This window comes from Shewanella sp. SM87 (genome assembly GCF_025653705.1).
GTDB classification, from domain to species: Bacteria; Pseudomonadota; Gammaproteobacteria; order Enterobacterales; family Shewanellaceae; genus Shewanella; species Shewanella oncorhynchi.
Map to the genome: position 1 here is coordinate 115344 of NZ_JAKKSC010000006.1, position 57671 is coordinate 173014.

Here is a 57671-nt window from a genome sequence, read left to right on the forward strand (position 1 = left end):
CTACCCGATCTAAAAGGTGTGCTCGTTACGGGTGTCGATCCTAATGGCCCTGCGGCCCGAGCCCTGCTAATGCCAAGGGATGTGATTATTAAATACGATGGTGAAGATGTGCCAGGCGTTGAAATGCTAATGGACCGCATCGCTGAAACCACACCGGGTAAGAAAGTGATGATGACTGTGATACGCCAAGGTAAACAACAAGAGTTACCTGTGATTATCGATGAGAAGGTTGTGATCGATAACTAGAACGTCACTCAGCATTACGCGCTCAAAGGCAGAAAACAAAAAACCAGCATTTAGCTGGTTTTTTAATGATTCAAAATTAGCTTAAATCAGTAACAGATCACTGAATACGCACAACCTGTGCGCCTAAACCTTGAAACTTATTCTCAATATGCTCATAGCCACGATCTAAGTGATAGATACGATCGACAATCGTCTTACCATCGGCCACTAAGCCAGCAATCACTAGACTCGCTGACGCACGTAAATCCGTCGCCATTACCTGAGCACCACTTAAAGATTCAATCCCTTGAATGATGCAGGTATTACCTTCAAGCTCCATGGTAGCGCCCATACGGATAAGTTCGGGCACATGCATAAAACGATTTTCGAAGATAGTCTCAGTTATGGTTGCCGTGCCTTGTGCTAAGGCATTGAGTACACAAAACTGCGCCTGCATATCGGTTGGGAAACCAGGATAAGGTGCCGTCTTGATATTCACAGCCTTCGGACGTTTACCCTGCATATCGAGCTCAATCCAATCTTCGCCCGTAGTAATCGTCGCGCCTGCATCTTCAAGCTTAGCGATAACCGACTCAAGTGAAGCAGGATCGGCTTTTAAACAACGAATGCGACCACGGGTCACCGCAGCAGCCACCAAAAATGAACCGGTTTCGATACGATCTGGCATCACGCGGTAATTACAGCCCTGTAAACGCTCAACCCCTTGAATACGCAATGTCGCACTGCCTACACCAGTGATTTTTGCACCCATGGCAATTAAGCAATTAGCGAGATCGATCACTTCAGGTTCACGGGCCGCGTTTTCAATTACGGTTTCGCCATCGGCTAATGCTGCGGCCATCAGTAAGTTTTCGGTCGCACCAACACTCACCATGTCCATAAAGATATGTGCGCCTTTAAGACGACCATCAACACGGGCCTTGATATAACCTTCTTTCACTTCAATCTTGGCGCCCATCATTTCAAGGCCATGTAAGTGCAAGTTCACTGGTCTTGCGCCAATGGCACAGCCGCCAGGCAATGACACATCAGCCGTACCATAGCGAGCCAATAACGGCCCTAAGATCAAGATAGAAGCACGCATGGTTTTCACTAGATCATAGGGAGCGCAAAACTCATTCAGATTAGTGGTAGAAATGCGGATCTGTCCGTCACCGAGTTCAGTCACTTCAGCGCCGAGACAGCGTAATAATTTACAGCTCGTACTCACATCACGCAGATTGGGCACGTTAGAAACCACAAAATCGGTTTCAGCCAATACACCGGCCATCAGAATAGGCAAAGCTGCATTTTTAGCACCCGAAATAATCACATCACCGGCAAGCGGGGGGCTTGCCTGAATTGTTAGTTTATCCACTTTTCCTCACTAGCTAGGCATGTTGAAAACTTTTTCGCGTTTCCATTGAGTCGGCGTGAAAGTTTTGATCGTTAATGCATGTAATTCACCGCTGGCAATGTGTGCCGTCAACGGTGCATAAATGGCTTGTTGCTGTTTGACTCGGCTCATACCATCGAAGCATTCACCTACGGCGATCACTTTATAATGGCTACCATCCGAGCTAGCGTGAACTTCTTCAAGCCCTAACGCATCACGTAAAATCTGTTCGATTAAGCTGCATTCCATGAAATCTATTACCCTATTCTCAATGCGCTTCTTCGGTAAAGAAGGCATCTAAATCATATAAATCAATTAGTTTTTTAAGTTGTGGTGAAGCAGAACTCAATACAAGTTGGCTGCGATGTTCACGCACTAACGCCAGCAAAAATGCCATGCCAGCGCTATCACTGTATTCGAGCCCAGACAGAGACAATATCTGGGTTGACTCATTTAGCAGTTGTTGCCGCTGTGGCCAAAGTGTAATGACATCAACTTGGGTTATGCGCCCTTTGAGATGACAAACTGTCCCCTGTTGCACAAATTCAATCACGACTGTGACTTCCCTGACTTAGCCTTCATGACCACTTTCTCTTTAGTGCGATCTTCGAGCATCTTAATCACGGGATCGATACCCTGTTGGCGAATTAGATTAGAGATTTCCGACTGCTTAGAAGACAGTAAGCTCACACCTTCGGCAACTAAATCAAATGCCTTCCATGAGTCATCCTTTAAACGGCGCGCCTTAAACAACAGTTTAATCGGTGGGCGACCGGCTTCGATGATCTGCACGTTTACATCGACCATTTTCTCTTTGCTAAAATCAATCCCAGGTGAGAATTCCACTTTTTGATTAGTATATTCAGTAAAGGCTTGAGCATAAGTAGATATTAAATAACCTTCAAAAGCATTGACGAAACGATTGCGTTGCTCTTCGGTTGAATCCTTAAGATATTGGCCTAATACCTTATAAGAAGCGTATTTATAATCGACATAAGGCATGAGTTCTTCACGAACAATCACCTTTAAATGGTCTGAATTTGCATCGATTAATGCTTTATCTTTGTGAAAACGATCGAAGGTTTTATTGGCAACGGCTTTCACCATGGCATACGGATCTGTCGTATCGACAACCACATCAGCGGCGACTGCGCTCGTTGCCCCTAAAACCATCACTAACGGCAATAAAAAACGAGATAAGTTTTTAAACATAGCGGTAACCCCTATTTATCCTTCGAACCCATACTATATAAGAACTGACCAATCAGCTCCTCCAACACTAATGCCGAACGAGTGTCGTCAATCTTATCGCCATCTTTCAGCATACTGACATCATCGTCGACAAAACCCGGTGTTAACCCTAAGAATTGTTCGCCCAACAAACCCGAAGTCAAAATGGCTAAACTACTGGTTTCAGGGAATTTATCGTAACGCTTGTCCATCACTAATGTGACCACAGCCACTAACTTAACTGGGTCTAAATCTATGCTGCTCACTCGGCCAACGACAACACCGCCAACCTTGACTGGCGAACGCACCTTCAAACCACCAATGTTGGTAAAATTGGCTTGTATGGTATAAGTGCTATCGCTGCTTTTCACTTCAATATTGGCGACGTTAAAGACTAAGACCAAAAAAGCGGCCAATCCTGTTAAAAGAAACACACCCACTAATAATTCAATTTTTCGTGTCAACATGTTCAGCTACCACTCTGTTAATCCATCTAACCTGTGTCGAAATCCGCAGTGTTCCGTTAGCGGCCAAACATCAGGGCTGTCAGTAAAAAATCCAATGCCAATACAGCGAGGCTCGACTGAACGACAGTCTGGGTCGTTGCACGGCTGATGCCTTCCGGATTTGGGATCACTTGATAACCGCGATATAACGCAATCCAAGTGACCACTACGGCAAACACACCACTTTTGATCAAGCAGTTAACTATGTCCTGACGCCATTCGACAGACGCCTGCAGAATCGACCAAAACGCACCACTGTCGATCCCTTTCCATTCCACGCCAACAAGGTGCCCGCCATAAATACCTACAGCGGTAAACATCAACGCCAGCAATGGCATACTGATCACTCCAGCCCAAAAGCGCGGTGCAATAATCTGCCTTAATGGGTCAATCGCCATCATTTCTAAACTGGAAAGCTGCTCAGTACTTTTCATTAAACCAATTTCAGCGGTTAATGCTGAACCCGCCCGTCCCGCAAACAATAACGCGGTAACAACTGGCCCTAACTCACGCAGTAAACTGAGCGCCACCATAGGACCTAAGCTTTCTTCGGTGCCAAAACCAACTAAAATGTTATAGCCTTGCAGTGCGAGCACCATGCCGATAAAGAGTCCTGAGACTAAAATAATCACCATAGATTGCACACCGACCACATAAATCTGGCGCACTAATAATGGAAAACCTTTACGCACGCGTGGCCAGCGAAAAATCGCACCCCACAGCATAAGGCCTGCACGGCCAAAACCGAGCACTAGCTCAATCGCGCTGCGGCCTAAGTCGGCAATACTGTCGATTAACTTCACTTGCCAACTCCTTTTGCCATTAATTCTTGCTGGTAATCATTTGCCGGATAATGGAACGGCACAGGGCCGTCCGGAGCACCTTGAATAAACTGTTTCAGCTGCGGATTATCAGCGTACTTTAATTCTTCAGGGGTACCGTGGGCGATGACTTTTTTGTCAGCCACCACATATACATAATCGGCAATGCCAAGCACTTCATCCACATCGTGGGACACCACAATTGAAGTCAGATTCAGTGCATCGGATAACTCACGAATAAGCTTTACTAACACGCCCATCGATATTGGGTCTTGCCCTGCAAAAGGCTCATCGTACATCACCATTTCAGGTTCAAGCGCTATGGCTCTAGCCAATGCGGCGCGGCGTTGCATACCACCGGATAACTCGCTTGGCATCATCTGAGCTGCACCACGTAAACCTACGGCTTCAAGCTTCATCAGCACGATAGTGCGAATAATGTCTTCAGGCAGTCCAGAATGTTCACGCAGTGCAAACGCCACGTTATCGAACACATTAATGTCGGTAAACAGCGCGCCACTTTGAAACAGCATGCTCATCCGCTTACGCAGACTAAATAATTCATTGCGACTCACGCCATGGATATCGTGACCGTCGAATAACACTTGTCCATGGTCAGGCGTTAATTGGCCGCCAATCAATTTCAACAGGGTCGTTTTGCCTATGCCGCTCGGCCCCATGATCGCCGTCACCTTGCCCCTTGGAATGGACAGGCTAATATCTTCATATATCACACGCTGACCGCGGCTAAACCCCAAATTACGGATCTCAACCAACGGCGTTTGTTCTTGAGTCATGCTTGATTCCGACATTTGCAAATGAGGTGATCCTAGTCTTCCGAGACTGACCAATCGAAGAGCCGCAAATTGTACGTAATTGCGCTTTAACCTACAACCGAATCGACACTATCGCCCTGCGATACTTTCAATTTGCCTCATTTACAGCGAAAATGCGCCCTAAGTTTTCACTCTGCACAGGTAAAATGTTACTTAATGTTTTCAACCTAGTTGCAGAATTGGCAGTATTGGCTAATTCGTTCGCACTTAGCTCACTCTTTGCCCACTTTTATCGGGGAGAGTCGATACGCAATTGCGCAATAGAGGCATCCCATAGGGTAATACCCGCTGCGATATGGAATAAATCCATTGAAATAAACGACAAAGACGATGATATTGCTCAAGACCTTCTGCCGCTAAACACGTTATTGTGCGTGAATAGCTAACGCAGCTGAACTTGACGAGTCGGATCAATCGCTCTAGCCTGCCGCAATTGTTTTGCTGTTTTCGGTAATAAACCACAGTAAGACATAAGCTAAATTGTCTGAAAACAAACTAATACTTGGCAGAAAGCCTATTACATATCATCTTTATCGCGTACCAAATTGTGCTATTCCAATCCCATCAATGGGGCGATAAAGACAATGCAAAAAGAGAGATAGACATGGTAGACAAATCACAACTGCGCCAATGGGGTTGTAAAGTTATCGACATTGAAAAGTCAGCCCTAGACAATCTTTATCAATATGTTGATTCGGCTGAATTTGCAGAAGCTTGCGAGTTGATCCTCAACTGCACAGGCAAAGTGATTGTCATGGGAATGGGCAAATCGGGCCATATCGGCAATAAGATTTCTGCCACCCTCGCCAGCACAGGAACGCCCGCATTTTTTGTGCATCCGGGTGAAGCCAGCCACGGCGATCTGGGTGTATTGGCCGATAACGATGTGATTTTAGCGATTTCAAATTCCGGTGAGTCGAGCGAAATCCTCACCTTAATGCCGGTCATCCAACGTATGGGCGTGCCCGTTATCGCGGTAACAGGTAAACCCGAATCGAACATGGCGCGATTATCTAAAGTGCATTTATGTATTGAAGTCCCAGAAGAGGCTTGCCCACTTGGACTTGCCCCCACCTCAAGTACCACAGCAACCTTAGTGATGGGCGATGCCATCGCCATTGCGCTGCTGCAAGCAAAAGGCTTTACCCGTGATGATTTTGCTATGTCCCATCCCGGCGGTGCATTAGGACGTAAGTTACTGTTAAAAGTCTGCGATGTCATGCATAGCGGTGATGACTTACCGCTCGTCAACCACGATATTTGCATCACAGAAGCTCTGTACGAAATCTCCAAGAAAGGCTTAGGCATGACGGCGATTATTGATGATCAGCGCAAGCTGGTTGGTATCTTCACCGACGGTGATTTACGCCGCGTTATTGATGCCGAAGTGAATTTACGCACGACGCCCATTGCCGATGTGATGACCCGTAACTGCGTCACGATCACGGATAATGTATTGGCCGCCCAAGCGCTGCAAGTGATGGACTCAAAAAACATCAACGGATTAATTGTTATTGATAAAGACCGCCATCCTATCGGCGCTCTTAACATGCTAGACATGGTTAAAGCAGGAGTCATTTAATGCCACAGCAAGGATTTTACGGCCCAATCAGTGATGATGTGTGGCAACGCGCACAAAAGATTAAACTGTTAATCTGTGACGTCGATGGGGTGTTTTCCGACGGCCGTATTTACTTGAGTAATAGCGGCGAAGAGCTCAAAGCCTTCCATACCCGCGATGGTTATGGCGTGCGCTCACTCCTCACCAGCGGTTTCAACCTCGCCGTGATCACAGGACGTCAATCCAAAATCGTTGAAAACCGTATGACAGCCCTTGGTGTTACCCATATTTACCAAGGCGTAGACAATAAGTTCGAGCCCTATGAAGCATTGCTCGCACTTTATGGTGTCACCCCAGAAGAAGTGGCTTATATCGGTGATGATATTGTCGATCTCCCCGTGATGAATGTCGTCGGTTTAGCGGTCAGTGTTGCTGACGGCCACCCCTATGTACGCCAACACGCCCATTTTGTGACTACGCTCAATGGTGGCCACGGTGCACTGCGTGAACTCACAGATCTGTTACTCCTAAGTCAAAATAAATTCACTTCGGCCCATGGAATGAGTATATGAGTCGTGTGACACTCGCGATTATCGCTTTTTTTGGAACCGCACTAGCGCTTTACTGGCAGGTCCAGAACAAACACAGCGGTGATTCCGATAACAGAGTAAAAGATCAAAATACCCCAGATTTCATCGTTGAAGATCTGCGCAGTGTTGAGTTCAATGAGCAAGGACTAGTGAATAGCCGTGTGACGGCGAAACACATGGAACATTATGATTCAACGAATCAAACTTTCTTTACTCAACCTGTTTATCTTGTTTATCCAGACCAAGGTAAAGCACAATGGCAACTCAGGGCAGATCAGGGCAAGCTAAACAAGGAAACTGGCAAGGTTGTATTAGAAAATAATGTTATTATCGATGCCATTAGCCCAGAAGAACCGATTCAGACCTTGTCCACCAGTTATCTGGAACTCGATCTCAACACTATGATAATGACCTCTGACCGTACCATTTACGTCACAGGGAAAGATTTTAATATTCAAGGCCAAGGCCTTTATGCCGACCTCAACGCGCAAGAAGTGCAATTGACCAGTCAGGTAGTAGGAACATATGAAGCAAAATAACGTATTACTTGCCAGCCTAATGCTAATTATGAGCATGAGTGCTTTTGCGAAAGTCGGCGACTTAAAGCAAGAAGTCACAATTAAAGCTGTGAGCCAAACTGCGGATATCAAAAACAACCAGATCATCTTCTTTGGTCCGGTGGAAGTTACCCAAGGCTCAATAAAAATCCAAGCAAATGAACTGCGTGCATTTTCCGCTGAAGGTGAAAATAGCAAAACTTTGGTCGCCACAGGCAACCCTGCTACGTATAGCCAAATATTAGACGATGGCCGTCCTGCATCGGCCAGCGCGAAAGAAATTCGTTACGATATGGCAAGCCGCACCTTAACACTGAAAGGTATGGCGTCATTAGATCAAGCAGGTAGCCAAGTTACAGGCAATTTAATCCGCTATAACATGATTCAACAGAAATTGATGGCCGAAAGTACTGGCAGTGGTGACGATCGCGTGATCACTATTATTCAGCCTGAAAACTATCAAGATGATGCTAAATCAGACGCTCCGGCGGATAAACCTGTAAAAAAGCAGGACTCTAAATGACCCAAATCACCTTAAGAGCACAAAATCTGGCGAAAAGTTACAAGAGTCGCCAAGTGGTTAAAGACGTCAGTCTGACGGTAAAAACCGGTCAAGTCGTTGGCCTACTCGGTCCAAACGGTGCAGGTAAAACCACGACCTTTTACATGGTTGTCGGGCTAGTGAAGAGCGATAAGGGACATATCTTTATCGACGATGATGATTTAACCGCAGATCCTATGCATCTACGTGCCCGCAAAGGCATAGGTTACTTACCGCAAGAAGCCAGTATCTTTCGTAAGCTAACTGTTCATGACAACATCATGGCCGTACTGCAAACTCGTAAAGAACTTAAAAACGAAGAACGAGAAGAAGAACTAGAACATCTGCTCGAAGAGTTTCATATCACCCACATCCGTGACAGCCAAGGCATGTCATTGTCGGGTGGCGAACGTCGTCGCGTCGAAATTGCGCGGGCTTTAGCCGCTAATCCTAAGTTCATTTTGCTCGATGAACCGTTTGCCGGCGTCGATCCTATTTCGGTTATCGACATCAAGAAGATTATCGAACAACTCAAAAGTCGCGGCCTTGGCGTACTGATCACAGACCATAATGTCCGCGAGACATTAGATGTATGTGAACATGCTTATATTGTGAGTCACGGAAACCTGATTGCCGAAGGAACTCCAGCAGAGATCTTAGACAATCAGCAAGTTAGGGCTGTGTACTTAGGTGAACAATTCAGGCTATAGTTAATCGAGCGAAGCCAATGGAGGCAATTTACACCGCCATTGGGCTTCACTCAAAATGATAATAAGCGACCTCATCCAACAATAATAACGTAGGGATCAGCGGTAACATGAAAGCGTCACTCCAGCTCAAACTGGGTCAACAGTTAACCATGACGCCACAACTACAACAGGCTATACGTCTGTTGCAACTGTCGTCATTAGAACTGCAGCAAGAGATCCAGCAAGCATTAGATTCTAATCCCCTTCTCGAGCTGGAAGAGGATCAATTCGACGCCACTAAAACCCCTGTAAACCAAACGCTATCCGATACGGATTTCAGTGAATCTAGCACTCTGCCACCAGAAAAAGACAGCTCCACCATAGACACGGCAGAGTCGCTAACCAAAGAATCCATGCCCGATGAGCTCCCCATGGACACCACATGGGATGAAGTGTTTACCGCCTCCCCAAACTCAGGCCCCGGCGGCAGTCGTGAAGACGATATGCCCTTCCAAGGCGAGACCAGTGAAGGTTTGTACGAACACTTAGAATGGCAAAAAAACCTCACGCCGTTTTCTGAAACCGATTTAGCCATTGCCACCGCCATTATTGATGCCATCGACGATCAGGGCTATCTCACCCAAAGCACTGAAGAAATTCTCGAAGCCATGGGTAATCCTGAAGTTGAGCTTGACGAAGTCGAAGCCGTACTCAAGCGCATTCAGCATTTTGATCCCATAGGCGTTGCTGCACGCGATTTAAGTGAATGCCTGCTGATCCAACTGTCGCATTTCGCCGCTGATACTCCCAACCTAGAAAACGCCCGCATGCTGATCAAAGATCATTTAGATCTGATCGCCGCCCGTGATTTTAGGTTATTGATGCGTAAGACTAAATTAAAAGAAGATGAATTAAGGGATGGTATAGCACTCATCCAAACCCTCAATCCTCGCCCAGGTTTGTTGATCACGCCCAATAATGACGAATACGTTATCCCAGATGTGTCTGTGTCGAAGAAAAATGGCCGCTGGGTCGTTGAGCTTAATCCTGACTGCATGCCCAAAATCAATGTAAATCAACATTATGCTTCTATGGCACGCAGCACAAAAAACCAAGCCGATAGCCAATTTATTCGCGGCCATCTGCAAGAGGCTAAATGGTTTATTAAGAGTCTAGAAAGCCGTAACGACACTTTGCTTAAAGTTGCTAATTGCATAGTGCAATATCAGCAAGGTTTCTTTGAGTACGGTGAAGAAGCCATGAAGCCTATGGTGCTTAACGATATTGCCGAAGCGGTAGAAATGCATGAGTCCACCATCTCACGGGTCACAACTCAAAAATACATGCATACCCCTAAGGGACTTTTTGAACTAAAATACTTCTTCTCTAGCCACGTCGGTACTGACGATGGTGGTGAGTGCTCATCCACAGCAATCAGAGCCTTTATAAAGAAACTGGTGGCAGCGGAAAACCAGAAAAAACCATTAAGCGATAGCAAGATGGCACAACTTCTGGCAGAACAAGGGATCAACGTAGCCCGCAGAACCATTGCGAAGTACCGAGAGGCTATGCTTATTCCACCTTCTAATCAGCGTAAAAGTTTATAACCTACAGTGGATATCGGAGGACGTTTCTATGCAAATAAACCTAAGTGGACACCATGTCGAAATTACCGAATCGTTACGTGCATATGTAGAAGAAAAGTTTTCAAAACTTGAACGCCATTTCGAACAGATCAATAATGTGCACGTTGTGCTCAATGTTGAGAAAATGCAACAAATTGCTGAAGCGAGAATAAACCTCATAGGTGGTGAAGTTTTTGCTACTTCAGAGCATGCTGACATGTATGCCGCTATAGACGCCCTGATTGACAAGCTTGACCGTCAGGTTATTAAACACAAAGAGAAGTTAACAAAACACTAATAATGGAACTTTGTACCATACTGCGGCCGGAGTGCACTACCTGCGCCACTCCGGGCAGCAAGAAAAAGGTACTGGAACTCATCAGCGACTTAGTCGCTGCCCAGTACCCGACCCTCTCATCTCAAGAGATATTCGAAAGCCTAGTGGCGCGCGAAAAGATGGGGAGCACAGGTATAGGTAACGGCATCGCCATTCCACATGGTCGACTAGCCGATATAGATCAGCCCATTGCCATACTAATTAAGTGTGAAGAGCCGATAGCATTTGATGCTATCGATAAGCAACCTGTTGATATTTTATTTGCACTACTGGTGCCTGCAGACCAATGTCAGCAGCACTTAAGTACCTTGTCTTGCATGGCCGAAAAGCTGAGCGACAAGCAAATATTAAAGCAATTACGCAAGACGCATGATGAAACGGAACTCTATCAGGTAATCACTGGATGAAACTGGTCATAGTGTCGGGCCGCTCAGGCTCAGGCAAATCTGTCGCCCTTAGGGTACTCGAAGATCTCGGCTATTATTGTGTCGATAACCTTCCCTTGCCATTGATTGGCAGTTTGCTTGAGCAACTCAAAGGCAGTAACGATCTCGTCGCCATCAGTGTCGACGTGCGTAACATGCCTGAGCAGGATAAGGTCTTAGTGAAACAACTCGCTAGCCTACCTCCAGATACTGAGTTAACGAGCTTCTTCCTTAACTCCAGCGATAAAATTCTGCTCAAGCGTTACAGCGAAACCCGCCGTTTGCATCCTTTGTCGAAGAGCCGAGTCTCTTTGCAAGAAGCGATAAAGCTGGAGGGAAAACTGCTCGAGCCTATGTCAAAACTGGTCGATCACTACATAGATACGTCGAATTTGAATATCTATGATTTAAGCGACCAAGTCAGACAAATTCTCCTTGGTAGTGTCGATAAAGAACTCGTGATCAACTTCGAGTCCTTTGGCTTTAAGCACGGAATGCCCACCGAAGCCGACTTTATGTTCGATGTGCGCTTCCTGCCCAATCCCCACTGGGAGTTGGCACTGCGACCATTGACTGGTTTAGATGAACCCGTAGCTGAGTTCTTAAATCGCCAACCACTGGTCAATAAGTTCATCTGGCAAATCGAAAATTTACTGGAGACTTGGCTGCCGCACCTCGAGCGTAACAATCGCAGTTATTTAACTGTGGCCATTGGCTGCACAGGTGGACAGCACAGATCGGTTTACGTCGCAGAGCAATTGGCAAAACGCTTTAGTAACGGTAAACATAAAGTTTATGCCCGTCATCGAGAGCTCAATAATGCCAAAGCTTGAACGTCAGATAACTATCTGTAATAAGCTCGGTTTACATGCCCGTGCCGCCACTAAGTTGGTGGTACTGGCTTCCGAGTTTGATGCGACCATCACCTTAATCCAAGGCGATAAACAAGCATCGGCCGCCAGTGTACTTGGCTTACTGATGCTTGAAACTGGTATGGGTAAAACCATTAAGCTGATCGCCGAAGGCCCAGATGCAGAGCCGGCTCTCGATGCCATTTGTGCCTTAATCGACGCTAAGTTTGACGAAGCCTGTTAGTTTCACTTCACACTAAGCACTTCATCGTTAGTTTCACTTCATGTCTAGTTTAAAAAACTTGCCATTCACACATGGCAAAACATTTGTCGCTCGACGATACAAGCCACTGGCGATTACACTAGCGGTCATTGCGCTGGCGCTGGCCTTAACCTTACCTTAGCCGTCTTAATCTATGTCATCGACTGACGCTTAGTCACCGCTAAATCCTAGCCCAACACTAAGATCTCAAACCAATTTGCCGCACAATGGAGGACAAATGCCCGTAGATAATGCAGAAAACGATCACACCGGACATAGTCTTGACCAGTTAAACCAAGCGCTTAGCAGCGGCATGTTCGTACACGTGCGTAATATGCTGCAAAAAATGGCCGCCTCAGATATCGCGCTGATCTTAGAATCATCACCGCCAAGTGCCAGACAAGTATTGTGGCAGCTCATCGATCAGGAACAAATAGGCGACATACTCGATGAGTTGAGTGAAGAACTCAAAGACCCACTTATCCGCAGCATGAGCCCTGAGCGAGTCGCGAAAGCGACAGCAAGCATGGACACCGACGATCTCGCCTATATTCTGCGAAGTCTACCCGACGCAGTTTACAAACAAGTGCTGCAGTCGATGACGGAACAAAATCGCCTGAGGGTAGAACAAGCCCTATCTTATCCAGATGAGACCGCCGGCAGCTTGATGAACACAGATACAGTCACCTTAAGACCCGATGTGAATATCGATGTGGTGCTGCGCTATCTTCGGCAAAGGGGCAACCTACCCGATACCACAGATACCTTATATGTGGTCGACAAACAGGACAAAGTCCTTGGCGGTGTTAGGCTGGCAGATCTGCTGACTTGCGCGCCAAGCACCACAATTCGCAATATCATGGATCCCAATATTCAAAGTATTCCTGTGAGCATGTCCGACAGCGAAGTCGCGCAGAAATTCGAACGCAATGACTGGGTATCGGCACCTGTCGTCGACAGTGATGGTAAGCTGCTCGGGCGTATCACAATCGATGACGTAGTCGATGTTATCCGCGAAGATGCTGAACATTCCATGATGGGTATGGCGGGGATGGACGGAGATGAAGATACCTTTGGTCCTGTGCTAAAAAGTACCCTACGTCGCTCGCTCTGGCTCACTATAAACTTATTCGCCGCCCTGCTCGCCTCGTCGGTCAGCAATATGTTTGAAGGCACTATTGAACAATTTGCCACTATCGCCATCCTAATGACGATTGTCCCTAGCATGGGCGGTGTTGCCGGTAATCAGACCTTAGCGCTCGTGATCCGCGGTATTGCTTTAGGCCATATCGGCCAAAGCAACGCCCGCTGGCTTATCGGTAAAGAGCTATCTATTGGTTTTCTCAATGGCTTGATGTGGTCTATTTTAGTCTTTGTCGCCGTGTGGCTATGGAAGGATGATATGGCACTGGCGGGATTAATTGGTAGCGCTATGCTGATCAATATGACAGTAGCTGGGCTTGCAGGTGCGAGTATTCCATTGATTTTAAAACGACTTAAAATCGATCCTGCCCTCGCTGGCGGTATGGTGCTCACCACAGTCACTGACGTGGTTGGCCTGTTCGCCTTCCTCGGGTTAGCGACGCTCTACTTGATGAACTAACGCTTTAACAGTTTAAGCTAACCACAGAACGGCACTCCAAAGGTGCCGTTTTTTATCCCACTGGAAAACTAAAGAAGGCTATTTTGCCGGAGGTTGAAAACCATAACTGCTCAGAATCGCTTGGCCTTTTGTCGATAGAATAAACTCGGCTAACGGCTTAGCGGCAGTATTAGCGCCTTGCAAAACCAGTAAACCATAGTCGGCACCCACGGCGAGTTCCTGCGGTAAGTCTATGATTTGTAAACTCGGCACTTCTTTTTTAGCCAGCACAGCATTAGTGCAATAGGTTAAAAAGATATCCGCTTGCTTGTTTTCCATCACCCAGCCATAGGGGTTGCGATCTTTAGGCGGTTTAACGCTCTCAGGGCCGCCCGTCAGTTGTAATGCCTTGGTCTCTAACGCGGCTTTCGCATTGGGTTTTACCGCTTCGGCCTTAGCAAAAACGGCCCAGGCATAATCACCCGCGGGGTCGGCTTTCGGGGTTGAGGTGCCGACTTTAACCTTAGGATCTAACAAGGTATCGAGTAACGTCGCACTCGTCACCTGAACTGTGTCTTGAGCAACAGCGCAGAGTTGATTACGGGCAAACATTTGCACCGCTTCGCCCTGACCCGAATCCACTAATGCCTGTGGATGTTTCATATTCGCCGAGGCAAAGATATCGACTTTCTCGCCCTCTTGAATGCGCTTTAACAATAAACCTGAGGGCGCATATTGCGCTACAACACTTATTTGCGACTGTGCTTGATAAGCAGCAATAATATCACTCATCGCAGCCTTTAAACTGCCTGCGGCGCGCAGTTCTATCGGCGTGACTCCTGTGGTCAATTCGGCTTTCATCGGCACTCCTTGTACAGCAGTCACCATGATGACAGGACTTAAACTCAAGGCTACTAACACATTTTTGCTTATCATAGTCATATTCTCCTTTAGGCACTAAAAGTCATTCTTGTGACTTATCCCCATACAGAACGTGAAATCGATAAAGGGATCAAGCTGAACTCATCCCAAGGTAATTAGCAGTGATATGTTTGTGGTGCAGGTCACTCAAGGTGCGCTTCATAAAGGACAAATTGTCTAATTGAAGCCCGGCAAGCTAATCACTCAATTAGCCCACCACTGAAAACAAAAAAGTCGCCCCAGGCGACTTTTTCAGCGAGAACTTTGTGCTTAGACCAGACTATTTACCCGTTGGTATTAGTACGATCTCAACGCGGCGGTTTTGTGCTCGGCCATTTGCATTGGCATTTGATGCAATAGGACTCGCTTCACCCATACCTTTTGATTTTACACGGGCAGAGGCAACGCCTTTACTCATCAAGTAATTACCCACTTCGCTAGCACGGACCTGTGACAGACGTAAATTGTAAGAGTCTGAACCACTGCTGTCGGTATAACCTAATACGTTAAGCTGCGTTTTGCTGTATTCCTTGCCCACAACCGCCACTGAGTTCAGCACGCGTTTAGCCCCGTCACTTAACTCGGTTTGATCTACGCCAAAGGTCACTTCATTAGGCATATTCAAAATGATGTTATCGCCGTTACGGGTCACACTCACGCCCGTTGAGGCTAATTGTTGGCGTAATTTAGTCTCTTGCACATCCATGTAATAACCAATACCACCACCGACTGCGGCGCCCGATGCAGCACCAATTAAAGCACCTTTACCGCGGTCGCTCTTGCTCGAAGATACCACCCCAATTGCGGCACCCGCGACGGCACCAATCAATGCGCCACTGGTCGCTTTAGCGGTTTGTTCTTCGTTTGAATAGGGATTGATTGTTGTACAACCCGATGCAACTAGCGCGGTCGTCAATACCACTATGGCTAACAGGGATGGTTTAGATTGCACTGCCTGAAAACACTTCATCATTTATAACCTCTTTATATGATTGATGACTGTGAATACCGCTCAAAAGGGCAAGAAATATCACGTCCATTAGGTAATACGAATGACCTAGGGATTGCCACAAAGCAGGCAGTATATAAGCAATTGCGCTGGAGACAATCCTTTATCCATCTTCAATTATGCTAATCCAGATTTTAGTCAGCAAAGATACAGATTTCGGGCTTCAATCATGGCTTAGACCGCCCTGCTCCATATCAAGCCAATGGCACCGAAATAGTGCGCCTTGCACCTTTTTTGGCAGCACTAAAAAATCACGCCGTTTTAATCGAATATACAAGCCAATGATTTTAAACATTAAAATAAAAATTAGAATATTGGCACGAATTTTACATACTACTAAGTGAGTAGACAGTCAGACGCGGTAGAAATCGCCGAAAACTCAAGTCGACTTCAACAGGATTAATCCAAATTAAATGGACCTATCGAGACAGAAAATGGGCTCGAGTATTTAGGGTCATAAAGGAGGAAGTATGAAAACAGTCATGAACTTTATCGCACTATGTCGCCACGAATGGATTTGTCTGCGCCACCTAGGTCTGAGCCAGTGGGATTTAGAACAGCGTCAATATCATCAATAAAAGGCAACGCAAACGGTCATATTTTGGTTAGAAGGCAGTAAAAAGAGGGAACGCTCATGGGAATCGCAGAAAATAGTCTCAAGCTACATGTTATCACCGAGGTTAAAGTACAAGGTCGCTTACTGTCGGATGTTGCACGTCAATACGGTTTATCTGCTAAGGCAGTCTACCAATGGGTGCGAGAAAGCGATCTGCAACCCCAGCAAAGAGAATGCGCATTAATGAGTGAGATTGCCCAGCTACAGAAAAAAATTAAACAGCTCAATCAAGAGCTACGCACGATAGGTTAAGTGCTGCATGGCAATTGAGTGCCTGTACAACAAGCTAAACGTGCCCGAATAGACAAGGCCGGACGAGATTGCATATCGCCCTGCTGATAACGCTAACGATGTAAAAGATGTGCTAACAACAATAATAACAGCGCCCTTTTTAGTCCGGCCTTGTCGTCCAAATTGATGAACCCAGCGAAGATTGGGAAATAGTATTAACAGCAACAAACGGATAGGGACAATGCAAAAGTTTCGGCAAGACTAGGGAGGGAGTTATCTCCCCCAAGATCAAATATGTGAATTGTGCTCCCCCAAGTCATGAACATATTTCTCTCTCTGGCCTTGTCATTTTATTCACAGGATCAATGATGATCCAGCACTGCAATGAGTGTAGTGCGCCAAGGAAGGCCGTGATTGGTATTACATAGATTGACTGAAGAGTGACCAAAGTTTCGGCAAGGATTGAGGGAGTTATCTTCCCCAAAGATTAAATATGTGAATTGTGCTCCCCCAAGTCATGAACATATTTCTCTCTCAGCTCTTGTCCTTTTATCACACTGTTCGATGATTGCTAGCTTGTTTGTAGCAACAAGGATGGCCCCAGCTTCCATCGGGGATTAAGCCAAGGATTGGCTAACGCCAAAAATTAAATAACAATAATAAAATCAACAATAAAAATAATAATTTCACTTAATTTTTAGCATAAAAAAGACGCTACTTTGAGCGTCTTTTTTATGGGTGAAAAACAACGACTGACGATTAATAGTCTTCTTCGTTTGCCTCTTGGATCCGCTGCTTACGCTCTTGTGCCTCTTCAAAGGCTGCTTGGATTTCTTCCAAGACCGCACTAACATCAGCTTCGACCAGCACTTCGGTAAACTCACCCGTTAATGGTGTTTCAGGCTTCAATTCACCGGCTTCAAACAGGGCCCAAATTTCTTTGGCGTATTGTGTTTTTAACAGCTCAGGAGCATACAAACCATAGTATTGAGTCATGTTATTCACATCACGCGCTAACATCCATTTAGCATGGTTATTTGCAGCGGCATCGACGGCCTGAGGTAAGTCGATAATCACTGGCCCTTCACTATCAACTAACACGTTAAACTCAGACAAGTCACCGTGCACTAACCCCGCACAGAGCATACGTTTGACATAGGTCATCACCAACGCATGATCCTTCAAGGCTTTTTCTGCCGACATACTGACATCGTTTAATCTCGGCGCGACATTGCCCTCGGCATCCGTCACTAACTCCATCAGCAACACGCCATCGAAACAACCATAAGGCGTTGGCACACGCACACCCGCATTCGCTAAACGGTAAAGTGCTTCAACTTCAGCATTTTGCCAAGCTTCTTCCTGCTGATCGCGGCCAAATTTAGACCCTTTTTCCATCGCACGTGCGCGACGACTGTTACGGACTTTTCGGCCTTCTTGATATAACACAGCTTGCTTAAAACTGCGCTTGTCCGCTTCTTTATAGACTTTGGCACAGCGGATATCATCACCACTGCGTACAACGTACACAGTCGCTTCTTTACCGCTCATTAACTGGCTAATGACCTCATCGACCAGTCCTTCATCAACCAGGGGTTGGATTCGTTTCGGAGTTTTCATAGCGCCCTTATACCTTACTTAGGCATGATATGGAATACTGCGGGCAAATCTTCATACAAAAGCGGTCTCCAGCGGAAGTTTGATGAATATAGTTTAGGATTGTTAAACGAATTTTAAGTAAAAACTAATGCACTTGCGTGTTAAACACAATACCAGATTTACTCAGCGCTTTGGCAAAGAAAGAGACTGAAAATACCGCTTTAACTAAAAGAATATTCTTTTATGCTCCCCCCAATAAAACCAGACTCAAAACAACAAGCCATTTTCCGCGGCGAATATGCCAATCCAAGCCAGTTAAAATAATACCCAGAGCTAAATTGCTGCAGGAACTTAACTCAAACAAATAAGGCAATCACACTGCCCACGGTCGCCGCCGCTTTCAATATTTGGCCTGCACTGTAATAAGTGTCGTTTGAACTCTTAACGTCATCTAAATCATCCGCACTAGGCTCAGGTATTTTACTCCTTGCAGTGCCATCAAAACTGACCTCAGCTTTAGGAGCTGCCAGTCCTAATGCACCATAGGTAAAGGATTTAAGTCCGCTTGGCTCGGCGGTATCAAGGGATTGATGAGCCGACTTAACTGCCGGTATTGAAGCTGAATACGCAGATGAAATAAGTGAAATCATAGCGAGCACCAAAGCAGACATTAAAGTGTTAACCACAAACTAACACAATATCAGCTGGTTATCATGCATTCATCCGCTAAACTGTGATGGATTCAGCCCAATAAAATGCATCTATGACCGTATAAACGGCGGTATATATAGCTAGATCTCCCCCATAAGAGCCTTTATCCTAAACGCCACAACATATAGAGAACTTATCCATGCACTATCCCAGCATTTTCCTCGCACTTTCAGTCTTATCCCTGACTCAATGCAGCAGCTTATCTATTGAAGAATGCGCCAATAGTGATTGGTTTGCCCTTGGGCTTGCCGATGGCAACCGTGGGACAAGTTCTGGGCAATTAAATCAATATCAAAAAGATTGTCGTGAATTTAATCTCAGTGTCGATACCGCGCAATGGAAACAAGGATACCAGCAAGGGTTAGCCAGTTACTGCGTGCCAGAAAATGGCTACCGCGTAGGCTTAGCGGGAGAAAGTTATTATGGGGTTTGCAGTAATAACCAGTTTGTTGAGCGCTATAACCAAGGCCATCAACAATACCTGACCAACAAACGTTTAACTGAGATTGCCGACCGCTTAAATACCATAGAGAGAGAAATAAGCAGTCTTGATGGCAAGATCAATAATCTCACCGACAAGGCTGACTTATTGAAACAGAAAAACAGCCTACTCAACGAAAAAAACCAACTGTTAGATGAAAGATCTCGCCTACGCAGACCAGATATGCGCTTCGAATTTAGATTTTAAGCCATAAAAAACACTGAACCCAATAAGGACTCAGGGCTTTAGCTTCGCAGCTCGTTATTTTTGCGGTATTCCACTACTTGTAACCTTGAACATTTGACCCAAAGCGACCAATTTAGACTTTCTAAACGCAGGCGAGCGCAGAAAAAACACATAGTAGAGTAGGCTAGCGGACGTCCATGCTATGGCTAAACTCCATAAATCATGACTCAAGAAGTGGGCGCCGCGTAACTCTTGGCCAATGCCAAATACTAGGCCCAAACTCAAACCAAAGATTAATCCAAACTTAGCTAAATGCGGGCGATACTCACGCAGCACGTAATACAAGGCAACCCAAGCAAACCCGCCGCTGGCATGGCCACCAGGGAAACATTGACCAAACTCAGCACTTTTAGGTAAACGAGAAAACAAGGAGGTATGTATCATCTGGCCGCCAAACTCAATCACATCCCACGGGCAGGTCATGTGAGTAACGCTCTTGCCAATTCGGACCAGCAACACACTCGCCAATACGCTACTAAATAGGTAAATCAGGCCCTTGCGGTACGGTTTTACCCTGTCACTTCGAAAACTAAAGGCAATGCCGACTACGACACTCACCGCCAGCAAGATGACAAAGTTACGCCCAGTGACATGCAGTAAATCTTCGGTCAACCAATATCCTCTCAATGGCCAAGAGTCGATACCTCCTTGCCAATGAAATAACAAAGTCGCGACTTTCATATCAGCGTGAGTCCATTCAAGCCCCACTATGATCACTGCAAACACTAAAAGCGGCGTAATTAAATGCCCCTTAGCAAAATCCATAAATGTCATCATAACTTTATCTTTCAGATAGTTATTCACTAATAAATCCAAAAATCAGAACATTTAGTGTTAGAGTACCGTTGAATTCTTACCTAACACTTAAGAGATTTAACAGCGCAGCATTTAAGATAGAACCGAGATTTTGCAGTAACTAAATTTATCGAAAAGACTCACATCATGAGTAAAAAGACTATAGTTTATGAATAGTATCGCGCCTCTAGGACTGAGCATTCATGCCATACAACCTCGCCATTAACCAGTCTCAAAAAGATCGTTTATTTGCCGACATTGCTATCGACACAGACAAAATCGTTGTTCCCCAAGAAATGGTTGATAACTGGCAACAAACCTTAGATTTACTCTCTGAATTAGTCGACACTCCCGCCGCTTTGATCATGCGTGTCCATCAAACCGATATTGAGGTCTTTACCTCGAGCCGCACCCAAGGTAATCCCTATAAAAAACATGATAAAGACAGTTTAGGCCACGGACTTTACTGCGAAACAGTGATCAAAGAAGGTAAGGAACTCCACATTCCTAATGCCCTAAAGGATAAAAACTGGGACAAAAATCCTGACATTAAACTCGGCATGATCGCATACTGTGGTTTACCTTTACGTTGGCCAGATGGCAGTGCCTTTGGCACTATCTGCATGCTCGATAGCCAAGAGCATAATTACCGCCAATCTTTTCGCAGCTTACTCGCTCGGTTTCAAAATGGTATCGAAGCTAACCTAGTCACCCTTTATCAACAGGCTAAGCTACAACTGTACAATCAGCAGCTAGAGCAAAAAGTACAACAGCGCACCCATGAACTCGCCGAACTTAGCGGCAAGCTCATCAAAGAAATCGAAAACCGCACCTCCACCGAAACCTCACTGGAATACCATAAAAGCTACGATCCACTCACGGGATTACCCAACCGCATCAATTTGATTAATAGTCTGTCGATCATGCTCGAAAAAGTGAATCGCAAAGAAAAGATTTCAGTACTCTATCTTGGGCTGCGTAATTTCAAATCCATCAACGACAGTTATGGTTACCTGATTGGCGATAAAATTCTCACTATTCTCAGCCAACGTTTACAGCACTATACCGATGAAAACACCTTTATCGCCCGCATCGCTGGCGCCGAATTTGTGATTATTCAAGCCCACAAACCTTCGAATAACGAAACCAATAAACTCATCAATAAAGTGCTTAACTGCTGTAATACCCCCTTTGGTGTGGCTGATTTTGTAATCACGATTCCCTCGAGCATGGGCATAGCACAAGCGCCTATGGATGGTATCGATGCCGCCATCCTGCTGCAAAAAGCCGGAGCGGCCATGACGATCAGCAAGGCTGATGGCTCAACTCACAGCTTCTTTAATCAAGATACGCAAGCCGCTTTAAACCTACGCTATCAACTGGAATCCCACTTGGTCGATGCACTGAACAAGAACGAGTTAAGCCTGCATTACCAACCCTTTATTAACTTAAAGACGAAGCAAGTGATTGGTGCCGAAGCCCTGCTGCGCTGGCATAATCCCATCCTTGGCAATGTCGCCCCAGACAGATTCATCGCCTTAGCTGAACGTAATGGCCAGATTATCGATATTGGCAATTTTGTATTGCATACCGCTCTGTCTCAGGCGGCAAAATGGTGTCGCGAGGTAGGCCAAGAGTTTAAAATCGCCATCAATATTTCCCCTTTGCAAATGCGCAATCCCCGCTTTAGCGAACACATAGCCGACTTACTCACCCTTTATCAATTGCCCCCCACCGCCTTAGAACTTGAAATTACCGAAGGCATGCTGATGCAGGATGAACACATTGCCCACAATGCCATCCAAAAACTACAAGAACTCGGTATCCGCATCTCCCTAGATGATTTTGGCACAGGCTACTCATCCTTAAGTTATCTACAAAAATACTCTTTCGACACCTTAAAAATCGATCGCTGCTTTATTAGTAAACTCGAAGAAAACGAACAAAATAGAGAGTTAACCAAGGCAATTATTGCCATTGGTAAGAAACTGGACTTGGAAGTGATCGCCGAAGGCGTAGAAACCCTAGAACAAGATGCCTTTATTCGTCACGAGGAATGCGACTTAGGCCAAGGCTACCTCTACGGTAAACCCATTACCGCAACACAGTTTGAGCAGGCATTTATCCATAAAAAAGAGCATTAAGTTCATCCTTAATGCTCTTTTTTATTTCGCGAATTAAAACCGACTGAATAATGCTGCGTGAATTGTCATTTCCAAAGAATGTTATAACTCACATTTGGGACAAAATAGGTTAATTAAGGTAGATTAGTACTCAATTTTTTCATTTAACACTTGAGATATCTAGTTTCAGTTTGTAGTTATGCTTAGAAACATATTTTGAAAGGTCGATCTCCTGAAAATATACTTTTTCAATTTCATTTCTAGCCGGAATAACTTCACCAACTCTAAACATACACTTTGCTTTGGGTGAAAAAGGCAATTTTATATAATAGTTGTTGAACCTTACATCTAATTGATAAACTGCATCCTCACCTGCATTCTGCTGTCTAATAAGTTCTACATCCATAACATCAGGCAACCTAAAATCAGGTAGTTGATTCCCAACCAATATAAAAGGCCTGTGGTTTAGTTTTTCAAATCCATCATCTGAAAGCAGCCATTTTGTCGTATCATCGAAATCAGACAGATATTTTTCAGGTAAAATTGAAACTAGGATCTTCACACATGCTTTATATACATTAACTCCCGCAAAGGAACGGCCTTTTGTCTCCAGTATAATGTCTTTAAAATAGTTACTGCTATGGTCAGGAAATTCTATATTTAAGGAACTGACATCACTAGATAGTTTGATTCCACCAAGTGCTTGCATTGTCCTACGCCCATTCTTTCCCTTTAACTTAGTAAACCACGAAGGAGTAACAAACTCACTCAAATCCCTCTCAATTTTACGACCGAAATATTTGTTGCACTCGTCACATTCATCTAAAGTGAATATGCTTTTATTTCCTAATAACTCGGGAATAGAGTGTGATTTATTACGATACGATGCTTTACTCGACTTACAGAATCTGCAAGAACCGCCTTTATTTCCTATTTTTACTAGAGGTAATATTTCATAGTTTTTTTGGATATGTCTTAGCAATATATCGTACATCATGACTCCTTACCATTTACACTTTTCGAATAAGTGAAACAAACACTAATGGACGAATTGAACTGTAATTTGCTGCGTGGATAATCATTGTTCTTGTAGTCACATTGTAGCATTACAAAAATTTGGTCAACAGTCCGACGCGACAAGCGTAGTTTTGCGTGGTGCTACCATGAAAAGGGGCATTAACTTTTTAGGACGGATTTATATATTGAGAACTTACCTAAGATTAGCATTGTTGCCACAGTGACTTTCTAAAATATGGAAGATTAAAGCAGCGACCATCACCATAGGGTCGCGGCTTTAAATCTCACTAATAGGGATATGGAAACGAGACTAGTCTGCTTTAATGACAGCTTGTGTCAGTATTTCTTGGTCATTCTTAAACACCACTAGCTCGCCTAGAGGACTATCGCTGCCGCCTAAGACGGTGACATAACAATAATACTGGTATGGGCCGCTGCGAAATTGGTATGAATGATTCCCTCCACTGCCATCAAAAACGAGTTTGCCTTTATTCAGCACTAAATCTGGCTTTTCACTCAATGCCTTACCCTTTGCCCATGCGGCATAGCGGTATTGGCTGTTCCCCATATCATCGACACGAATGGTAAACTTGGCGGTCTCCCAAGATAACGCTGGGCTGACAAACTCACTCACACTCGGATGTAATGCCGTTTGTTGCTTAGCAATAAGCTCAGCTTTCAGTTTTGCCTCTACCGGTGTTTGATAGTTAATGGCGATGATCTTGCCATCAAAATCCAGCCACACAACACCGCTACCGAGCATAATGCCGCGCCAGCCCATCGTCTGCCAATCGGCTTCAATCTTAGAATGGGCGATCTGCTCAAGCAGCTTAGGATCAAAAACCTGATCGAAACGTGCGATCATTTCCTGGGTATTTTGAATCGCGGGGATCGGATATTCACGTTTAAGCGGGTAAGCCACACGCTTAGCAAGCGCCTCAAGATCATTGGCCTTGGCGGCGTCGATAAGCCCCTGCACCAGAGGGATATATTCCTGTGGCATGGCTTCATCAGCGGCGTTTGCATTTATGCTTAAACCCATAACGCTGAATATTAACGCCGCTGAAAACGCGATATTCATCAGTGTAACTTGGCTGAAAACAGCTAATTTGCTTCCCTTAAGTCGTGAGGCGAATGGCATCTTTATCCCTTACTCCAAATGTCTCTGCTGAGACTAAAGGCCAAGAATACCATAAGTGCCTCAGACTAAAACCTAAGGTGATTTACACTGCACCTGACTAAGCGGTTAATAATAGGTTTGAGTAAATCGCCAAGGCTACCGACATAAAGATGACACCAATAACCGCATCGATAACTGGTGTTAGTCGCTGCAATTTAAGTTGCACCTGCGCCTTTGACAACATTACCGCTAAAAAGCCAAACCATGCCAATGACAAAGACAACAACAAAATAGCGGAAGCGATTTTAGTGCTCGTTGTAACACTTGGGGTAATCAAGGCCGAAAACAGGGTTAAGAAAAATACTAATGCTTTCGGATTCAATAGATTGGTATAAAGCCCAGTCAAAAAACCTTGCCTGCGCGACATAGTGCCACCTAAGCCACCAGCAACAGACGCCACGCCTTCAACGTCACCAGCACTAATGACAGCATCATCATTTGTCCCTGCATGGACTCTGGCACTCATTTTACGTTTAGCGAGTATCGCAAGACCGGCTCGCAGGGCACCAAACCCCATCCAAGCGAGGTAAGAAGCGCCCACAATTTGCACTAAGAGATACAGAGTGTGCGAACTCTTAATGAGTAGACTCACACCGGTCAGACTCAAAATCGTATGAGCTAAAATGGCTATTGAAATCCCCACAGCGGCGGAAACCGCAGTGCTTCTGGACTGCTGAGTCGCAATCTTCACCATAATGGCAAAATCGGGTCCGGGACTGATTAAAGCAACGGCATGGATTACAGCCAAGGTGAGTAATAAAGATAAATCCATAGATATGCGGCTCCGCAAAAAAGGCTAATAACGATAACTGAGGCAGCCAGTATGGCAATTTGTCGCAGCGCTGAATTGTAATAAATTGCACTATTCAGTGTTTTTTAAAAACCAGCGGCGTCGAAAGACGGGCGGAAATTAGAGCATACGCCGCTGAAATTGCACTGGCGATAATAGGAATGCCTGCTTAAAAGCTTTGTTTAAATGACTTTGATCGAAAAATCCGAACTGCTGCGCCACATCCGCCACTAAAGCGCCATGACTTAAGGATTTTTTCGCCAACTCTAAGCGCACCCGTTTAAGGTACGCATGGGGAGTCATCCCTGTTGCCTGTTTAAATTGCCGTAAAAACTGAAATTTACTTAAATTCACTTCATTGGCTAAGGTTTCAAGTTGAGTATTATGCCAAGGCTCATCGTGAATTCGCTGTTTCACTAAGCTCACCTGCAACTTAGATAACCCCTGCGGTTGATTCGGTTTAGATAGGCAAGATGAAATACCGCTTGGGTAACGCTCCAGCAGCAGATGAATAAAATTCAGTAAGTGGGACTCACCCGCAAGCGCACCACATTGGCCTTGAATTAATAGCTCGTGTAGCTGAATAAAATATTGATAAAGCGTCGGGTCATCCACCATAGGCGCGCTGAAAAAGTGCTCCTTCAAACCCAGTTCTTGGCTGACTTCATTCATGTATTCCACGGGAATCGACATCACTTTCACCCGATAACCGTCGGCATCGCGGCTTTGACCATCATGGGTTTCGTCGGGATTTAAGGTCGATAGGCTGTGCTGACCAAGCTGATAACTGCTGCCCTTATTCACAAACTGCTGCGCACCTTGGGTGACCACACCTAAGTGGTAATCCAGATGCACATGTTTATCAAAGCTGAAATGCGTGAATTCCGCCTGACTCAGTTCTATGCCTGATAAGCTAGGATGACGCCAATAATTAATGTTTTCAATGGGTGTTGCAGTACTCATAACTCGCGGCGATTACCTATAGCATCAGCTGTAAAACAGGGGGAAACTCAGATCGACTCGTCATCATTCTAGCCTCCATTGTCAGCGCGGGAATAGTAAATTATTGCAGCCACATAGTTTGAAGCGATTTGGGCTTAGATTAGCGCTTAAATTAGCGCTTAAATGAGTGCAGCAGAAAAAAGCGCCCAACTATCTGGACGCTTAATGAGATACATTTTTTGCTCGGCGACATACGTAATAATCTTCGATATCGCCTTAACAGATGAATATCACTAGAAATGATAACTCACGCTGACTCTCACCATTCGTGGCTCAACAGGATGATAATGCTGATCTTCAACGCCTTCGACTGCTTCGCCGGGCAAACGAGAGGCATAAAAATAATCTATGTCGTGATCTTTACTATCAAACACATTGAGCAGCTCAAGCTTAGTGTCGAAGCGGCGGAACTCGTATCCTAACGCGAGGTTAACTAATGTGGTCGCATCAGCCTTGTGGTCATTAAAGCTATCGAGCACCCGCTCGCCAAGGTGCCGCACACGTACACTCGAATACAGGCCATCGCCGTCGGGTCGATAGGTGATGCCCGCACTGGCAACAAAGGGAACTGCGCCATCGATATACTTACCCTCTTCAAATTCATTTTCAGTAAATCTGGCGTTAGTCCACGCTAATTCCATATCGATACTGATTGCCTCATTCAACCAATAATAAGCCGTTAATTCAGCACCATAACGTTCAGATGCACGACTCGGCTCAGTGTTACCCGCATCGCCCACAAATACTAATTCTGAATCTAGTTGCAGATACCAGATCGCAGCAGAGAAATTAATAAAGTCTCTGTCATAGTATTTCACCCCAAATTCGCCGCCATTTGAGCGCACGAGCAGATCGACTTTTTCGACCTCATCGCCACTCACAGGGTCAACCTTGATCGTTGCACCGCGGGCATCGTTCGAATGTAGCCCTTGGCCTGCATTAACATATAACTCAAGATTATCGCTCCACAAATAAGAAGCACCGGCTTTGAGGCTGAACATACCATCGGACGCATCGCCACTGTTAAGCGGATTATCACTGTCGACCTGCACATCAAAATAATCGTAACGCAGCCCAAGATTAAAACGCCATTGATCAGCTGGCAGCCACTCAACTTTGCCAAAGATGCCACTCGACAACTCTTGCACTTCATCGAGCCTTACCGTATTCAGCCGTTGTCGCGCCTGAGTGTTATACAAACCCACTGCGCCAATATCGTCATAACGCACATCGCCGCCCACACTGTAATTCAGTTGAGTGCCACCAAGTGAAGTCTGCCAATCACGCTTAAGATCACCGCCCCAAATCGTGCGTTCATCGACTTGTTCAAACTCATCACCATTGATGGGATCGTTTAAAAAATAGGTAAAATTAGAGAATAAATTCATAGTCGAGCGAATAGCGTAGACATTTCCCTGCCAATCACCCGCATCGTAATTAGCTGAAACGCTATAACGGTTAGATTCACCGCCGACGTCTTTATCTAAAGATCCATAAAAATCAATTAATCCAGAATCCACCGCACGGGCGGGGATCTGATCCGCCGAATTCCAGCTGTTGTCGTAGGCCATCATAGTGACGCTCAAGTCACCCTCGCCGAGCCGAGTTAAATAACGCCCGACGACACTGATCTTACTCACATCCTCATCAATATCCGTCCACGGGCCATCATAGGTTTGTGCCTCACCACCCCAAATAAAACGCCCCATGTCAGTGTTTAGCTCCTGAGTCGCCACGAGTCGCTGGTAGCCATATTCACCCAACGTCACCCCAACTTGGTTATGGGGGAGTTGATCAGCCAGCAGTAATTGGGCAGCACCCGCGCCAGAAAAATCGGCCACCTCAGGATAATAAGCGCCTTTGGCATAACGGATCTCGCCTATAAGTTCAGGGATCAAAAAGTTAAGATCCGTATAACCCTGACCATGCCCATGGGTTCGCATATTCACAGGCATACCATCGACTCGAGTATTAAAGTCTGTGCCATGATCCAAATTAAAGCCGCGTAAGAAATACTGATTCGCCTTACCCGAACCACTGTGTTGAGTGACTATCATCCCAGGAACAAATTCGAGGATTTCACCGGTTCGTAATAGGGGTCGACTCTCGATTTCTGCCGCGCCGACTATTCCCTCAGATGCCGAAGTACTATGGCCTAAGGTATTAATTTGCCTACCGCGCACCTCTAGGCGTTCGATATTGTCCGTTGCCGCCTCTGCCACTACGGTACTCGATAAACAACAAAGAGGTAATAACCACGTCATTGATAACCAAAGCTTTGATAACCGCATTCCTGATAATCCCAGTCCCGATTTCATCCTTTCTTTCCTACTACAGGTGATAGACGGCAGGGATTTAACGCCTTATTTACAAGCAAAAAACCGATCAAGCTCAAACTCTGATGAATAAAAAACCAGCAAAATACAGGCAAATATCATTTCTATGTGCCGTATCGCACATTTTTAAACCCAAAAGGACAAAATGTCCGCCAGCAGATCACATTTCAACCGTGTGTTAGTGTGAAATCATGGAAATAAAATAATCTTGCTTGAATAAAAATGAACCCATTTATCAGGCTAGCTATACTCTAAATAACTCAACACGTTTAGGGACACGCTATGCAACGATGGAGCAATATGCACATTTGGAGTGTGTGGGTAGGCCTTTTCTTTTGTGTCTCGGTTCATGCAACCAGCAAATCAACAGCAGAAACCACAGCGATGATTGCTGATAAACCTATCATTACGATGGCGTTTTATGAGGACCCCAAACATAACTTCTACTTTAAATGGGCTGAACTGATTTACGCCCAAGCCTTTGAACGCTTAGGATATGACTTCTCCTATCAAGTGGTTCCTGCTGCCCGCGCCAGTATGATGGCGGACTCAGGTAAAGTGGATGGCGAGCCGGGGCGTGTATCTCATTATGGCGAAAAGTTTACCAACCTCATTCGAATTGAAGAACCGGTTATCGATACCCATTTAATTGCCTTCGCCCACAATCCCGAAATCAAAATACCTAACTGGCAAGCGCTGCAAAAGAGTCGATACAAGATCGAATACTATCGAGGCGTGTTCCTCGCAGAACAAAAGCTAAAGGGACTCATTCCTAAGGAGCGTCTGACTGAATCTTCATCCCCCGCGAGCTCCTTTCGTAAAATGCTCCGCGACCGAATCGATATCTATATTGATACGGAGGCAAGCTCATTGGATCTATTACAAACGCCTGAGTTTCAAGGCAGCAAAATAATCGCGATTGCCACCCTAGAAGAACTCACCAGCTATGGTTACTTAAATAAACGTCACGCGGCACTCGCCGTTAATCTTGCTCGGGAGCTCAAACAGATGAAGCAAGAAGGCATATTTGACACCTACAAACAACAGGCTCAAGAATCGCTTAATAATGAAATGAATCATGGCGATACCCCAGAATAAATCAGCATCGAATGTAAATGTCGTGGCTTACTTTTCTCCACAGAAGATGGCACAAATATAAAAAGCCTGTTCAATCATGCTGATCAGGCCATGTATTCGATAAAAAAGTGAATAAAACTCACCTACAAAACCTAGGTTAAACCTTACTTATTTGCTTGCGAGTTTACGCCAACGCACCCCATCGCGAATCACTTCATAGCCAGGGAACATAGCGGCAATCACTAGAGTATAACTTAGCCAATGTTCTAACTGTAATAACGTAAATTCCCCATTTAATTCAGCTCCTTGGTTTTGTACTTGGCTTTGTAATAGTGGCGAACTAAAGGCCAGAAAGACTAAGAACGAGGCATAAGCAAGATTGATCCCCATATTCGCCAGTAACAATTCAGTAGTCCACACTCGGCGGCGTAGTTGCCAGAGACTATTCCCCATAGACAGCAAAATAATAGGGCTAAACCATTGCAGTAATTGCTGAGCATTGACGCTGAAAATCACAGTCCGCGCGGCTAATTGCTCGCTACTCATCCACACAGAACACCAGATCACAAGTAAGAGAAAAAGGTATGTCGCCAGATCGGTAAACACATCGCTTAAACTAATATGCTGCCAACCAGGTCCAACCTTTGGCAAATTCTGCGGCTGCCATTTTTGGCAATTGCTGCCGGACATAGATTTCCCCTGAGCCGAGAAACTCCAAAAGGCCAACAGAATAGCGGTAAAGGCAAGACAGGCATCGCCAATAAAACCTTTGGCAATATGGTGGATAAATCCTAATAGATCCCCCTCTGCCGAGCCCAACCATTGAGTCGTGCCACCCACCACCTGCAACACAAACAAGACACCCAGTACCATGAAAAGTGTATGTTTAAAAAGCGGAATATCCTCAGAGGCGATAATAGGCATAGATGGTACAAATTGCTGCGCGACCTTACAGGGATGACCCATTTGCTTTAATACCGCGACAATTTGCGCTTCAGTCAATTCGCCTTGTTCAGATAGGGCATCCAATTGGTCGCAGATATTAGCTTTTAATTCACGGCCAATTTCCTGACGTTTATTCTCGGGCAATTCTCGCTGCACCGCGGCGATATAGCGATCGACTAATTCCATATCAAATCTCCTCTGCACTCTCGTCTGAGCTTTTCATATCAGAGCCATTAGTGTCAGCGCTTTGCTCCAGTAAAAAAGCCAAGGCGCCATTAAGTTGCTGCCATTCATCGGTCAGTTGACTGAGCAACTCAGCGCCCAATGACGACAATTGGTAATAACGACGCTCACGCCCTTCGGCCTGTCGCCACTCACTATCCAACAATCCTTGATCGGCTAGGCGGCGCACTAAGGGATACAGAGTCCCTTCGTCAATATCAATACCACCTTCCTGCAACTGTTTGCGGAGCGAATAACCGTAGTGGGCTTGTTTTAATAATCCCAGTACCGCCAACACTAATACCCCACGGCGCAACTCGAGTCGCATTTTGACTAGCTGTGAACTTGTCATTGTCGAATTCCTGTCCTTAACACTGTGTCACACACACTGTGCGCCACACAGCAAATACTATGTAGCACACAGTAAAATTGCAAGTTTTAACGCACATTTTTTGATCGATTTGTTTATTATTAATGCAATCTATTGTTTGTATTGAATTTACCAAAATGCCAACCGTTTCTGCTAAGTGCTCACATTTCCCCACCGCCATACACTCAAAACGAATGAGTCACACATAAGCAAATTCAAGATAAAAAATTGCAAAACTTCCTATGCTTGAGTAACTTAGCTGCCAACATTGAATAGCTGACTCGTCAACCTAAGTACGGTTTGCTCCTTAAAAGAGATAAATTGGCACGACTCAAGTAAGTATTGATATTCAATAACTAAAAATATTAAGCCGTTAAATTAAGGACATAGAAAATGCTCATGGATAGAGGCGTACTGGTACGCTGGAACGATGAAAAGGGATTTGGCTTTATTCAGCCTGAAAAAAACGCAGCCCAAGATGTGTTTATTCACATTTCAGTGCTGAAAAAGATGGCGAGAAAACCCATAGTGGGCGACAGCATTCTGTATCAAACGGAAGTGCAAAATGACGGCAAAAGAAAAGCGGTTATCGCCTCGATTGAAGGCGTCGCAGTCGTTGCAGCGAGTGCAACAACACGCTCCCACTCTCATATCCAATCACGCAATGAAAACTTCAATAACAAAAACAAAGCGCATTACCATAGCCCACGAAAATCCTCTTTTAATACGATAATCCCGCTGCTAATAATCGTGGCCATAGTTATCTTTGGCTTTAAACAATACCAAGAATTCAATGAAGCTCCTGCAATCGATGAAGTACCAGTCCTCACGAATGAAGACACTCAGCCAATGCCCATGTATGAAACTAAAGCGCGAACACAAGCAACGGCAACACCAAGTTTCCAATGTGAAGCGGGTAAAACCCATTGCAGCCACATGAGTTCCTGTGCTGAGGCGACTTTCTACATCCAACATTGCCCCAATACTCAAATGGATGGTAACGGTGATGGCATTCCCTGCGAGCGTCAGTGGTGCAGTTAGCGATGCGACATATGTAAAGTCACGCGTGTAACCTTAAGCCTGAGCAGGTAGCTGGTAGCAGGTAGCAGGTAGCAGGTAGTGAAATGATAAATAATCTAAAACAATGGTGAGATAGCCTGACAGGCATACAGCAAACCGGAGTGATTGCTGCCAGTATCGGGCTTCTCATGCTTGGCTTATTCTAACTTGGTCAATTTATCGGTAGTAGCGTGGTAAAAATGGGCTGGCTTTAACCCTAGAAATACGCAAACTAGCCCATGAATTCATACCTATCACAACTTCCAAATGGTAACGCATGCACACTGATATCATCGAAATGGATTCACCTGAGATGCTGGAGTCCTTGTTAACCGAGCATGCTGCGGTGCTGTTGTTATTTGGCGCGCTGGACTGCGGTGTGTGCCAAACGCTCAAACCGAGAATTGCTGAGATGTTGGCGCAAGAGTTCCCGCAGATACGGATGGCCTATATTGATTGCCAAGCCCAAGGTGAGATAGCGGCGAGCCGCAATGTATTTGCCTTACCTGTAGTGGAATGTGTGTTTTATGGCAAAACCTTTGGACGGTTTTCCAAGGTATTTTCGTTAGCGGATATTCGAGGGGCGCTTGCCCGCCCCTATGGTTTAACTGTGGCGGAATAATCCAAATTAGACAGTGAGATTATTTGTTTACCAAGGGTCTAAACCCAGCGTAATGCACTGACTGATCAAGCTTAACCTGTGCTGCGGGCATGCCCATAAGACGTGTTGATCTAGGTGCTGCTTTAGCTTTACCACTGCAACCGCAGCCGTCACCTGTAGAGTGGCAACATCCGCCCTTGGCTGCATGTTTGAGTGAAGCGCGGCCTTGGGATGCATCCGTCAATCTAAGATTAAGATCAGCCGTTTGTGCAAGTAAAGTCACCACTGTTTGACTCGCACTGCCTTTGCTCACACTAATCCCCGCATCTAGCAACTTTCCTAACATGCGCTCACCGATATTCTGCACAAGTACAATGTCGGTACCTTGTTGGATAATCAGCTCTAATAAGGCTTTTTTGGCACTACAGTCACCTTCAATTGCCGGGTTATCGACCAGTTTGATTCGTTGAAACTGTTCATTATAAAAGCCAATTTGTAGGGCTTTCGTAAAGTGACTGGCGAGGCGTTCGCGGCTCATCGGCATGGCAATAATCATGATAAATCCTTGTCTGTTTGGGTTGGCAGCCTCAAGGCTTGACCTTGAGTGATAGCCGTCGCCACCTTTTTACGGGCATTGGCGAGAAGGTATCCAAAGGTTTGCCGAGAGATCCCCATCAAGGCAGCGGCATCGATCTGGCTTAATCTTTTAACGTCACCCAGTTCGAGGGCCTCAAACTCATCGGCCTCTAATTGAATATGAGTTAATTTAACCGCAGGGATCCCATTAGGCTTAAATAGGCTACAGGGCACACAGCTCGATAATTGACGGCATTTTTTAGGTCTTGGCATATATGTATTTATCTTTAAGTCGTCTTATATGTCTTGAAATCGTGTTTTAGGTCTTGGTGCACATCTTGTTTACAGCGCACGACACTAAGGCTCATCTAGGGCTCATCTAGCTAAGGGAGTCCATCGTTCTGGATTCTCAAGCGTGATAACTGACTTGATGAATAAGTTCAGTAGATGAACCATAAAACTGTCACGAGTTTCTGGCCTAGGCCAGAAACTATTATTCGCGCCAACGACATTCATAACTGTAAGACGGCTCACAGTTACCTATATCAAGCATGACTAATTAACAGAACTGCTGTCTGGCGAATGGGGGATTAAACACTAGGGCGATACCCTCATTATCGATATGTGGTGCATCTCAGTTTTCACTGGAATACGAAAATCTTTCGCGCCACAGATATATTGCCATTGAGCGTGACTAACACACTCAATGGCTAGCGCCCTGTAAAGTCAATTTTAACCTGCGTTGGAGTGCCGAGGGATAACGACAAACTCTGCAAACAAATAAGCAGCCGTTCAACTGCTGCGATAGGTGGCATTTACTGATTTAAACGGGTTAAATCCTCAGACTCACAGTAGTTCACCTGTACCGAATAGCCGTCATCTTGCTTGATAAAATCGACAAAGTTTTTAATCGCAGGTAAGGCATCTTCCCTATGGTGCGACACGTAAAGCAATTGGCTCAGATGATGCTCGGCTATCATCTCCAGCGCCCGCATCACTAAGGTGCGATTGATAAAATCTAAGCCCTGATACGGCTCATCTAAAATCAGTAACAGTGGCTGTTTAATCAAGGCACGACCTATCAGCAATAACCGCTGCTGACCATAATCGAGCTTCTTAAAGCTCGTGCTCGCCAGCCCTGTCATGTGCAAAATAGCCAACCATTCCTTCGCCAAATCCAGCTGAGGTTTAGTGGGTTTATGGTACAGGCCAATAGAGTCAAAAAAGCCCGAAAGCAGCACATCTAATGCCGAGCAACTGACGCGATATTGCAAGTGTAGCGCCGACGATACTATGCCAATCCGTTGTTTAATCTGCCAAATACTCTCGCCGCTTCCGCGAGGTCGGCCAAAGAGCGTGATGGCATTGCTATAGCATTGGGGATGGTCGCCTAAAATCAGCCCCAGCAAAGTGCTTTTACCGCAGCCATTTGGGCCGCGAACTTGCCAATGTTGCCCCGCCTCGATGCGCCAATTCACGCCGCTGAAAATCAGCCCACTGACATATTCCACTTTGCCATTTTTAATCTCGACCAAGGGATCAAACGCCTCGGCGTTGTGCCTTTGCCGCTCCATTAAGGCCAAGAGTTCATCGCTACGTTGCGCCGATAACGCATTCAACTGCGCCATCACAGGATGATTGTGCCATTGCTCAATCGACATCGACGGGCTGAGTTTGTGCACACTCTGCCCCGATTTCAGCATCTCGCCATTAAACAGCGCCACATGGCTGATGCACGGCGGCAATTCTTCTTGGCGAGAGGTAATGATCAGCAACTGGCTATGCTCGGCCACTTCACTCAGCAGCTCAGATAAACTCGCCTGATGTTCAGCATCGAGCCCAGCGTAAGGGTCATCTAAAATCAGCAATTGCGGTAACATTGCCAGTGCACGTGCCAGCATGACTCTGCGCGTTTCGCCCGTGGATAATTGCCGAAAACCGCGCCGACGCAGCGGCTCAAGCCCAACCTTTTGTAATAATGCTGGGAGTTGCTTGGCATCTTGGCAGCATTCCAACACTAAGGATTCGACACTCGAACCGTAATCCAACTCGTCTTTTTCTAATTCGCGCTCCAGCAACGCTTGTTGCAACCCAAGTGACACCCAGCCGATACGTTGCGGCAGGCCAGCAATCGTCCCTTCATCGGGCAGAATATCACCCGTTAATATTCGCCCGAGCAAGGAACCACAATAACTGTCGGTCGCGAAAATCGCCCAATGTTCCGCAGGGTTCAGTTGCCACTCATCGACGACTAACACCTCATTATCACGCCCGTATCGCAACTGTTTAACCACAATACTTTTGTCTTGGTTCGCGACAACATCAAGCATAACCACAGTTCCTTTATATTTTTAAGGGATGATAAAAGCCAGCGATTACCCAATCGCATTGTTCCATGATATCTAAGGCAATCATATCTAGAGCCACAATATCTTAGAGTCATGATATCTAGAGCCATAATATCCAATGCAACGGCTCACGATGCCCGACAGTCGCTCAGGTTTTATCGGCAGATTTTGGGAAATACGTCACCAGAGTAAAGCTTATTGGGAATAAAATCTAATGCGCTTAATGGCATAGGCAAAGCGTGGCAACATCCAATGGGTACGCATGTGTGAGGCAACCACTCTGGCAGAACTGTGATAAAATCGGCACCTGTTTAACTTTCATATCAACAAGGTAATGCAATGAATCCCATTATTGCCATCTTAAAAGAACACAACGTCAGTGACGCTAAAATCCAAGAACTGTTTCAAACATTAACCGAAAATCCATTAATGGCGATGGGTACGCTCGGTCAATTAGGCATCCCAGCCGAAAAACTACAACAACTGCTGGGGCTAGTGATGCAGAAACCGGCCTTGATCAAAGAAGCCGTGCTTGAACTCGGTTTGGATTTCTCAAAAGTAGAAGCCGCAAAAGCCCAACTGCAAAAATAAGCGCAGACTGTTCAAGTTTGTAGCCATCATGCGCTAGGGGAATCCGCGTAACTCAGATCCCCTAGCGAATGTTAAAACCACTAAACCGCAAAGTAATTAAATCTCACAGCAACTAAACCTCAAAGCCATTGACGCTCAAAATGATAGTACCAAGTGAGCTAACTGTTTTGCGCCTGCCACTCCTCAATCGCCTCTTTCGCCGCTCGAAAAGCCTCAATCCCCGCAGGCATACCGCAGTAAACGGTGCAATGCAGTAAGACTTCTTGGATCTCTTCAACCGAGCAGCCATTGTTTAGCGCGCCCCGCACATGGCCCTTTAACTCAGTCGGCGCCTTTAATGCCGCCAGCGTCGCAATAGTAATCAAACTGCGCGTTTGCCTTGAGATAGCATCACGCACCCAAACCTCACCCCAGCAATTCGCCGTGACTAAATCTTGCAGCGGTTGCGTAAAATCCGTCGCACTATTGAGCGCCTTATCCACATAGCTATCGCCCATCACAGCACGACGCACCTCAAGCCCCTTCTCGTATTGCTCTTCGTTCATCGATGCATCCTTTTTTCTTATGTGATTAAGCTATGTGATTAAACTCTGTGATTAGACTTATTGAAACCGCCAACCAATCAGCCCTATATCCTTACCACCTATAACTGATAACTAACGTTAGATTGAGCGCACCCAAGAAACGAACTCTTCGGCGAGTCTGGGAGGGTTACAGGCCTCTGTCTGATCTGCGATCTCGTTATAGTACTCGAGCTCGTGAACTATGATGGGTACAGAACGACCGAAAACGCGACTAACGGTTAAGTTGGAATGGAGTGTAGAAGCGACAACGCATACTGCGGCAACAAATTGCTCGGTTATCTCCTGACCGAGCTCAAGGCAGCGCTCAAAATCGACATCTTCCTCCGCATCACTGTACCCGAGACCGAGATCGGCCACCCAGCGAGCTAAGATATCCGCAGTCTGAGAGTCAGAATCCCCAAAGACGAGGAGTTCGTTTTGAAGCCAGAAGGCATAGTTCCATTTTGCTTCGTCAGAGCTAGAAGCCTTTGGAATCGAAGCATGCCACTCGTCGACTGTGTTATAGCCGACTGTCAGCGTAGGTAGACGGGGATCGTCATATTCGTTGTTGATATAGAAAGACAATGCATAGATCTGCTCCGCCTCAGAGGTTGGTATACTCTCGAGCGCTTCGGTAATAGCACTCTGAAGCGCGGTAATCATTGGGATATTCATACTAGGTTTCCTGCTCGTTTAATGCCGCATTTAGCGAATGAAAATAGTGCATTGTAATTGAGAATAAGAGTTTAACCCACTATTTTTGTTCAGCTTAAATGTCTGCCAATATGTGAGTATTCAACCAATTTACCATTAGGATAGTCTCCAATCTATCACACATAAGACTGCCATTTTTATATGCCCCAATGGTCAAGTGATAGAAGCTTGGAATACTCAAAGATACCTATATTTTTCTTATAAATAACTCAGAAAGAAATGTGTCAGTCCTCGCTTTCGTTCTTATCAAAGATTGGCAGACTCTTTTACTGCTCGTTTGCGGCTTAACAGCCAAAGTAAATCAAGATCGTGGGGCTTCACCCCACACCCGACCAAGGAGGACTGCTCGTCCTATCCTCCTTGGATTCTCCAAGACGCCCCTAGCGAAGTTACATGCATTGGTTACTGGTCTCATACTCCAATAAAAATTGCCTAACGGCTCAGATGGGACATCCCTGTCCCCCCGAGCCTGCGCCATCATCCATGATGTCGCCACGGCATTTTTATCTGCGTATTTCGACAACTTCGCAGGGGAAGGTGTATCTCTTTTATATTTGGTGTTGCTTGCGAGTCATGCAAAGCAAACAGAATTATACCCACCATCCCTTTTTTAAAATTTAACAATGGGTGGCCCATTAAATTTTCATGGATGTGAAAGAGCGGCCATGCCGTCAACGGTCACTTACATGCCAATGCTTAATCCAACCAACTATCCAGTTATCGGTATGCCTTTCTACAAGCGTACACTCTGCAAATTTAACAATGGACGGCTCGTTAAATTCTTTTGCTGCTCGTTTGCGGCTTAACAGCAGAAGCTGATGATTAAGCACTGTCATTCCAGTGACACGCCACCCCTTTTATTTCACAAGAAGTATCCATGAGGGCTCGACGACGGCATCTGCTGCATACGGAAGTGCAAATGCCGCGATCACATGGTCAATGATGTTCCAGACATCATAGTGACATTTCCCATATCCCTATGGGTCAGATATGAAAGAGCGGCCATGCCGTCAACAGTCACATACATGCCAATGCTTAATCCAACCAACTATCCAGTTATCTGCATGCCTTTTTACAAGCACACACTCTGCAAATTTAACAATGGATGGCTCGTTAAATTCGTAGTTTGAACAAAATAGGACATTGACCTTGCTAAACCCGAGGTGACCATATATGTCCCCGCTTTTTCTTATATACGTCCTCGCTTTTCCTTAAATGCTTTGTTATACAACAATTGCACTATAAGTAAATATATGCTATATAAGGCGCAAGTTACACAACATTTTTGTTGGGAAAGGGTTTTGTATGATTCCAGATTTTGACGGTACGGGAAATTTACCAGAAGGGATCCACTTAGCTTCTATGGAAGAGCTCGCGGATCGCTTTGGCTATAACCCTAAGCGAGCATGGCTGATTGATGGTTTGAAGCTATTAATATGTGCATTGCAGAAAGCTAACTGTCCGCTGGTATACATCGACGGGAGTTTCGTAACTTCAAAAGAAATTCCAGGCGATTACGATTTATGTTGGAGCCTTGTTGATGTGATTGAAGAAAAAATAGATCCAGTACTTTTAGATTTTAGCCCTACGGGGCGGGCAACAATGGAGCAGAAGTATCGCGGTGACATTTTCCCTGCGGAACTTCCGGAAGGTGGTTCTGGCAAATTATTCGTAGATTTCTTTCAGACGGATAAAAATACAGGTGAAAAGAAAGGCATTGTGGCGATTAAAATTGGAGGTTCATTATGATTAAGAATAACAAACAACTAGCATTAACAAGAAAACGTATCGAAGAGTTTTCTTGTGCTATTGAAAAGTTACAAGCAGAAGAACCAAGGTTTTCTCCACTTTTAGCAAAAGCTCAGATTGACGCATTAATTTGTCAACGAGACGAGTTAGTTCAGCAAGCCGAGGAATACGAGCATTTATTATCAGGTGATCTAGTTATTTTTGATGTAAATAGCCTTTCTGATTTACCAAAAGCTCTAATCATGGCTAGAATTTCGATGGGGTTAACTCAGAAAGACCTTGCTGAAAGACTAGGGATGAAAGAACAGCAAATACAGCGATATGAAAACACTGAATATAACTCAGCTAGTTTCAAAACATTAGTATCCATCGTAGAAGCACTAGATCTAAAAATTACTGAAGACGTATTTTTGCCTAAAGAATCTAGAGAGAAAAATATTCTTCTCTCTAAACTAAGTGATGCTGGTTTAGATAAAACGTTTATTGAAAAACGTATTGCACCAAGAGATGTGATGCCATTTGATTACGGCTTATGGGTACAAAAGACCGTCGAGAAATTGAGCTCTGTTTTTGGTTGGACAAAAGAACTGTTACTTGGTGATGCACCTCTAGTTATTGGACGCGATGGTTCAATGGTTGCTCGGTTTAAAATGCCAGTGGGGGCAAATGAAGTATATACAAGTGCTTATACCCAATATGCATATTCTATTGCCAATATAGTAGCTAATAATTGCTCTCTCGGCAAAAAGGCAATCCCGCAAGAACATAATGTTGTTCGTGAGTCTATATTAGAAACTTACGGTGAGATTACATTTGAATCTATTCTATCTTACGTAACTAGCTTAGGAACCCCAGTAATTTCATTAAATGATTCTGGTGCTTTTCATGGCGCAACTTGGCGCATTCAAGGCAGAAATGTAATCGTGTTGAAGCAAAAATCGAGACACTCCTCTAAGTGGATGTTTGATTTATTGCACGAATTATATCATGCAAGCCAATCACCTGAACAAGAAGAGTTCTCTGTCGTTGAGTTAAGCGAAACTAGTGATGAAAGGCGTAACGATCAAGAAGAAATTGACGCTAATAATTTTGCAGCTAAGGTTCTTCTTGGAGAGAATGCTGAATCATATATTGAAGAATGTTTTAAAAATGCAAATGGGAAAATTGCATGGTTAAAAGGCTCTGTAACTCAAGTTACCGAGAAATATCAATTAGACTGCGGTGTTTTAGCTTATCAAGTAGCAAACAGGCTCGATGCAATTTCAAAGAAAACAGGAAATAAAGTTAACTGGTGGGGAGCAGCTCATAACCTACAAACAAGTACATGTGAGCCTAACATATTATGCTTTGAAAACTTACTTTCTCATATCAACATCGAACGATTAAACACTGAAAATAGAGAGCTCATTGAGCAAATATCTGCCGAATAATTTAAAGGTCAGCACTTTGATGCTGACCTTTTTGTATAACGCCGTGCTCCAGTTAACAATCGAGCCACCCAAGTTAAAATAACAACATAATACACTTAGGTTTGCCTTTAAGTAACCAAAAATCACTTAGATCCTAAAAGACTGACAAGGTCCGCTTCAAATGAATAATGATTGGCTAAATAGAGGGGCATGGGACAGGCATATTTTGGTACAGGGCAGGATTCCACTTTGGCGATATATTAACCAATTTAATGCAATTTAATGAGCCAGCCATTGTTAAATTTTCTAAAAACAAAAAATTGGACAAGCATGACTCTTTTGGGTTTAACAGCAAACACCGGGATCACAGAAGTTCACCCTCCCCTCGGAGTTGCCGCAGGGCATTTGCGTTCGTTGCGTGAGCGAGGCATGGATGCCGAGATAGCGTCAGTCGAATCAGGGACGAGCGTCTGACGCGATAGCATAAGAACGCTAAATGCCCAAGGGGCTTTCAACTCCGTTAGGGGCGTCTTGGAGAATCCAAGGAGGATAGGACGAGCAGTCCTCCTTGGTCAAGTGTGGGGTGAAGCCCCACGACTTTGATTCACCTCGGCCGTTAGGCCGCAATGACTAACAATGTTGAAAGATGGAACCATCTAACCACCAGCAAAAGTATACGATGTTACACTTTTAGCAACAATTTCAGTGCTTAAAATCCAAAAAGTGTAGGTAAATACACCTCATACTCCCAAGTCACCAGACCAAAAACAAAACCCCGACTCAGTTACCCGAGTCGGGGTTTTCATTTTTCTTTTACAAGAATTTAGGTTTAAGCGATTAAGCTAAAGACAGCAGATATTTTTGCGCAGGATAAAACGTTCAATACAAGGCGCTGTGAGCGTAGCATACGTTGTGTGTATGTAAGCGAGCAGCAACGCCGTAATCAACGTTTTAGACCAGCAAAAATTACATCATGCCGCCCATTCCGCCCATCCCACCCATACCGCCCATATCTTGGCCAGCATTTTGTGGGATCTCAGCAACCATAGCTTCTGTAGTGATCATCAGACCTGCGATTGATGCCGCAAATTGCAATGCACAACGGGTCACTTTAGTTGGGTCAAGGATACCCATTTCTAACATATCACCGTAAGTATCATTACCGGCGTTGTAACCGAAGTTGCCGCTGCCGTTCTTCACTGTGTTAGCAACAACTGACGCTTCTTCACCCGCGTTAGTGGCGATTTGACGTAGTGGCGCTTCCATTGCACGCAGTGCGATAACCACACCGTGTTTTTGGTCTTCGTTTAATACTTCTACTTCAGCGATCTTAGAAGCTACGCGAACCAGAGCAACACCGCCGCCAGGAACCACGCCTTCTTCTACCGCAGCGCGAGTTGCATGCAGAGCATCTTCAACGCGGGCTTTTTTCTCTTTCATTTCAACTTCAGTCGCTGCGCCAACTTTGATTACTGCTACGCCGCCAGCTAGTTTAGCCATACGTTCTTGCAGTTTTTCTTTGTCGTAGTCTGACGTTGATTCTTCAACTTGTTGTTTGATTTGGCTTACACGAGCAGCAATTTGTGTTTGCTCGCCGTTACCATCGATGATGGTGGTGTTGTCTTTAGTGATCACAACACGCTTAGCTGTACCTAAATCTTCCAGCGTTGCTTTTTCAAGCTCTAGGCCGATTTCTTCAGCAATTACAGTACCGCCAGTCAGGATTGCTACGTCTTGCAGCATTGCCTTACGACGATCGCCAAAGCCAGGTGCTTTAACAGCAGCCACTTTCACGATACCGCGCATGTTGTTCACAACTAATGTTGCTAATGCTTCGCCTTCAACGTCTTCAGCAACGATAAGCAATGGCTTACCGGTTTTTGCCAGACCTTCAAGGATAGGTAACAGTTCGCGAATGTTAGAGATTTTCTTATCTACTAACAGCACGAATGGGTGATCTAATTCAACGCTGCCCGTTTCTGGCTTGTTGATGAAGTATGGAGATAGGTAGCCACGGTCAAACTGCATACCTTCTACTACGTCCAATTCGTTTTCTAACGCTTGGCCTTCTTCAACTGTGATCACGCCTTCTTTACCGACTTTTTCCATCGCAGTTGCGATGATTTCGCCGATAGATTCGTCAGAGTTTGCAGAGATAGTCGCAACTTGGGCAATCGCTTTTGAATCTGCACAAGGTTGTGATAAGGCTTTTAATTCAGCAACTGCAGCGATAACGGCTTTGTCGATACCGCGCTTCAGATCCATTGGGTTCATACCGGCTGCAACGGCTTTTAAGCCTTCAACTACAATGGCTTGAGCCAGTACAGTTGCAGTAGTAGTACCATCACCGGCGGCGTCGTTGGCTTTAGAAGCAACTTCTTTCACCATTTGCGCGCCCATGTTTTCGAATTTGTCTTCTAACTCGATTTCTTTGGCAACAGAAACACCGTCTTTAGTGATCAGTGGTGAGCCGAAGCTCTTGTCTAATACCACGTTACGGCCTTTAGGGCCTAAGGTCACTTTAACTGCGTTTGCGAGAATGTTTACGCCAGCCAGCATTCTTACGCGAGCGTCATTACCAAATACAACTTCTTTAGCTGCCATCTTGATTATCCTTTAAATTTTTAATGATTAATTGGAATGTCGAATTGATGCTGAGGATTAACCCACTACTGCCATCAGGTCAGCTTCCGACAGGATCAAGACTTCTTGACCGTCGATTTTTTCTTTCTTAACGCCGTAACCTTCGTTGAAGATCACCACGTCACCCACTTTGACATCCAGTGGCTTAACTGTGCCATTTTCTAAAATACGGCCATTGCCCACAGCAAGGATTTCACCGCGAGTTGATTTTTCAGCGGCGCTACCGGTCAGTACTATGCCACCCGCTGATGTAGATTCAACTTCTAGACGCTTAACGATTACGCGGTCATGTAATGGACGAATATTCATCTATGAACTCTCCTAATGATTTGATGCCCTACAATCGAGCCTATTTGTGATTAAAAAACAGACACCTTAGTCTGCTCTTTTGCTGTCTGAGATATGGGGCTGACAGTGTCGAGATCCAAGGGCATTTACAAAAAAAAACTTCAATTTTTTGATGTCGGTTTTTTCAAGTCCGCACAATCCTGCTAGAATCTCGCCTCCGCTCGCTAACAAGGCACTATTTTTCCATGAAAGACAGACACGGGCTGCTCACCGCGCCAATTGGTCGTGTACTGCTCAACATGAGCCTCCCCAACTTAATTGGCATTATGACCATTCTAGGTTTCAGCCTCGCTGACACTTTTTTTATCAGCCAATTGGGCACCGAAGCCTTAGCCGCCATCAGTTTTACCTTTCCGGTGACCTTAGTGATCTCTAGCATCGCCATTGGTATTGGTGCTGGAGTCTCGACCAATTTAGGTCGACTTATCGGTTCGGGTAATGCCCATAAGGCCAAAGTGTTCTTGCATGATGCCTTATTGCTCACCTTTGTCTTGATCGCCAGTTTAGCCGCACTGGGTAGCATTTTTATTACGCCACTGTTTCGCTTACTCGGGGCAAACGATGACAGCTTGCCGCTGATCCACGACTATATGATTTACTGGTATGTCAGCGCACCGCTGCTGGTATTGTTGATGGTAGGCAATCAAGGCTTACGTTCCACTGGCGACACCCGCTCGCCGGCGATGATCATGGCGCTGGCGGCGCTCATCAATCTTATCCTCGATCCGTTATTGATTTTTGGTATTGGGCCATTTCCACGTTTAGAAATCCAAGGCGCCGCGATTGCAACCCTGTTCGCTTGGTTGATTGCCTTATCTTTGTCGGGATATTTGTTGATTGTCAGGCGCAAAATGCTCGAATGGACCGCCTTTGACATAGACAGAATGCGCGCAAACTGGAGCAAATTAGCCCATATCGCACAACCTGCCGCCTTGATGAATTTAATCAATCCACTAGCTAATGCCATTATTATGGCCATGTTGGCGCATATCGATCACAGCGCCGTGGCAGCCTTTGGTGCCGGTACTCGGTTAGAGTCAGTGCTATTAATAGTAGTGATGGCACTGTCGTCGAGTTTAATGCCCTTTATTGCGCAAAACTTAGGGGCAGGACAGCCACACAGAGCAAAAGAAGCCCTGCTATTATCGATAAAATTTATCTTTATTTTCCAAACCTTACTCTATATCCCACTGATCTTTTTAGCCGAGCCTATCGCGCATTTATTCAGTACCGATCCGCAGGTTATCGAGTGGCTGAGTTTTTATATCTTAGTGCTGCCCTGTGCCTACGGACCTTTGGGTATAGTGATTATTGTCGCGACCTCGCTCAATGCCTACCACAGGCCTATGAGTTCATTAGTCATCAATCTGTGCCGCTTAGTGCTGCTCATGCTGCCGCTAGCAGCCTTGGGATCGTATATAGGTGACGTTAAAGGCCTGCTGCTCGCGCTACCTGTGACTAATATTTTGATGGGAATTGCCTGTTACTGGCTGGCGCAGCGGATCTGTGAGCCCACAAAGATCACGACCGCAAACGCCATTAGCGAGGGGTAAACTAGCTTGATTTTTTAACGGGAAAGCGCAACACATCGTCTGAAAACGCTCCCGTAGAGGCTTTGCAGGATCGACGTGGACCTTGCTCGCTCATGTTGATCGGCACGCCATTTGGCACTAGCTCTTGCATGATATAGTCGATAAAGCGTCGACAGGCTAAACTCACGTAACGTCTTGATGGATAAGCTAAGAAACACTCGCCTTGGTGGGGTTGGATTTCAGGTAACAAAGTCACTAACTCACCGCTTTGTACATATTCATCCACGACTTCAGCAGGCGCATACACTATGCCGCGTCCTTGCAATCCAAACTCAACCGCCACTTCAATACTGTTCGAGCAGAAATTACCTCTGACTCTTACCTCTTGTTCTGAACCGATAAATAACTCATTAAAGATTTTGCCGTTGGATAAACGGAACATAGACACATTATGTGCTTCAATCTCTTTCGGTGTTTTAGGTGTGCCATGTGCCGCTAAATATTGAGGACTCGCGTAAAAACGTAAGTCAGTGGTAAAAATTGGCCGCACCACTAAATCTAAGGTATCCAACGCAGGCTCGACCACAAAAGCCACATCAAGATTATGTTTCACCATATCAACGGATTCTGAACTGCTGATGACTTCTAAGGTGAGTTTAGGGTGCATATCCATAAAGCGGAAAATGGCTTGCATCAAGATTTTCATGCTATGGATGGGGAACATTTGAATACGCAAATGCCCGCTGATCTCAGCATCGTCATTGGTCATTTCGAATAGGGTTTCGTCGAGCTGAGCCAAAATATTCTGCGAGCGCTGGTAAAAATGGCTGCCCGCAGAAGTGAGCGTCATAGAGCGGCTCTGACGGTGGAACAATTTAATGTTCAGTTCATCTTCCAAGGCTTGCAAACGCCGACTCACAGTCGATTTAGGTAAGTTAAGTAAATCCGCCGCTTCAATCAAACTACCGGTTTCAGCAATTCGGTGGAATAACGCTAAGTCCTCTGTCTTCATTTTGACCTTAAGTTCAATCTCATTATGTGGGACTGATAATCCCAAAGTATCCCGTTTATTGCAACTAATTTAGCTGGTATCTTCGCGCCCAGAAATGCTGACAATTTGTTAACTAGGAAATCTCCACCATGAAATCATATCGACTCTTGCCGCTGACAATGCTGCTTCCAGCCCTGATCAGTGGTTGTTCGCCTGCGGAAAGTTCAGTGCAAGTGGCAACAATTCGTCCGGTTAAACTGTTTGAAGTACTCAATGTAGAAGACGGAGATTTCAGAACATTTCCAGCCCGCGTTGCCGCCAATAGTCGCGCAGAATTGTCGTTCCGCATTTCAGGACAATTAACAGAATTAGCATTAGTTGAAGGGCAAAGAGTCACTCAAGGTAGCTTACTCGCAAAACTTGATGACAGGGACGCCCACAATAATTTAATGACCCGCGAGGCGGAGCATGAACTGTTAGCCGCTGACTTTAAACGTAAAGTCGAGCTACTCAATCGCAAGCTGATTTCACAATCTGAGTTTGATAGCACTCAAGCGCAACTCAAATCGGCCACCGCCGCCTTAGCCGCTGCACGCGATCAACTGAGTTACACCCATTTAACGGCACCTTTTAGCGGTACAGTCGCCAAACGTTTAGTGGATAACCACCAAATAGTGCAAGCAAATCAAGGGGTATTAACATTACAAAACAATAATTTGCTCGATATTAGCATTCAAGTTCCCGAGTCGATGGCGGCGGGTTTGAAGCAATATACCGATCAAGCTCATTTTACAGCTAAGGTGCGTTTTAGTGCCTTCCCCGAGCAAAGTTTCGATGCCAAATTTAAAGAATACTCGACTCAAGTCACGCCGGGCACCCAAGCCTATGAAGTGGTGTTTTCGTTACCTCAACCTCAAGATATTCAGTTACTTCCAGGAATGAGTGCCGAGTTGACCTTAGCCTTAGTCAAAGATCCTAGTGCCCTCGCGTCAACGGTAGTGCCAGTGACCGCTATCGATAAGCGCGACCAAGATGGCCAAGTGCAAGTGTGGATTTATCAAGCGCAATCGGGTGAAGTAAAACCGACGATGGTGACGCTAGGACGCGTGAGTAATCGAGGTGTTGAGATTTTAACGGGCGTTAACAAGGGCGATCTCATCGTCAGCGCTGGAGTGTCTCAATTATCCAATGGCATGAAAGTCAAACCACTACGCTGGCAGCGTGGGGTGTAATTGATGAACATTGCAGAGTATTCGATACGCCACAAAGTCATCAGTTGGATGTTTGTGTTGCTACTACTCGTGGGTGGTGGCGTCAGTTTTACTGGTTTGGGGCAACTAGAATTCCCCGAATTTACCATTAAAGAAGCTTTAGTGATCACGGCTTATCCCGGTGCATCGCCTGAGCAAGTTGAAGAAGAAGTGACATTACCGCTCGAAGATGCCCTGCAGCAACTCGACGCCATTAAGCATGTGACTTCAATTAATAGTGCGGGTTTATCACAAATCCAAATCGAGATTAAAGAAAGCTACGATAAAACCAGCCTGCCGCAGGTGTGGGATGAAGTGCGTCGTAAAGTCAATGATGCTGCGGGAAACTTGCCGCCGGGCACAGCAACGCCACAGGTGATGGACGACTTTGGCGATGTATATGGCATTTTATTTAACCTTTCGGGACCTGATTACAGCAACCGCGAGTTGAGCAATTACGCCGACTATCTGCGCCGCGAGCTAGTGCTAGTACCTGGAGTAAAAAAGGTTTCTGTTGCTGGCAACGTCACTGAGCAAGTCGTAATTGAAATCTCCCAGCAAAAGCTGTCGGCACTGGGGTTAGATCAGAGCTATATCTATGGTTTAGTGAACAATCAAAACGTCGTCTCTAACGCGGGCAGCTTAGTGATTGGCGATAACCGTATCCGCATTCATCCCACGGGCGAATTTAGCAATGTGCAGGATCTCGCGCGTTTGATCGTCAGCCCTCCGGGTAGCTCTGAGCTGATTTACCTTGGCGACATTGCCAATATTGAAAGGGATTATGACGAAACCCCTAACGTGCTTTATCACAATAAAGGTGAAGCTGCGTTATCGCTGGGGATTTCTTTCTCTAGCGGTGTGAATGTAGTCGAAATCGGGCAAAAGGTCAGTGACCGTTTAGCCGAGCTTGAATCGCAACGCCCAATCGGCATGAATTTAGCGACGGTTTATAATCAAAGCCAGGCGGTAGATGAGACAGTTAACGGCTTCTTAATCAACCTAATGGAATCCATTGCCATAGTGATCGCCGTGCTTCTGCTGTTTATGGGATTGCGCTCAGGCCTGCTGATGGGCCTGATCTTACTGCTGACGATTCTAGGCACTTTTATCGTGATGAAAGTGCTCGGGATTGATCTACAGCTCATCTCCCTCGGCGCACTCATTATTGCCCTTGGTATGTTGGTCGATAACGCCATTGTCGTTACTGAAGGCATTTTAATTGGTATCCGTCGCGGTAAGACCCGTTTGGAAGCGGCCAAACAGATAGTGTCCCAAACCCAGTGGCCGTTATTGGGCGCGACTGTGATTGCCATTATTGCCTTTGCCCCCATTGGCTTATCGCAAAATGCCGCCGGTGAGTTCTGCCGTTCTTTATTCCAAGTGTTGATGATTTCACTGTTTATCAGCTGGATCACCGCCATCACACTCACGCCGTTTTTCTGTCATCTGTTATTTAAAGATGCGCCGAGCGATGAAGAAGCCCAAGACCCCTACAAGGGCTGGTTCTTCAGCTTATATCGCACAAGCTTAATTGTGGCACTGCGCTTTAGGCTGGTGAGCATACTGCTGGTTATCGCTATGCTTTTCAGCGCTGTAGTGGGCTTTGGTCATATCAAGAATGTGTTCTTTCCTGCTTCTAACACGCCGATTTTCTTTGTGGATATCTGGATGCCAGAGGGGACTGACATCAAGGCGACCGAGCGTTTTACCGCTGATATTGAGAAGTTAATGCTTACGCTGGACGAGCAAAAAGACGTTGGGCTAAAACACTTAACAACCGTTATTGGCCAAGGTTCGCAGCGTTTCGTCCTGCCCTATCAGCCAGAAAAAGGCTATCCCGCCTTTGCCCAGTTGATTGTAGAAATGCAGGATTTAGACGCAGTTAAAGCCTATATGCCAGAATTAGAAACCTTGTTAAATCAACGTTTCCCGCATGCACAATATCGTTTAAAAAACATGGAGAACGGCCCTTCGCCCGCCGCCAAAATTGAGGCACGCTTTTACGGTGATAACCCTGAAGTGCTGCGCGCTTTAGGTGCTCAAGCCGAGGCGATTTTCCACGCCGAACCAAGCATGGATGGCATACGTCACAACTGGCGTAATCAAGTGCCGTTGATCCGTCCGCAACTGGAAAATGCCCAAGCGCGCGAAACAGGGATCAGTAAGCAAGACCTCGACAATGCCCTATTGGTTAACTTTAGCGGTAAGCAAATAGGTTTATACCGAGAAACCAGCCACTTGTTGCCGATAGTCGCCAGAGCGCCCGCCGAAGAACGTTTGCAAGCGGACAGCCTATGGAAGCTGCAAATTTGGAGCAGCGAACACAATACCTTTGTGCCCGCCACCCAAGTAGTCAGTAGCTTCAACACTGAGTGGGAAAATCCGCTGGTGATGCGCCGCGATCGCATGCGCATGCTCGCAGTAATGGCCGATCCTAAGCTTGGTAGCAATGAAACCGCCGATTCTGTACTGCGCAAAATCAAAGACCAAGTCGAAGCGATCAGCTTGCCCGCGGGTTACCGCTTGGAATGGGGCGGTGAATTTGAAACCGCAGGTGAAGCACAAGCGTCGGTATTTAGCTCAATTCCCTTAGGTTATCTGGCGATGTTTTTGATTACCGTATTCTTGTTCAACTCAGTGCGTCAGCCCTTAGTGATCTGGTTTACTGTGCCACTGGCATTGATTGGGGTTTCAGCGGGACTCTTGTTGTTCGATGCGCCCTTCAGCTTTATGGCACTACTCGGATTACTGAGTTTGTCGGGCATGGTGATTAAAAACGGTATTGTCTTGGTCGATCAGATCAACCTCGAGCTCAGTGAAGGTAAACCAGCCTATTTTGCCTTAATCGACTCCTGTGTCAGCCGTGTTCGTCCAGTGATGATGGCCGCGATAACCACTATGCTCGGGATGATACCGCTGATCCCCGACGCGTTTTTCGGTTCTATGGCGATTACAATTATTTTCGGTCTAGGCTTCGCTTCTCTGCTGACGCTCATCGTACTGCCAGTGATGTACAGCCTAGTATTCAATATCAAAGCGACGGCAACAGGAGGTCAATCACCCAGCTAACCTGCTCCGCATTTTATCCAAAAACGCTTCCCGGCGCGGCCGGTCAGTCATTCGTGGCTGGCTGGCCATTTCATTTTTGATCTATTACGGTTTGAGGGACAATTTAAACAAGCACATCCATTAGATAAACAAGTTTGGCAAACTGAGATTGGTCTTTAATTACGATAACTAATATGACTGATAAATAAATATATTAATTAAAAAACATGAACTATCAGTTCCATATTTTCACCGCTAATACGGGACAATTACCTGTTACACACATTTACACGAGTAAATAGCAGCGGTATATTTAGTGCTGATTATTCATTTACAATGCCATCTGAAATACCACTACCTATAACTAACAACATAAACAATGTTATTGCTTTGTTAGCATAATAATTTATGTTTGAGAAACATCATGAAATTACGCTTTGATAGCGTCCAGACAATGAGTAAACAGACAATATTACTCGCAGTTATTAGCACTTTACTAATACTCACTACAATCCCGTTTATCTGTAGGTCATTCTGGCTCGCACTTGTATTATTATGGTATGTTTTTTGTAGCTTTTAATTCTAAAGTCAATTAGAAAGCTGTCGAATCAAAAACTTTATTGCTTCAAATAGAAAATTTTCAGTCATTTATACATAACATCAGCCTTACTACAAAACATTGCTTTTAATAGAGATTAGCTAAAAAAGAGTTTTCGATGAAATATGCAAAGAAAATTTTATTTGTGACTATTAGAGCACATCTAATTTATACGGTAATATTTTTACCGAGTACTTTCGCAGAAAATATCAATTATAGTCATTATGGGCCACTTCGTGTGCATGCCCAATCACCTACACATGCGGGTAGCTTAACGCCTCTACTTCGTTCAGGATTTGCACTGCCTGAAGGGAAAAAAGAGATATACGGATCTGCAACAGTAGCAAGTGTATGGGCTGAAACTGACGATTACTATGCTGACTATTATCATAATTCTCTTAATGGTGGAATAAAGTGGCAACTCACTGAAAAATTGATGTTTGATACTAATTATAAGTGGAGTTTTAGTGGGGATAACCATCTTGACTCAGTCACTATCTGGTTTCATGATGCATTTGGTGTGGGTCAAAATGGCCGCGACAATACAATCAAAGACAAAAACCAAATATTTTCAAAGAATGGTATAAATCAACCTGATCTTTCTGGCGATACGCTAACGAATGCCCTAAATTTCTATTTAGAATATCAATTGCTTAGTGAGGATAATTATGGTCTATCAATTGGTGGCAGCTTATATTACAACCATGTTAATTCTGGCCCATTTGTAGATAACCGTTTTGAACAAGCATTACAGCTGAATTATAGCTATACATCTGGAATGCATCATTTTTACTCCACAACAGGTATAAGCTTTAGACGAAATGATGAAAGTCTATCTGGAATAGACTATAAAGACCATGCTGTAATGTTATCTTTAGGTTATGAGTATTTAATGGGACGCCATGGTTGGCTTATTGAATTACATCACTATGAAGGTTTACTCAAAACAGATAATGACTTTTCAAAACCTTCTCACGAAGTATTTCTAGGCTATAGGTATTATCTGAATAACAGTGCAATTGAATTCACTATCGTCGAAAACCTACTCAACATGGACAACAGCACTGATATTGCTTTTTCTCTTGGGTACAGAGTCATGATTTAATAACACTTTACTTTATCGCATGAATGCGATCAAAAAACTTTTCTCTAATATCATGTTAACCCTTATGCTGAGTGAGCGGGTTATTAAGATTGGAGTTTTTTAAGAGTAAAATGGCTATTACCGGGGAGGTGAACCAGCGGCACAGGTCAGATTGATTCAGTGGGCCACTGGTATCTAAGGGATATTAGGGAGCAAACTCAAGCGAATAAACACGATAATCAAATGAGTTAATCCAATAACAAACTAACGCAACAAGCGACTAAGACAATACGAGACTCATACTAAGACTAAGGCTTAGGGTCTTTGTCCTGTTCTTTGTCCTGCGCTTTATCAGAGAGTTGATGGCTAGCGGGTTTGATATCACTTGGATCGACTTTATGTTCAAAGTCTCCCTCAAACACATTACCGTCCTTTTTCACACTATCATCAAATGGCGCTTGGCCAAATGGGTCCTGTGGCTTAGGCCCAAAGGGGCCTTGGCCCGCTTGAAAGCCACCGTGCATTGTGCCCTGTAAACCGGCAACAACCCGTAACTGCATGCGTTTGAACAACAAGGCAGCAATGGGACGACGGGTTAATGGCGTCAAGAATAATAGGCCAATGGCATCGGTCACAAAACCGGGGATCACGAGCAAGATGCCCGCCATAGCTAACATCATACCTTCAACGATTTCTTGCCCCGGTGCTTCACCGCGGGCGAGTTTTTGTTGTACTTGCATTAAGGTGTTTAAGCCTTGGCTGCGAACCAAAGAGACCCCGAGCACGGCGGTAAACAGCACTAAACCTATGGTAGTCCAAGTACCAAGCACTTCACCCACACGGATCAGCACCGACAGCTCTATTACTGGGATCAGCACAAAGAGTAAAAAAATAATGAAAAACATACCGACCTCAGGTTTATCTGACTATCTCTGTAAACTAAATGGGGGTTATCCGGTCTTAATTCAAGTCAGGATAACCATTAGGACGAAGTAAGGGAGCAAAACACTGATATTTAGCTCACCCTTTTGTTAACCCGCTAATGTATGAGACCATTAAAACACGTAAAGTAGCCTAACGAAGTTGGCTTAAGCGAACTTTAAGATTCTTAAGAGACGATACCTAACACCATGCAGCATCAGTATTTAGTGGTTAGCACTACCTGCCCCGATGAAGTACAAGCCAATACTTTGGCTCGAGCTTTAATTGAGTCGCGTATTGCCGCTTGTGTTCAGATTTCCGCCCCGATACGTTCAATTTATGCTTGGGAAGGAAAAATCTGTGAAGAGCAAGAATTTAGCTTACAGATTAAATGTTTACAAAGTCGATATACAGAGTTAGAACAACTTGTGCTTAGGCTTCACCCTTATCAAGTACCCGAAATTATTGCCGTGCCTGTGACCCACGGGCTACCAGCCTACTTAGATTGGATAAAAGACAACACTCAGCCATGAAAAAACTACTCAGCCTTATTTTCACTTCTTTATTGCTTCTTGCGCCCTTAGCTCATAGTGAAGGGGTTTTCGGTAACAAATTCGACTTCATGAAGGGTGAGCCTGAATTGATGCCTGTCGATCAAGCATTTGCCTTCGATTCCAAGCAAGAAGGTAATCAGGTCAAACTCAATTGGGTGATTGCCGACGGTTACTATATGTACCGCGACAAGCTTAAATTTAGCGTCAATGGTGCCGAGTTAGGCACGGTCGCTCTACCAAAGGGAAAGCCCCATGAAGATGAGTATTTTGGTAAGCAAGAAGTCTATTATACCTATGTCGATATTCCCGTTGGCTTAAAACAGGCCGATGAAAATGCCACGCTCACAGTGACCTTTATGGGTTGTGCCGAGGGTAAATTGTGTTATCCACCGACCAAGCATGAAGTCGTTTTAAAGGCGATTGCAGCCAACGATGGTTTAATTGCAGGCGCCGAATCAACCACGACGACTGAGCAAACCAGCACTGAGCCAAGCACTGCCGATAAAGCCAATACGCAACCCATTACTCAGCAAGATACCCTGAGCCAAATGCTGTCGAACGACAGCTTAATTTGGACTTTAGTGATTTTCTTTGGTCTAGGTGTCGGTCTGGCATTAACGCCCTGCGTATTCCCTATGTATCCGATTTTGTCGGGTATTATTGTCGGCCAAGGGCAAAAGCTCTCAACCGCAAAAGCCTTTACCCTGTCCATGGCTTACGTCCAAGGCATGGCAATCACTTACTCTATCTTAGGGTTAGTGGTTGCATCGGCGGGACTAAAATACCAAGCGGCATTACAACATCCTGCCGTATTAGTCGTACTCGCGATTTTGTTCTTTGTGCTCAGCTTATCTATGTTTGGCCTATACGATTTGAAACTGCCATCGAGCTGGCAGGAGAAGATGAACTCAGTCTCGAATAATCAAAAAGGCGGCAACTTAGTTGGCGTGTTCTTGATGGGCGTGATTTCTGGCCTTGTCGCATCACCTTGTACTACCGCGCCGCTGTCGGGTGCACTCGTTTATGTGGCGCAAACCGGCGACCTACTCCAAGGTTTCTTAGCCCTGTATGTACTCAGCATGGGTATGGGATTACCACTACTGATTATCGGCACCTCAGGCGGTAAATTATTACCGAGAGCCGGCGCTTGGATGGACATCATCAAGACTATCTTCGGATTCCTGCTGATCGCTGTATCTATCGTGATGCTTGGCCGCATTTGGACAGGCGTAACATCCGATGTGGTTTGGTCACTGTGGGGCGTAAGCTTCACTGGCTACTTGATGCATCAGAACAAACTCAGTGAATTTAACTGGAAACAAACTGTACGTTCAGTGCTATTAACGCTGGCACTACTGGCGAGCTTCTCCTACGGATTCCAAGCTGTGATGGGACACTTTGGTTTTAATAACAATTCCGTAGGCACTGCGGCGACGACCGAAGAAGTCCATGGCTTTAAACGCATTAAATCGATTGAAGATCTTGAGCAAGAAATTGCAGCCGCTACCGCCCAAGGTAAGCCTGTGATGCTCGATCTGTACGCCGATTGGTGTGTTGCCTGTAAAGAGTTCGAAGCCATCACCTTTAAAGATGCCGACGTGTTAGCCCGCATGAATAAAATCGTACTGCTACAAGCGGATGTGACTAAGAGTGACAAGGTCGATGTGGCCTTACTCGAAAAATACAATGTGCTTGGTTTGCCTACGCTGTTGATGTTTAACGAACAAGGTGAGCAAAGGGAAGATTTACGCGTGACTGGTTTTATGGGCCCCAAAGATTTTGCAACCCATTTAGATCATCTCGTGAAATAGTGACGATTTAGGCTTAGACCAGCGGAGTGATTTAGTTCGCGCGTATTTTAACGGCCAAGTGTATTTACCGCAACACCAATAAAAAGCGGACTTTTTTCATTAAAAGTCCGCTTTTTTATCCAAGTGTCATAGATTTCTTATACAATCACTTACAATTTTAGACTTTTTAGATTGGAGCATCATGGAACCAGGCATCCTCATTATTACACTCATCTGCGGCATGCTCGTCAGCCGTATAGGACTCCCTCCGCTCATCGGCTACTTAGTGGCAGGCTTTGTACTGTTCATCTTAGGAATAGATAAAGAAAGTCTGCCATTACTGCAAGAACTCGCCAGCCTAGGCGTCACTTTACTGTTATTCGCCATAGGGTTAAAACTCGATATTCGTAGCCTGTTCAAGGCCGAAGTGTGGGCGGGGTCGAGTGTGCACTTAGTGCTATCAATCGTGATTTTTGTGCCGATTCTAAAACTCTTCGGCTTACTGGGCTTAAGCCAACTCACGAGTCTGAACCTAGAACAACTGACGTTAATTGCCTTCGCGTTAAGCTTCTCCAGCACCGTATTTGCGGTCAAAGTGTTAGAAGATAAAGGAGACGTGCAATCCCTCTACGGCCGGGTCGCTATTGGTATCTTGATTATGCAGGATATCTTCGCCGTACTGTTTTTAACTATTTCTAAAGGCGATGTACCTTCGGTATGGGCCTTTGCATTACTCTTACTGCCACTGGCTAAACCGCTCATCTATAAAGCGTTCGACCGTGTCGGCCACGGTGAACTCTTAGTGCTCTTTGGCCTAGTTATGGCACTCGTGGTTGGCGCTTGGTTATTTGAATCTGTTGGCTTAAAACCCGATCTCGGCGCACTGATTATCGGCATCTTGTTGGCGGGCCACAAAAAATCCTCCGAGCTGGCAAAATCCTTATTCTATTTTAAAGAACTCTTCCTCGTTGCCTTCTTCTTAACCATAGGGCTCAACGGCTTACCTACGGTATCGGATATCGTCCTCGCGGCGCTATTGGTGTTGTTAGTGCCACTTAAAATCCTGCTATTTGTTTACATTCTGACTCGCTTTAAACTGCGTTCACGTACCTCTATGTTGGGCTCATTTAACCTAGGTAACTTCAGTGAATTCGGTTTAATAGTCGCCGCAGTAGCCACCTATAAAGGTTGGTTACCTCCCGAGTGGCTAGTAATCATCGCCATGGCATTGAGCTTTAGTTTTTTACTCGCCGCGCCACTTAACGCCACCGTCGGTAATATCTACCAGCGATTCCAGCAGCGTTTAATCAAGCTCGAAAAACGCCCGTTACACCCAGAAGACAGACCCATCGCCATTGGCAATCCACGCTTTTTAATCTTAGGCATGGGCCGTATTGGTAGCGGTGCCTATGATGAACTCAGGGAACAATTTGATGGGGAAATTCTCGGTATTGAACACAAGCAAGACTTAGTCGACTTACATAAAACAAAGGGTCGCAATGTAGTGCAAGGTGACGCCTCAGATACCGACTTTTGGGAAAAACTCGACAGAGCACCTAATCTTGAACTGGTACTGCTAGCCATGCCGCACCAC

The 57671-nt window shown here is 45.2% G+C and carries 56 protein-coding genes (2 of these 56 cut by a window edge); 28 read left to right on the forward strand and 28 right to left on the reverse strand.

The window, feature by feature from the left end:
• Positions 1-246, forward strand: the 3' end of a protein-coding gene (gene degS / locus L5M11_RS06825) for an outer membrane-stress sensor serine endopeptidase DegS (protein WP_263146696.1). 837 nt of this gene lie to the left of the window's left edge; only the last 246 of its 1083 coding nucleotides appear in the window; its start codon lies beyond the left edge, outside the window; the stop codon is at positions 244-246.
• Positions 247-343: 97 nt separating this feature from the next.
• Here degS and murA read toward each other — a convergent pair whose 3' ends face one another.
• The 7 genes from murA to mlaF are packed head-to-tail and all read right to left on the reverse strand — an operon-like array spanning position 344 to position 4975.
• Positions 344-1603: a UDP-N-acetylglucosamine 1-carboxyvinyltransferase gene (gene murA, locus L5M11_RS06830; protein WP_105251399.1), complete on the reverse strand. Its 1260-nt coding sequence runs from the start codon at positions 1601-1603 to the stop codon at positions 344-346.
• 9 nt (positions 1604-1612) lie between these two features.
• Positions 1613-1870 (reverse strand): BolA family protein, encoded by a 258-nt coding sequence (locus L5M11_RS06835; protein ID WP_006086065.1) that lies wholly within the window; start codon positions 1868-1870, stop codon positions 1613-1615.
• A gap of 19 nt (positions 1871-1889) precedes the next feature.
• A complete protein-coding gene (locus tag L5M11_RS06840) occupies positions 1890-2174 on the reverse strand; it encodes a lipid asymmetry maintenance protein MlaB (RefSeq protein WP_263142841.1) in 285 nt (94 codons plus the stop codon).
• Complete coding sequence (locus L5M11_RS06845) at positions 2171-2833, reverse strand: phospholipid-binding protein MlaC (RefSeq protein WP_105251397.1); 663 nt, start codon at positions 2831-2833, stop codon at positions 2171-2173. Before L5M11_RS06845 ends, L5M11_RS06840 begins: the two co-directional genes overlap by 4 nt.
• 11 nt (positions 2834-2844) lie before the next feature.
• Positions 2845-3318 carry an outer membrane lipid asymmetry maintenance protein MlaD gene (gene mlaD / locus L5M11_RS06850; protein ID WP_028759401.1) on the reverse strand — a complete coding sequence of 158 codons (474 nt, stop codon included), beginning with the start codon at positions 3316-3318 and terminating at the stop codon, positions 2845-2847.
• 56 nt (positions 3319-3374) lie between these two features.
• Positions 3375-4160 (reverse strand): lipid asymmetry maintenance ABC transporter permease subunit MlaE, encoded by a 786-nt coding sequence (gene mlaE, locus L5M11_RS06855; RefSeq protein ID WP_105251396.1) that lies wholly within the window; start codon positions 4158-4160, stop codon positions 3375-3377.
• On the reverse strand, positions 4157-4975 hold the full coding sequence (mlaF, locus tag L5M11_RS06860; RefSeq protein WP_063882287.1) for a phospholipid ABC transporter ATP-binding protein MlaF: 819 nt from the start codon (positions 4973-4975) through the stop codon (positions 4157-4159). The genes mlaE and mlaF overlap by 4 nt, the downstream gene beginning before the upstream one ends.
• A 643-nt stretch (positions 4976-5618) precedes the next feature.
• On the opposite strand from mlaF, the gene L5M11_RS06865 reads away from it, so the two are divergent.
• The 11 genes from L5M11_RS06865 to mgtE all read left to right on the forward strand — a co-directional run bounded on the left by L5M11_RS06865 (position 5619) and on the right by mgtE (position 14055).
• Complete coding sequence (locus L5M11_RS06865) at positions 5619-6596, forward strand: KpsF/GutQ family sugar-phosphate isomerase (RefSeq protein ID WP_168825500.1); 978 nt, start codon at positions 5619-5621, stop codon at positions 6594-6596.
• Positions 6596-7147 (forward strand): 3-deoxy-manno-octulosonate-8-phosphatase KdsC, encoded by a 552-nt coding sequence (kdsC, locus tag L5M11_RS06870; protein WP_028759542.1) that lies wholly within the window; start codon positions 6596-6598, stop codon positions 7145-7147. Before L5M11_RS06865 ends, kdsC begins: the two co-directional genes overlap by 1 nt.
• Positions 7144-7704 (forward strand): LPS export ABC transporter periplasmic protein LptC, encoded by a 561-nt coding sequence (gene lptC / locus L5M11_RS06875; RefSeq protein ID WP_105251394.1) that lies wholly within the window; start codon positions 7144-7146, stop codon positions 7702-7704. The genes kdsC and lptC overlap by 4 nt, the downstream gene beginning before the upstream one ends.
• Entirely contained in the window at positions 7691-8245 is a 555-nt protein-coding gene (gene lptA, locus L5M11_RS06880) for a lipopolysaccharide transport periplasmic protein LptA (protein ID WP_198573774.1), read from the forward strand. Before lptC ends, lptA begins: the two co-directional genes overlap by 14 nt.
• The gene (lptB, locus tag L5M11_RS06885; RefSeq protein ID WP_105251392.1) at positions 8242-8973 is read left to right on the forward strand and encodes an LPS export ABC transporter ATP-binding protein; all 732 of its coding nucleotides are present in this window, start codon (positions 8242-8244) and stop codon (positions 8971-8973) included. Before lptA ends, lptB begins: the two co-directional genes overlap by 4 nt.
• 107 nt (positions 8974-9080) lie before the next feature.
• Positions 9081-10559 (forward strand): RNA polymerase factor sigma-54, encoded by a 1479-nt coding sequence (locus L5M11_RS06890; protein WP_105251391.1) that lies wholly within the window; start codon positions 9081-9083, stop codon positions 10557-10559.
• Between the two features lie 28 nt (positions 10560-10587).
• The gene (gene hpf, locus L5M11_RS06895; protein ID WP_006083070.1) at positions 10588-10875 is read left to right on the forward strand and encodes a ribosome hibernation promoting factor; all 288 of its coding nucleotides are present in this window, start codon (positions 10588-10590) and stop codon (positions 10873-10875) included.
• Between the two features lie 2 nt (positions 10876-10877).
• Positions 10878-11321, forward strand: a complete 444-nt coding sequence (gene ptsN, locus L5M11_RS06900) for a PTS IIA-like nitrogen regulatory protein PtsN (RefSeq protein WP_006083071.1) — start codon at positions 10878-10880, stop codon at positions 11319-11321.
• A complete protein-coding gene (gene rapZ, locus L5M11_RS06905; RefSeq protein WP_105251390.1) occupies positions 11318-12172 on the forward strand; it encodes an RNase adapter RapZ in 855 nt (284 codons plus the stop codon). Before ptsN ends, rapZ begins: the two co-directional genes overlap by 4 nt.
• On the forward strand, positions 12159-12434 hold the full coding sequence (locus L5M11_RS06910) for an HPr family phosphocarrier protein (RefSeq protein WP_006083073.1): 276 nt from the start codon (positions 12159-12161) through the stop codon (positions 12432-12434). The genes rapZ and L5M11_RS06910 overlap by 14 nt, the downstream gene beginning before the upstream one ends.
• Positions 12435-12690: 256 nt before the next feature.
• On the forward strand, positions 12691-14055 hold the full coding sequence (mgtE, locus tag L5M11_RS06915; RefSeq protein WP_113939980.1) for a magnesium transporter: 1365 nt from the start codon (positions 12691-12693) through the stop codon (positions 14053-14055).
• 78 nt (positions 14056-14133) lie between these two features.
• Here mgtE and L5M11_RS06920 read toward each other — a convergent pair whose 3' ends face one another.
• Together L5M11_RS06920 and L5M11_RS06925 are read right to left on the reverse strand one after the other, a co-directional pair.
• On the reverse strand, positions 14134-14970 hold the full coding sequence (locus L5M11_RS06920) for a molybdate ABC transporter substrate-binding protein (RefSeq protein ID WP_263185664.1): 837 nt from the start codon (positions 14968-14970) through the stop codon (positions 14134-14136).
• A gap of 265 nt (positions 14971-15235) precedes the next feature.
• Positions 15236-15925, reverse strand: coding sequence for an OmpA family protein (locus L5M11_RS06925; RefSeq protein WP_263191751.1), 690 nt, complete (start codon positions 15923-15925; stop codon positions 15236-15238).
• Between the two features lie 673 nt (positions 15926-16598).
• On the opposite strand from L5M11_RS06925, the gene L5M11_RS06930 reads away from it, so the two are divergent.
• Positions 16599-16832, forward strand: coding sequence for a transposase (locus L5M11_RS06930; RefSeq protein WP_106649408.1), 234 nt, complete (start codon positions 16599-16601; stop codon positions 16830-16832).
• Between the two features lie 738 nt (positions 16833-17570).
• Here L5M11_RS06930 and L5M11_RS06935 read toward each other — a convergent pair.
• Both L5M11_RS06935 and L5M11_RS06940 read right to left on the reverse strand, forming a co-directional pair.
• The gene (locus L5M11_RS06935; protein WP_028759534.1) at positions 17571-18431 is read right to left on the reverse strand and encodes a PA4780 family RIO1-like protein kinase; all 861 of its coding nucleotides are present in this window, start codon (positions 18429-18431) and stop codon (positions 17571-17573) included.
• A gap of 335 nt (positions 18432-18766) precedes the next feature.
• Positions 18767-19081 carry a hypothetical protein gene (locus L5M11_RS06940; protein ID WP_317629864.1) on the reverse strand — a complete coding sequence of 105 codons (315 nt, stop codon included), beginning with the start codon at positions 19079-19081 and terminating at the stop codon, positions 18767-18769.
• A gap of 179 nt (positions 19082-19260) precedes the next feature.
• On the opposite strand from L5M11_RS06940, the gene L5M11_RS06945 reads away from it, so the two are divergent.
• Positions 19261-19809 (forward strand): DUF2799 domain-containing protein, encoded by a 549-nt coding sequence (locus L5M11_RS06945; RefSeq protein ID WP_113939984.1) that lies wholly within the window; start codon positions 19261-19263, stop codon positions 19807-19809.
• 54 nt (positions 19810-19863) lie between these two features.
• On the opposite strand, the gene L5M11_RS06950 is transcribed toward L5M11_RS06945, so the two are convergent.
• Positions 19864-20622, reverse strand: a complete 759-nt coding sequence (locus tag L5M11_RS06950) for a phosphatase PAP2 family protein (RefSeq protein ID WP_173497921.1) — start codon at positions 20620-20622, stop codon at positions 19864-19866.
• A 224-nt stretch (positions 20623-20846) separates the two neighbouring features.
• On the opposite strand from L5M11_RS06950, the gene L5M11_RS06955 reads away from it, so the two are divergent.
• Entirely contained in the window at positions 20847-22787 is a 1941-nt protein-coding gene (locus L5M11_RS06955; RefSeq protein WP_173497170.1) for a GGDEF and EAL domain-containing protein, read from the forward strand.
• Positions 22788-22926: 139 nt separating this feature from the next.
• Here the strand turns inward: L5M11_RS06955 and L5M11_RS06960 are convergent, their stop codons facing one another.
• The 5 genes from L5M11_RS06960 to L5M11_RS06980 form a co-directional block, all read right to left on the reverse strand.
• The gene (locus tag L5M11_RS06960) at positions 22927-23760 is read right to left on the reverse strand and encodes an HNH endonuclease (RefSeq protein WP_263191717.1); all 834 of its coding nucleotides are present in this window, start codon (positions 23758-23760) and stop codon (positions 22927-22929) included.
• A 333-nt stretch (positions 23761-24093) separates the two neighbouring features.
• Entirely contained in the window at positions 24094-24924 is an 831-nt protein-coding gene (locus L5M11_RS06965) for a hypothetical protein (protein WP_263191719.1), read from the reverse strand.
• Between the two features lie 97 nt (positions 24925-25021).
• The gene (locus tag L5M11_RS06970) at positions 25022-25735 is read right to left on the reverse strand and encodes a LysE family translocator (RefSeq protein WP_263191720.1); all 714 of its coding nucleotides are present in this window, start codon (positions 25733-25735) and stop codon (positions 25022-25024) included.
• Between the two features lie 138 nt (positions 25736-25873).
• Complete coding sequence (locus tag L5M11_RS06975) at positions 25874-26716, reverse strand: AraC family transcriptional regulator (protein ID WP_263181751.1); 843 nt, start codon at positions 26714-26716, stop codon at positions 25874-25876.
• 272 nt (positions 26717-26988) lie between these two features.
• Positions 26989-29046 carry a TonB-dependent receptor gene (locus L5M11_RS06980; protein WP_411569285.1) on the reverse strand — a complete coding sequence of 686 codons (2058 nt, stop codon included), beginning with the start codon at positions 29044-29046 and terminating at the stop codon, positions 26989-26991.
• Positions 29047-29373: 327 nt separating this feature from the next.
• On the opposite strand from L5M11_RS06980, the gene L5M11_RS06985 reads away from it, so the two are divergent.
• Complete coding sequence (locus tag L5M11_RS06985; protein WP_219236020.1) at positions 29374-30189, forward strand: hypothetical protein; 816 nt, start codon at positions 29374-29376, stop codon at positions 30187-30189.
• Between the two features lie 147 nt (positions 30190-30336).
• On the opposite strand, the gene L5M11_RS06990 is transcribed toward L5M11_RS06985, so the two are convergent.
• The gene (locus tag L5M11_RS06990) at positions 30337-31299 is read right to left on the reverse strand and encodes a hypothetical protein (protein WP_263185654.1); all 963 of its coding nucleotides are present in this window, start codon (positions 31297-31299) and stop codon (positions 30337-30339) included.
• Position 31300: 1 nt separating this feature from the next.
• Positions 31301-31687, reverse strand: a complete 387-nt coding sequence (locus L5M11_RS06995; RefSeq protein ID WP_105251375.1) for a PadR family transcriptional regulator — start codon at positions 31685-31687, stop codon at positions 31301-31303.
• A gap of 411 nt (positions 31688-32098) precedes the next feature.
• Between L5M11_RS06995 and L5M11_RS07000 the strand changes: the two genes are divergently transcribed.
• Both L5M11_RS07000 and L5M11_RS07005 read left to right on the forward strand, forming a co-directional pair.
• Positions 32099-32746 (forward strand): excalibur calcium-binding domain-containing protein, encoded by a 648-nt coding sequence (locus L5M11_RS07000; protein WP_263191723.1) that lies wholly within the window; start codon positions 32099-32101, stop codon positions 32744-32746.
• Positions 32747-33041: 295 nt separating this feature from the next.
• Positions 33042-33386, forward strand: a complete 345-nt coding sequence (locus L5M11_RS07005) for a thioredoxin family protein (RefSeq protein ID WP_263186720.1) — start codon at positions 33042-33044, stop codon at positions 33384-33386.
• Between the two features lie 19 nt (positions 33387-33405).
• On the opposite strand, the gene L5M11_RS07010 is transcribed toward L5M11_RS07005, so the two are convergent.
• The 3 genes from L5M11_RS07010 to L5M11_RS07020 form a co-directional block, all read right to left on the reverse strand.
• Positions 33406-33921, reverse strand: coding sequence for a NifB/NifX family molybdenum-iron cluster-binding protein (locus L5M11_RS07010; RefSeq protein ID WP_263191725.1), 516 nt, complete (start codon positions 33919-33921; stop codon positions 33406-33408).
• A complete protein-coding gene (locus L5M11_RS07015) occupies positions 33918-34214 on the reverse strand; it encodes a DUF134 domain-containing protein (RefSeq protein WP_212600126.1) in 297 nt (98 codons plus the stop codon). Before L5M11_RS07015 ends, L5M11_RS07010 begins: the two co-directional genes overlap by 4 nt.
• A 542-nt stretch (positions 34215-34756) precedes the next feature.
• On the reverse strand, positions 34757-36271 hold the full coding sequence (locus L5M11_RS07020; RefSeq protein WP_263191726.1) for an ATP-binding cassette domain-containing protein: 1515 nt from the start codon (positions 36269-36271) through the stop codon (positions 34757-34759).
• 357 nt (positions 36272-36628) lie between these two features.
• On the opposite strand from L5M11_RS07020, the gene L5M11_RS07025 reads away from it, so the two are divergent.
• Positions 36629-36880 (forward strand): DUF2999 family protein, encoded by a 252-nt coding sequence (locus L5M11_RS07025; protein WP_006083102.1) that lies wholly within the window; start codon positions 36629-36631, stop codon positions 36878-36880.
• A 158-nt stretch (positions 36881-37038) separates the two neighbouring features.
• Here the strand turns inward: L5M11_RS07025 and L5M11_RS07030 are convergent, their stop codons facing one another.
• Both L5M11_RS07030 and L5M11_RS07035 read right to left on the reverse strand, forming a co-directional pair.
• Positions 37039-37425 carry a carboxymuconolactone decarboxylase family protein gene (locus L5M11_RS07030; protein WP_198573438.1) on the reverse strand — a complete coding sequence of 129 codons (387 nt, stop codon included), beginning with the start codon at positions 37423-37425 and terminating at the stop codon, positions 37039-37041.
• A 117-nt stretch (positions 37426-37542) separates the two neighbouring features.
• Positions 37543-38118: a hypothetical protein gene (locus L5M11_RS07035; protein WP_263191727.1), complete on the reverse strand. Its 576-nt coding sequence runs from the start codon at positions 38116-38118 to the stop codon at positions 37543-37545.
• A gap of 1344 nt (positions 38119-39462) precedes the next feature.
• Between L5M11_RS07035 and L5M11_RS07040 the strand changes: the two genes are divergently transcribed.
• Both L5M11_RS07040 and L5M11_RS07045 read left to right on the forward strand, forming a co-directional pair.
• Entirely contained in the window at positions 39463-39906 is a 444-nt protein-coding gene (locus L5M11_RS07040) for a DUF6932 family protein (protein WP_131525940.1), read from the forward strand.
• On the forward strand, positions 39903-41336 hold the full coding sequence (locus L5M11_RS07045; protein WP_131525939.1) for a helix-turn-helix domain-containing protein: 1434 nt from the start codon (positions 39903-39905) through the stop codon (positions 41334-41336). Before L5M11_RS07040 ends, L5M11_RS07045 begins: the two co-directional genes overlap by 4 nt.
• Before the next feature lie 945 nt (positions 41337-42281).
• Here L5M11_RS07045 and groL read toward each other — a convergent pair.
• On the reverse strand, positions 42282-43919 hold the full coding sequence (gene groL / locus L5M11_RS07050; protein ID WP_071938647.1) for a chaperonin GroEL: 1638 nt from the start codon (positions 43917-43919) through the stop codon (positions 42282-42284).
• A gap of 57 nt (positions 43920-43976) precedes the next feature.
• Positions 43977-44267: a co-chaperone GroES gene (locus tag L5M11_RS07055; RefSeq protein ID WP_006086113.1), complete on the reverse strand. Its 291-nt coding sequence runs from the start codon at positions 44265-44267 to the stop codon at positions 43977-43979.
• A 224-nt stretch (positions 44268-44491) separates the two neighbouring features.
• On the opposite strand from L5M11_RS07055, the gene L5M11_RS07060 reads away from it, so the two are divergent.
• Entirely contained in the window at positions 44492-45859 is a 1368-nt protein-coding gene (locus L5M11_RS07060; protein WP_113940005.1) for an MATE family efflux transporter, read from the forward strand.
• A 1-nt stretch (position 45860) separates the two neighbouring features.
• On the opposite strand, the gene L5M11_RS07065 is transcribed toward L5M11_RS07060, so the two are convergent.
• A complete protein-coding gene (locus L5M11_RS07065; protein WP_113940006.1) occupies positions 45861-46850 on the reverse strand; it encodes a LysR family transcriptional regulator in 990 nt (329 codons plus the stop codon).
• A gap of 128 nt (positions 46851-46978) precedes the next feature.
• Between L5M11_RS07065 and L5M11_RS07070 the strand changes: the two genes are divergently transcribed.
• The 3 genes from L5M11_RS07070 to L5M11_RS07080 all read left to right on the forward strand — a co-directional run bounded on the left by L5M11_RS07070 (position 46979) and on the right by L5M11_RS07080 (position 52833).
• Positions 46979-48061 carry an efflux RND transporter periplasmic adaptor subunit gene (locus L5M11_RS07070; RefSeq protein ID WP_263181793.1) on the forward strand — a complete coding sequence of 361 codons (1083 nt, stop codon included), beginning with the start codon at positions 46979-46981 and terminating at the stop codon, positions 48059-48061.
• Positions 48062-48064: 3 nt separating this feature from the next.
• The gene (locus tag L5M11_RS07075; RefSeq protein ID WP_263191728.1) at positions 48065-51151 is read left to right on the forward strand and encodes an efflux RND transporter permease subunit; all 3087 of its coding nucleotides are present in this window, start codon (positions 48065-48067) and stop codon (positions 51149-51151) included.
• Positions 51152-51846: 695 nt separating this feature from the next.
• Complete coding sequence (locus tag L5M11_RS07080; protein WP_263191729.1) at positions 51847-52833, forward strand: DUF3187 family protein; 987 nt, start codon at positions 51847-51849, stop codon at positions 52831-52833.
• 287 nt (positions 52834-53120) lie between these two features.
• Here the strand turns inward: L5M11_RS07080 and L5M11_RS07085 are convergent, their stop codons facing one another.
• Entirely contained in the window at positions 53121-53717 is a 597-nt protein-coding gene (locus tag L5M11_RS07085; protein WP_105251362.1) for an FxsA family protein, read from the reverse strand.
• A gap of 225 nt (positions 53718-53942) precedes the next feature.
• On the opposite strand from L5M11_RS07085, the gene cutA reads away from it, so the two are divergent.
• The 3 genes from cutA to L5M11_RS07100 all read left to right on the forward strand — a co-directional run.
• Positions 53943-54266, forward strand: a complete 324-nt coding sequence (cutA, locus tag L5M11_RS07090) for a divalent-cation tolerance protein CutA (protein WP_113940010.1) — start codon at positions 53943-53945, stop codon at positions 54264-54266.
• Entirely contained in the window at positions 54263-56098 is a 1836-nt protein-coding gene (locus L5M11_RS07095; RefSeq protein ID WP_263191731.1) for a protein-disulfide reductase DsbD, read from the forward strand. Before cutA ends, L5M11_RS07095 begins: the two co-directional genes overlap by 4 nt.
• A gap of 181 nt (positions 56099-56279) precedes the next feature.
• Positions 56280-57671, forward strand: partial view of a cation:proton antiporter family protein gene (locus tag L5M11_RS07100; protein WP_263186714.1) — the 5' portion only. Its footprint extends 264 nt past the window's final position; only the first 1392 of its 1656 coding nucleotides appear in the window; it begins with the start codon at positions 56280-56282; its stop codon lies beyond the right edge, outside the window.

Coding starts and splice junctions, on each gene's coding strand:
- L5M11_RS06835 (WP_006086065.1), bottom strand. CDS start 1,870: ATGGAATGCAGCTTAATCGAACAGATTTTACGTGATGCGTTAGGGCTT.
- L5M11_RS06845 (WP_105251397.1), bottom strand. CDS start 2,833: ATGTTTAAAAACTTATCTCGTTTTTTATTGCCGTTAGTGATGGTTTTA.
- mlaD (WP_028759401.1), bottom strand. CDS start 3,318: ATGTTGACACGAAAAATTGAATTATTAGTGGGTGTGTTTCTTTTAACA.
- mlaF (WP_063882287.1), bottom strand. CDS start 4,975: ATGACTCAAGAACAAACGCCGTTGGTTGAGATCCGTAATTTGGGGTTT.
- L5M11_RS06865 (WP_168825500.1), top strand. CDS start 5,619: ATGGTAGACAAATCACAACTGCGCCAATGGGGTTGTAAAGTTATCGAC.
- kdsC (WP_028759542.1), top strand. CDS start 6,596: ATGCCACAGCAAGGATTTTACGGCCCAATCAGTGATGATGTGTGGCAA.
- lptC (WP_105251394.1), top strand. CDS start 7,144: ATGAGTCGTGTGACACTCGCGATTATCGCTTTTTTTGGAACCGCACTA.
- lptA (WP_198573774.1), top strand. CDS start 7,691: ATGAAGCAAAATAACGTATTACTTGCCAGCCTAATGCTAATTATGAGC.
- lptB (WP_105251392.1), top strand. CDS start 8,242: ATGACCCAAATCACCTTAAGAGCACAAAATCTGGCGAAAAGTTACAAG.
- L5M11_RS06890 (WP_105251391.1), top strand. CDS start 9,081: ATGAAAGCGTCACTCCAGCTCAAACTGGGTCAACAGTTAACCATGACG.
- hpf (WP_006083070.1), top strand. CDS start 10,588: ATGCAAATAAACCTAAGTGGACACCATGTCGAAATTACCGAATCGTTA.
- ptsN (WP_006083071.1), top strand. CDS start 10,878: ATGGAACTTTGTACCATACTGCGGCCGGAGTGCACTACCTGCGCCACT.
- rapZ (WP_105251390.1), top strand. CDS start 11,318: ATGAAACTGGTCATAGTGTCGGGCCGCTCAGGCTCAGGCAAATCTGTC.
- L5M11_RS06910 (WP_006083073.1), top strand. CDS start 12,159: ATGCCAAAGCTTGAACGTCAGATAACTATCTGTAATAAGCTCGGTTTA.
- mgtE (WP_113939980.1), top strand. CDS start 12,691: ATGCCCGTAGATAATGCAGAAAACGATCACACCGGACATAGTCTTGAC.
- L5M11_RS06920 (WP_263185664.1), bottom strand. CDS start 14,970: ATGATAAGCAAAAATGTGTTAGTAGCCTTGAGTTTAAGTCCTGTCATC.
- L5M11_RS06925 (WP_263191751.1), bottom strand. CDS start 15,925: ATGAAGTGTTTTCAGGCAGTGCAATCTAAACCATCCCTGTTAGCCATA.
- L5M11_RS06930 (WP_106649408.1), top strand. CDS start 16,599: ATGGGAATCGCAGAAAATAGTCTCAAGCTACATGTTATCACCGAGGTT.
- L5M11_RS06935 (WP_028759534.1), bottom strand. CDS start 18,431: ATGAAAACTCCGAAACGAATCCAACCCCTGGTTGATGAAGGACTGGTC.
- L5M11_RS06940 (WP_317629864.1), bottom strand. CDS start 19,081: ATGTCTGCTTTGGTGCTCGCTATGATTTCACTTATTTCATCTGCGTAT.
- L5M11_RS06945 (WP_113939984.1), top strand. CDS start 19,261: ATGCACTATCCCAGCATTTTCCTCGCACTTTCAGTCTTATCCCTGACT.
- L5M11_RS06950 (WP_173497921.1), bottom strand. CDS start 20,622: ATGACATTTATGGATTTTGCTAAGGGGCATTTAATTACGCCGCTTTTA.
- L5M11_RS06955 (WP_173497170.1), top strand. CDS start 20,847: ATGCCATACAACCTCGCCATTAACCAGTCTCAAAAAGATCGTTTATTT.
- L5M11_RS06960 (WP_263191717.1), bottom strand. CDS start 23,760: ATGTACGATATATTGCTAAGACATATCCAAAAAAACTATGAAATATTA.
- L5M11_RS06965 (WP_263191719.1), bottom strand. CDS start 24,924: ATGCCATTCGCCTCACGACTTAAGGGAAGCAAATTAGCTGTTTTCAGC.
- L5M11_RS06970 (WP_263191720.1), bottom strand. CDS start 25,735: ATGGATTTATCTTTATTACTCACCTTGGCTGTAATCCATGCCGTTGCT.
- L5M11_RS06975 (WP_263181751.1), bottom strand. CDS start 26,716: ATGAGTACTGCAACACCCATTGAAAACATTAATTATTGGCGTCATCCT.
- L5M11_RS06980 (WP_411569285.1), bottom strand. CDS start 29,046: ATGCGGTTATCAAAGCTTTGGTTATCAATGACGTGGTTATTACCTCTT.
- L5M11_RS06985 (WP_219236020.1), top strand. CDS start 29,374: ATGCAACGATGGAGCAATATGCACATTTGGAGTGTGTGGGTAGGCCTT.
- L5M11_RS06990 (WP_263185654.1), bottom strand. CDS start 31,299: ATGGAATTAGTCGATCGCTATATCGCCGCGGTGCAGCGAGAATTGCCC.
- L5M11_RS06995 (WP_105251375.1), bottom strand. CDS start 31,687: ATGACAAGTTCACAGCTAGTCAAAATGCGACTCGAGTTGCGCCGTGGG.
- L5M11_RS07000 (WP_263191723.1), top strand. CDS start 32,099: ATGCTCATGGATAGAGGCGTACTGGTACGCTGGAACGATGAAAAGGGA.
- L5M11_RS07005 (WP_263186720.1), top strand. CDS start 33,042: ATGCACACTGATATCATCGAAATGGATTCACCTGAGATGCTGGAGTCC.
- L5M11_RS07010 (WP_263191725.1), bottom strand. CDS start 33,921: ATGATTATTGCCATGCCGATGAGCCGCGAACGCCTCGCCAGTCACTTT.
- L5M11_RS07015 (WP_212600126.1), bottom strand. CDS start 34,214: ATGCCAAGACCTAAAAAATGCCGTCAATTATCGAGCTGTGTGCCCTGT.
- L5M11_RS07020 (WP_263191726.1), bottom strand. CDS start 36,271: ATGCTTGATGTTGTCGCGAACCAAGACAAAAGTATTGTGGTTAAACAG.
- L5M11_RS07025 (WP_006083102.1), top strand. CDS start 36,629: ATGAATCCCATTATTGCCATCTTAAAAGAACACAACGTCAGTGACGCT.
- L5M11_RS07030 (WP_198573438.1), bottom strand. CDS start 37,425: ATGAACGAAGAGCAATACGAGAAGGGGCTTGAGGTGCGTCGTGCTGTG.
- L5M11_RS07035 (WP_263191727.1), bottom strand. CDS start 38,118: ATGAATATCCCAATGATTACCGCGCTTCAGAGTGCTATTACCGAAGCG.
- L5M11_RS07040 (WP_131525940.1), top strand. CDS start 39,463: ATGATTCCAGATTTTGACGGTACGGGAAATTTACCAGAAGGGATCCAC.
- L5M11_RS07045 (WP_131525939.1), top strand. CDS start 39,903: ATGATTAAGAATAACAAACAACTAGCATTAACAAGAAAACGTATCGAA.
- groL (WP_071938647.1), bottom strand. CDS start 43,919: ATGGCAGCTAAAGAAGTTGTATTTGGTAATGACGCTCGCGTAAGAATG.
- L5M11_RS07055 (WP_006086113.1), bottom strand. CDS start 44,267: ATGAATATTCGTCCATTACATGACCGCGTAATCGTTAAGCGTCTAGAA.
- L5M11_RS07060 (WP_113940005.1), top strand. CDS start 44,492: ATGAAAGACAGACACGGGCTGCTCACCGCGCCAATTGGTCGTGTACTG.
- L5M11_RS07065 (WP_113940006.1), bottom strand. CDS start 46,850: ATGAAGACAGAGGACTTAGCGTTATTCCACCGAATTGCTGAAACCGGT.
- L5M11_RS07070 (WP_263181793.1), top strand. CDS start 46,979: ATGAAATCATATCGACTCTTGCCGCTGACAATGCTGCTTCCAGCCCTG.
- L5M11_RS07075 (WP_263191728.1), top strand. CDS start 48,065: ATGAACATTGCAGAGTATTCGATACGCCACAAAGTCATCAGTTGGATG.
- L5M11_RS07080 (WP_263191729.1), top strand. CDS start 51,847: ATGAAATATGCAAAGAAAATTTTATTTGTGACTATTAGAGCACATCTA.
- L5M11_RS07085 (WP_105251362.1), bottom strand. CDS start 53,717: ATGTTTTTCATTATTTTTTTACTCTTTGTGCTGATCCCAGTAATAGAG.
- cutA (WP_113940010.1), top strand. CDS start 53,943: ATGCAGCATCAGTATTTAGTGGTTAGCACTACCTGCCCCGATGAAGTA.
- L5M11_RS07095 (WP_263191731.1), top strand. CDS start 54,263: ATGAAAAAACTACTCAGCCTTATTTTCACTTCTTTATTGCTTCTTGCG.